Below are 57,671 nucleotides of genomic sequence, written 5' to 3'. Positions count from 1 at the left end.
ACGGTGGAGAACATCGGCATCATCCTGATGGGGATGGGCATCGGCATGATCGGCATCGCCAATCAGCAACCGGCACTGGTGGTGCTGGGGCTGCTCGGCGCCCTCTATCACCTGCTCAACCACGCCATCTTCAAGAGCCTGCTCTTTATGGGCACCGGCTCTGTGATGTTCCGCCTGCACACCCGCGACATGGACAAGATGGGTGGCCTCGCCAAACTGATGCCCTGGACCGCGCTGGCGTTCCTCATCGGTGCCATGGCCATCTCGGCGCTGCCGCCGCTGAACGGCTTTGTCAGCGAGTGGTTTATCTATCAGGCGCTGCTGTCCATGACCAAGCTCGGCACCTCCGTCGTTGCGCCGCTCGCGGTAGTGATGCTGGCGGTAACCGGCGCCATGGCGGTGATGTGCTTCGTCAAGGTGTATGGCATCTGCTTCTGCGGCGCACCGCGCAGCGAAAAAGCGAGCCACGCCCGCGAAGTACCGGGCGCCATGGTGGCAGGCACCCTGCTGCTGGCCGCCGTCTGTCTGGTGCTGGGTCTGGGCGCCCCCTGGATTGCCCCCCATATCGCCAGCTATGGCCAAGCCTTGGTCAACAGCCAGATGAGTGTCGCCACCGGCGCGACCCTGCTGCCGCTCGATAGCAGCCAGGCGATCCTCTCCCCGCCCGTTATTGCCATCACCCTGCTGGGGCTGTTCCTCATACCACTGCTGGTATTGGCCATCTTCAAGGGGCCCAAGCTGGGTCGTCGTCACGCTGGCACCCCGTGGGCCTGTGGTTACGCCTATGAGGAGCGCATGAGCCTCACCTCAGGCGGTGTCACCCACACCTTGCGCCAGCTCTGCGCGCCGCTCTATCGCAAGCAACCGCAGCTCGATCTGGCCAGCGCCCTGCACGGGGTGAGCGATGCCCCCGGCAACACTGGCTGGATCCTCCATGGCGTGGTGCTGGCGCTCTTTATCCTGATGGCTGTAGGAGTCTGATATGCCTGTTCTTGAAATGCCGAGCTGGGGCATGGTTGCCCTCGCCCTGACCCAGGCCATCGCCATGCTGGCGCTGGCCCCGCTCGCCACCGGTTTCAACCGGGTGCTACGAGCCAAGATGCACTCCCGTCAGGGGCCGGGCCTGCTGCAGGATTACCGTGATATCGCCAAGCTCCTGCGCCGTCAGGAGGTAACCCCGGAGCCTGCCGGCATCATCTTCAACCTGATGCCTGCACTGCTGATCGCAGCTCTCTTGCTGGTAGGGATGGCGCTGCCGACCCTGACTCACGAGTCCCCCTTCCCCATCGCCGGGGATCTCATCACCGACATCTATCTGTTCGCCATCTTCCGCTTCTTCTTTTCGCTGGCGGGGCTCGACAGCGGCAGCATGTTTGCAGGGATTGGTGCCCGCCGCGAACTGACCCTCGGCATTCTGGTAGAGCCCATTCTGGTGCTCGCCTGCTTCATCATGGCGATGATGGTGGGCAGCTCGGATCTCGGCAACATCAGCCGCTATGTGGCGACCCAGCCGCTGGCTGCACCTATCGCGACCCTGCTGGCGGGCGCCGCCTGCGCCTTCGCGGTGTTTGTCGAGATGGGCAAGCTGCCCTTTGACTGCGCCGAGGCCGAGCAGGAGTTGCAGGAGGGGCCGCTCACCGAGTATTCCGGTGCGGGGCTGGCCCTGCTCAAGCTCTCCATCGGCCTCAAGCAACTGGTGGTGGTGCAGCTCTTTCTGGTGATTTTCCTGCCCTTCGGCAAAGCAGCCAACTGGAGTCTGCCTGCACTCATCGGTGCGGCGCTGATCCTCGCCTGCAAGCTGCTGGTGGCCTTTTTATTGGCTGGCATCATCGAAAACGCCATGGCCCGTACCCAATTCGTGCGCACCCACAAGCTCACCCGCTACGGGTTGGGGCTGGCCCTGCTGGCGCTGCTCGCCTATCTGGTCGGGGTCTGAGCCATGCCCGCCAACACAGCAACTTTTTCCGATTTCATCATTTGTGAATGCTCATTCCCGAACATTAAAGTGAGAACTGCATGACCATCGCCATTTCGGATCGCATCGGCTGCGACTACATCCAGCAGGTGCGAACCCAACTGCCCCACGCCATCGTCGACGAGGAGTGGCAAACCGCCGATCAGGCCACCATTACCGTCAAACCCACCAGTCTGGTCGAGACCGCCAGCCTGATCTTCCATCAGCTGGGGGGCTGGCTTCCGCTCTCCTTTGCCAATGACGAGCGCAGCCTCAACGGCCACTTCGCCGTCTACCACGTCTTCTCCATGGAGGGCGACACCAAGTGCTGGATCACCGTCAAGGTGCTGGTGGATGCCGATACCCAGGAGTACCCCTCCATCACCCCGACCATTCCGGCGGCGGTGTGGGGCGAGCGGGAGATCCGCGACATGTATGGCCTGCGCGCCATCGGTCTGCCGGATGAGCGCCGTCTGGTGCTGCCGGACGACTGGCCGGAGGATATCCACCCGCTGCGCAAGGACGCCATGGATTATCGCCAGCGCCCGATGCCCACCACCGACACCGAGACCTACCCCTTCGTCAATGAGCTCGGCAGTGATGCCAACCGCATCGTGCCGGTCGGCCCGCTGCACATCACCTCGGATGAACCGGGACATTTTCGTCTGTTCGTCGATGGCGAAGATATCATCGATGCCGACTACCGCCTCTTCTATGTCCATCGCGGCATGGAAAAACTGGCGGAAACCCGCATGGGCTACAACGAAGTGGCGTTTCTGACCGACCGGGTCTGCGGCATCTGCGGCTTTACCCACAGCGTCGCCTACACCACCTCGGTGGAGAACGCCATGGGCATTCCGGTGCCCGAGCGGGCCAAGATGATCCGCGCCGTGCTGCTGGAGGTGGAGCGCCTGCACAGCCATATCCTCAACATCGGCCTGTCGAGCCACTTCACCGGTTTCGACACCGGCTTTATGCAGTTCTTCCGGGTGCGGGAGAAATCCATGACCCTGGCCGAGCTGCTGACCGGTGCCCGCAAGACCTACGGCCTCAACCTGATTGGCGGGGTGCGCCGCGACATCTTCAAGGAAGATCGCATCAAGGGTGCCCAGCTGGTGCGCGAACTGCGTGATGAGTTGAAACCCCTGGTGGCTATGCTGCTGGATACCGCCAACATCTCCTCCCGCCTGATCGGCATCGGCAAGCTCGACCCGCAGATTGCCCGCGATTTCAGCTGCGTCGGCCCCATGGTGCGGGCGAGCGGCTTCAAGCGCGATGTGCGCCGGGTCCACGACTTTGCCGGCTACCGCGAGCTGCCGATGGAGATCCAGACCAAGGCGGGTTGCGATGTGCAATCCCGGGTGCTGGTGCGCATCCACGAGCTCTACGACTCCCTCGACATGATTGAGTTCGGCCTGGAGCACCTGCCTGAAGGGCCGCTGTTGACCGAAGGGTTCACCTACCAGCCGGGCAAGTTTGCGCTGGGCTTTACCGAAGCGCCCCGCGGCGAGAACGTCCACTGGAGCATGACGGGAGATAACCAGAAGCTGTTCCGCTGGCGCTGCCGCGCCGCCACCTACGCCAACTGGCCTGCTCTGCGCTACATGCTGCGCGGCAATACCGTGGCGGATGCACCGCTGATTATCGGCAGTCTGGATCCCTGCTACTCCTGTACCGATCGGGTCACCCTGGTCGACCCCAAGAAGGGCAAGTCCACCGTGGTCTCCTACAAGGAGATCGAGCGCTACGGCATCGACCGCAAAAACTCTCCGCTGAAATAAGGGGTCATCATGATCAAGCTGTTCAAGACCATCCTCAAGGCTGGCACCCCGACCGCCAAATACCCCTTCGCCCCTTACGAGGTGAACCGGGATTTTCGCGGCAAACCGAAATATCAGGCGGATCAGTGCATCGCCTGCGCGGCCTGTACCAAGGCCTGCCCGGCCAACGCGCTGGTGATGGAAGTGGACATGGAGACCGGCGAACGACGCTGGGAGATCTCCATGGCACGCTGCATCTTCTGCGGCCGCTGCGAGGAGGTCTGCCCGACCCATGCCATCGCCCTCTCCCCCGAGTTCGAACTGGCGGTAACCAACAAGGCGGATCTCTATGAGGAGGCCCGCTTCGCGCTGGCCCCCTGCACCCTGTGCGGCACCTACTTTGCCCCGAGCAAGCTGGTGGCGCTGGTGGAGGATACCCTCAAGCAGGCAGGCACACCGCTGGCGACCCCGGAGCGACTGCACCACTGCCCCGACTGTAAACGAAAACAGAGCATGCTGAGCCAGCCTGACTCGGCCCTGATCACACCGGTAGCCACACCGATGGCCGCACAACAGGAGTGGATGTGATGAGCAAGATCAAAGGCATAGAACCGGTTGTCGGCCATGCCCATACCCGCGCCGTGCCACTGGCACAGGATCCCGAGATCACCAAACTCAAGAAGACCCTGCTCAAGGACATTCGCCGCTCGGCCTATGTCTACCGGGTCGATTGCGGCGGCTGCAACGCCTGCGAAATCGAGATCTTCGCCACCATCACCCCGCTGTTCGATGCCGAGCGCTTCGGCATCAAGGTAGTCGCCTCCCCCCGTCACGCCGACATCCTGCTCTTTACCGGCGCGGTGACCCGGGCGATGCGGGTACCGGCCCTGCGCGCCTACGAGGCGGCCCCCGATCCCAAGATCTGCATCGCCTACGGCGCCTGCGGCTGTGACGGCGGCATCTTCCACGACCTCTACTGCGTCTGGGGCGGCACCGACAAGATCGTGCCGGTGGATGTCTATATCCCGGGCTGCCCCCCCACTCCCGCCGCCACCATCTACGGCTTTGCCGTGGCGCTCGGTCTGCTTGAGCAAAAACTCAAAGCCACCAGCCACGAGGTGCAACCGGGTGAGCGGGTCGAACTGCGCCACACCGGCATCCCCAACGAAATCCGGGTGATGATCGAACGCGAAGCGCGCCGCATGGCCGGTTACCGGCAGGGGCGGATCATCGCCGACGAGTTTATGGCCCTGCTCGAAGGGGCGACCCAGCAGGATGTGGATCTGCGCATCCAGAGCTACCTCGATCAGCACGACGATCCGCGCCTGGCGGAGATCGTCAACAACCTGGCCAACGCCTGCCTCAACCGGGCGGCCGGCAAGGGAGAGGCGGTGCATGGCTGACGAGGTTTTCTTCTATCGCCTGTCGCGCAAGTTCGTCGACGAGCAGTTCGACGTGCCGGAAGAGGCCAAAGAGGTGATGTACTACAGCCTCGCCATTGGCCACCACCTCGGCATCGTCGATTGCCTGCGGGCAGATCTGGTCTGCTCGCAGGATGGCTATCGCAACTGGGTGGCCAAGCTGCCCGAAGGGAGCGAGGCGCGCCGCAAGATGGAGGGGTTTCTCACCTTTGGCGAGATCACCATCTATCGCGAGCACTGCCATATGCTGGCCTGTGCCTTCGACCGGCTGCGCAAAGCCGACAACGTGCTCGATGAGCAGGAGCTGGGCTGGACCAACATTTTTATGGACCAGCTCACCGCCCTCTATAACGACCCCCATATGTACCTGATGGTAAGGAGCCGCTGATGGGCTGTAATCTCGTGTTGACCGTGGGCAATGCCATGATGGGGGACGACGGTGCCGGCCCCTATCTGGCGGACAAGCTGCAAGCCGCCCCCCTGCCCGGCTGGATCCATATCGATGGCGGCATCGCACCGGAAAATGTGGTCTACAAGGTGCGGGAGCTGCAACCGGAGCGGGTAGTGCTGGTGGATGCCGCCGAGATCGGCGAAAAGGCGGGTACCCTGCAGGTGATCCCCCCCGAAACCATCGCCGAGATGTTTATCTTCTCGACCCACAATATGCCGCTCAATTTCCTGATCGACGAGCTCAAGACCTTTGTTCCCGAGGTGATCTTTGTCGGGGTGCAACCGGCCATCGTGGCGTTCTCCTTCCCGATGACCGAGATGGTGAGCGGGGCCATGGATTATCTCTATGGCCATCTGGAGGATGCCAAAGATAGCAGTTTGTTAATAAAACATCTGGCGCAGTGGAATATTGCCAATGCCGAGCGATAACTATTTATCGAGTTGTTAACGACCGTTATTGACTGACGCTTTTGGCAATGTGATCGAGGCCCGATGTTAAATTAAAAACATCGGGCTAATTGTGCTGAACTTGATATAAAACAAGGTTCTTTGAATTTTTCAAAAAATCGCCAACCCTCGCTTTTTTATGACAAAAAAAGCGTTGCCAGTCACAGAAATTTGCCACAAAATGGCGGCCGTTACGGAAGTTGATGGGGTCTGGTGGCCTCCTCGGTCTTCAAAACCGATGTGAGCCGAGAAGGCTTTGGCAGGTTCGATTCCTGCCTCTTCCGCCAAATTTATCTATTGAGCAAATACCATCTCGCCGATCTTTATCGGTCTGGCATTTATGTTTTATCGCTTGTTCAATATATTTGAAAGAATACCTTAGTAAAAGGTGCTTACCGCTTGCCAATATAATCCGAACTCAGGTTAACTCGCTGGCCAAAAATTAATTTATCAGCATCGATGAAGCATTAATTTTATACGCGCTCATTTATGCACTCTGTTTGCAGACATCCGCAAACTGCCAGCAGTGCCATAACCCGTCAGCTCGGCCTCTCTATCGGCAAACCGGTGTGCATATCAAACCCACGCACTGCACTGGTAATCCCATGCCGAACCCGTCTCACGCGCCAGCCATCTCCCACCGCCAGCCCGCATCCGGTCCGGCTGCCGACGATTCACTGCCAGATTCACGGCCAGATTCAGAGCAACAGCCCAGCCAGCAACACACGCGCCGTTTGCCGCAAGTGGAACAGCTGCTGCAGCAACCTTTTCTCGCCGGTTTTATCGAGGCGCTGAGCCGCCCGCTGGTGACCCAGGCGGTGCGCGACACCCTGAGTGAACTGCGCCAGAGTGAGGCGTTTCGCCAGCATGGGGTTGCCTCCGAGCAGATCGAAGCGCTGATTGCCAAACGCTGCCGGCAGCAGTTGCGGCAGCGTCAGACCCGGGTGATCAACGCCACTGGCACCCTGGTGCACACCAATCTGGGGCGCTCGCCGCTCAGCAGTGAGCTGTGGGATGAGGTGCGTGACCTCAACACCGGCTACAACAATCTGGAGCTGGATCTCGCCACCGGCAAGCGCGGCGGGCGCAAGGGGCTGATCGCTCCCCTGCTTGGCTGCCTCACCCAGGCCGAGGATTCGCTGGTGGTCAACAACAACGCCGCCTCGCTCTTTTTGCTGCTGCAGGAGGTAGCCAAGGGGCGCGAGGTGATCGTCTCGCGCGGCGAGCAGATCCAGATTGGCGGCGGCTTTCGCATTCCCGATATTCTGGCCCTCTCCGGCGCCAAACTGGTGGAGGTGGGCACCACCAATATCACTACCGCCAAAGATTACCTCGATGCCATCACCGATCAGACCGCACTGGTGCTGATGGTGCACAGATCCAATTTCGCCATTCGCGGCTTTACCGAATCCCCCGATATCGGCGAGGTGGCCCGCGCCCTGCCCGAGCAGGTGGTGCTGGCGGTGGATCAGGGCTCTGGCTTGACCACCGAAGAGTTTGCACCGGACGAAACCTCGGTGCGCCAGTACATCAAGGCGGGGGCGGATCTGGTCTGCTACTCCGGCGACAAGCTCTTGGGGGGCCCGCAATCGGGCATCATCAGCGGCCGCAGCGATCTCATCAAGCGGCTGGAAAAACACCCCATGATGCGCACCTTCCGGCCGAGCCGCATCGTCTACTCACTGCTGGAACGCCTGCTCATTCACAAGCTCAACAAATCCCCCATCGGCGAAGGGATTGCCCAGCGCACCCTGAGCAATCCGGCCGCCATGCAGGCGAGAGCCGATATGCTGATGGCCGCCCTGCCCGGCTGCTTTGTGCCGGTCCCCGCCCAGCTGGTGGTCGGCGGTGGCACCCTGCCGGACGAGTTCTACCCGGCCCCTGCGCTGGAGTGCACCGACCCGCGTCCGGCCCAGCAGCTGCTCGATGATTTGCGCGAACTGCCGGTGCCGGTGATTGCCACCGTGCGCCAGCAGAAGGTGCTGCTCAATATGGCAACCCTGCTGTCGGCGGAGATGGCGCTGCTGATAGCCCAACTCAGGGAATTGCTGCTGCCCACCCCGTTCAATGCAACAAATGTGACCGAGGAGCCCTGATCCCATGACCCCCTATCGCGCCGTTATCGGTCTTGCTGGCCACGTGGATCACGGCAAAACCCTGCTGATCAAGGCCCTCACCGGCATCACCACCGCCCGCGCCCACGAGCAGGCGATCGGCATGACCCAGGATCTCGGCTTTGCCCACTTCGACGACGGTCAGGGCAACACCATAGGCGTCATCGACGTGCCCGGCCACGAGCGCTATATCCGCAACATGGTAGCGGGGCTCTGGAGTCTGGATCTGGTGCTGCTGGTGATTGCCGCCGACGAGGGGTGGATGCCGATGACCGGCGATCACCTGCGCCTGCTCAAGGCGATGGGGGTGCCGCGTCTCTTGGTCTGCATCAACAAGAGCGATCTGGTCTCTCCCGACGAGCTTTTACTGCTTGAAGAGAGCCTGCTGGAGCGGGTGATGGATGAGAGCGGCATGGTGCCCGACATCGTCAGCGTCAGCGCCAAAACCGGCGAGAATATGGCCGCCCTGCACGCCGCCATCGTGCGCCAGCTGGGGGATATGGCCGAGCATCATGTTCTTCTCGAACAGGCCGCCCCGCGACTGTATGTAGACAGGGTCTTTACCGCCAACGGTACCGGCACCGTGCTCACCGGCACCCTGCAGCAAGGCAGCCTCAAGGTGGGGGACAAGCTGCGCCTCTACCCCGCCGATCGGGAAGTACAGGTGCGCTCCCTGCAGGCCTATCACCAGAGCGTCGAGGAGATTGGCGCCGTCTGCCGGGTGGCGGTGGGCCTTAAAAAAGTGCCCCACAAGGAGGTGGCCCGCGGCCACTGCCTCACCAGCGCCGCCAGCCGGTGCGAGGCGGCAACCCACCTTATCGTGCGGCTCTGCGAGGTCGGCGGCAGCATCCGGGAGCAGCGCAACCGCGAGGTGGAAGTGGCCCTCGGCAGTTGGCATGGTCGAGCCCGTTTCGTGCCCATCAAGGACACCCGGCTGGCACGGCTGATCTTTACCAGCCCCATCCCCTGCTTCTTCGGCCAGCCGCTTGCCATCATTCGCCACGGCAGCAGCGAACTGCTGCACGGCGCCCGCATCGTCTGGTGCGGCGATATCCACCCCGCCAGACGCAAGGCGCTGCACGCCCTGCTGGGTGAGCTGCCAGATGAGCTGGAGCGCTACAACCCCGCAGCCTTGCAACTGGGCCTCAACGGCTATGTGCTGGCCAACCGCTTTGACCAGCGGCCAGAGCAGGTCACCCCTCTCGGTGACTGGCTGCTGGATAACTGCTGGCTGGCTCAAAGCCGCGATCAACTGGTTGCCACGCTGGCCAGCGAACCGCTGAGTGCCGCCGAGCTGGCAACCCGCTTTGGCATCGCCCTGCCGGTCACTCAGGCCTTGCTCCAGCAGCTCAAGAGCGAGCAGCTTATTCGTCTGCACCATGACAAGTGGCAGCAGGGCAGCGGCGAGTCGGAAGATGATCTGGGGGAAGAGGCGCAGCTGGTGCTCAAGGTGGTGCGAGATCAAGGCAAGGAGGGGTACGAGCCCGGTAAACTGGGCCCCGGCGGCGTGGAGCTGGACCCCTTTATCACCCGCCAGCTGCCCGCCGCCCTGCAGCAGGGCCTGCTACAAAAAGGCGCGTTGCAAAAGCAGCTGCGCAATCTGGCGCGACTCAAGTATCTGGTGCAGCTCGATGGCCCCATCTACTACGACGCCGAGCTTTACAACCAGATGGTCGCCGACGTGCTGGCGGGCCAGCAGGTGGGAGATCTGATCGACATGGCATCCCTCAAGGAGATCACCGGCTTGTCGCGTAAATACGCCATTCCGTTCTGCCTGCGCATGGAGATGGATGGCTGGGTGCGGCGCGAGGAGAACGAGCGCCGGGTGCTGCGTTTGCCGCAGACTCAAGATGAGATGGAGCCGGCATGAGCGCCACCATCGCCTCCTCTGGCTCTTCCAATCCGGTGGCCAACCGGCTGCGCCGCGAATTTCATATCGACGGCATAGTTCAGGGGGTCGGCTTTCGCCCCTTCGTCTATGGGCTGGCGTTGCGCCACAGCCTTGCCGGCTATGTGTTGAACGATGCCAACGGCGTCACCATTGGCGCCGAAGGATCGCCCGAGCAGCTCGCCAGCTTTGCCCGCGAACTGCGGAAACTGGCGCCGCCACTTAGCCGCATCGATCATTTCAGCGAGCGGGAACTGCCCCTTGCTCATGATCCCGACTTCGATGGCCCATTTCATGGCCAGTTTCGAATTAAAGCGAGCCAGCAGCAGAGTGCGGCCACGGTCGCCATCTCGCCGGATCAGGGGATGTGCGAGGCGTGCGCCACGGACGTGGCCAATCCAAACGATCGCCACCACCACTACCCCTTTACCAACTGCACCCACTGCGGCCCGCGCTACACCATCATCCGCCGCCTCCCCTACGACAGACCCCATACCGCCATGGCAGGCTTTGCCATGTGCCGGCGCTGTGCGGCGGCCTATGAAAACCCGCTGGACAGACGCTACCACGCCCAGCCGGTGAGCTGCCCCGAGTGCGGGCCCCATCTCAGCTGGCTCAGCGGCAATGGAAATGCGCTGGCCGAACGCGAAGAGGCCCTGCACGCCGCCGCCCGCGCCCTGCAAGCGGGCGCGCTGATTGCGGTCAAGGGGATGGGCGGGTATCACCTGATATGTGATGCCCGCAATGAACAGAGTGTGGCCAGATTACGAACACTCAAGCGGCGCGCGCGCAAACCGCTGGCGGTGATGATGGGCTCCCTTGCTGAGGCCAAATTGCATGTCACCGGCAGCGAAGACGAGTGGAAGCTGCTCACCTCTCAGGCCAGACCCATCACCTTGCTGCGCAAGCGCAAAAACGATGATCGGCCGTCAGAATCCCAACTGACAACTGCGCCGCTGGCCGAGGGGATCGCCCCCGGCATCCCCTACCTTGGGGTCATGCTCCCCTATACCCCGCTCCATCAGCTGCTGCTAGACGCCTGCGCCATGCCGCTGGTGGCCACCAGCGCCAATGGTCGCGGCAGCCCAATCCTTATCGAGTGCGAGGCGGTGGTCAGGGAACTCGGCCGCGAGATTGACGGCATCCTGGATCACAACCGCCCCATCCTGCACCCGTGCGACGACAGTCTGGTGCAGTGGGCAGGCGGGCGGCGCCAGACGTTGCGGCTTGCCCGGGGCTATGCCCCCTGTACTCCCAGCTTGCAAGAGGCTGTCAAGGCGCCGCTCTTGGCTGTCGGGGCGCAACAGAAGAACCAGCTGGCGCTCGCCTTCGGCCGCCAGCGCATCTACAGCCCCTATATCGGCGATCTGCACAGCCTGCCGATGCAGGAGCACTTCGAGCAGACCCTGGCGACCTTTCGCGAACTCTACGACCTCAAGCCAGAACTGCTGGTCTCAGATCGCCACCCCGGCTACCTCAGCCATCAGTGGGCCAAGGGCTATTGCCAGGATCAGGGTGCCACCCACCTCGAGGTGCAGCACCATCACGCCCACCTGCTGGGGGTGATGGCCGAGCACGACATCACGGGCCCGGTGCTGGGTGTTGCCTTCGATGGCACCGGCCTTGGCGATGACGGCACCCTCTGGGGCGGCGAGCTGCTGATCGCAGACGTTCAGAGCTTTACGCGGGTTGCCCACCTTACGCCCTTCAAGCTCATCGGCGGCGAGGCGGCCATCCGCGAGCCGGTGCGCCAGTTGCTGGGGCTGCTGTTTGAATCGCACTGTCCTGAGGAGATCAGTGCCCTCGATATTCCGCTGATCAACAAACTACCCCTTGAGCGGATCAGCAACCTGCATCAGCTCTGGCGCCTCGGTCGCAACGCCCCCTACACCAGCTCCATCGGGCGGCTGTTCGATGCCGTCGCGGCGCTGCTGGGGGTGATCGATACCCCCGATTACGAAGGAGAAGCCGGGCTCTTGCTTGAGGCGGCTGCCTTACAGCTGGCCCCCGATGAATTGCCCTTCCCCCTCGACTTTGGCCTGCACCAGAGCGCAGAGGGACCGCTGCAGATCGAGTGGGCCAAATTGCTCAACATCCTTATCAACGAACAGCGCAAAGGCACCTCCACCGCCCGCCTAGCCGCCGGTTTTATCCGCGCTGTCAGCGCCCTGGTCATCGCCTTGGCCGAACGCTTCCCCGGCTATCCGGTGGCGCTGGGGGGCGGCGTATTTCAAAACCGTGTGCTGATGGACGAGCTTGTTCCCAGCCTCGAAGCAGCCGGACGGCAGGTATTGACCAGCGAAACCCTGCCCCTCAATGACGGTGGCATCGCCGCCGGTCAGCTCTGGTTTGCCATCCACCATCTTGCCACGCATCAGCCTGTCACAACCGGTTGTGCCACCTTGTCGGAGTCCTGAAATCCATGTGTCTATCCATCCCCTCTCAGGTGGTGCAGCTGCACCCCGAAGATAACTGCGTCACCGTCGATACCCTGGGGGTACAGCGGCGCGTCAGCTGCATGCTGCTCGAAGAGCCCCTCAACCTTGGCGACTATGTGCTGCTCCATATCGGCTTTGTGATGAGCAAGATTGATGAAGAGGAGGCGCAGGCCAGCCTCGAAAGCTTCCGCCAGATGGTGGCCCTGATGCCCAAACAGGATATCTTGCCATGCTGACCTTGAATGATCTCTTTCAGGGCTTTCGTGAGCCCCAGGTGATCCGCGCCCTCGCCGCCCAGATCACCGAACTGGCCAAATTACTCCCCGAACCGCTGCGGGTGATGGAGGTGTGCGGCGGCCATACCCACACCATCATGAAGTACGGCCTGCACCAGCTGCTGCCGGCCAGTATCGAGTTTGTCCACGGCCCCGGCTGCCCGGTCTGCATCATGCCGAAAGAACGCATCGATCAGGCCATCGAGCTGGCCCGCCAACCCAACGTCATTCTGGTCACCCTGGGTGACATGATCCGGGTGCCGGGCTCCAAGGGCACGCTGGCCCAACAGCGGGCCAAAGGGAGCGATATCCGCCCGGTCTACGACCCCCTCGATGCCCTGCGTATCGCCAAAGAGCATCCGGAAAAAACCGTGGTCTTCTTCGCCATCGGTTTCGAGACCTCCACCCCGATGACCGCCGCCTTGCTGGCTGCCGCTGAAGCGCAAGGGATTGAGAACCTGCTGTTTCATATCAACCATGTGCTGGTACCGCCCGCCATTCATGCGGTGATGGCCGACGGGGTGGCCAAGGTGAACGCCTTTATCGGCCCCTCTCACGTTAGCGTCATCACCGGGGCCGATATCTACCTGCCTATCGTCGATCGCTATCAGGTGCCGGTGGTGGTGAGCGGCTTCGAGCCGGTGGATGTGATGGAGGCGCTGCTGATGATGGTGCGCCAGAAGGTGGAAGGCCGCTATGCACTGGAGGTGCAATACAGCCGCGCCGTGACTGCCAGCGGTAATAAAGCCGCCCAGCGGCTGGTCGAGCGCTTTTTCGAGACCCGCGATCACTTTCGCTGGCGAGGTCTGGGGGATATCAACGCCTCCGCCCTGCGCTTGCGCGATGCCTTTGCCAAGCGCGATGCGGAGCGTCACTTTCAACTCAGTGAGACCCCCATCGATGACCACAAGGCGTGCCAGTGCGCCGATATCCTGCGCGGCCTGGCCAAGCCAAACCAGTGCAAAGTCTTTGGCCGGGGCTGCACCCCGACCCAGCCCATGGGCAGCTGCATGGTCAGCTCCGAAGGGGCCTGCAATGCCTACTACCGATATATGGGGATCCAATGAGAGAAATTCAGTTAAGCCACGGCGGCGGCGGTGTAGAAATGAACCAGCTGATCAATCAGCTCTTCTTTCGCCACTTTGGCAACGAGATCCTGCTGCGCGGTGAAGATGCCGCCCTGCTGCCGGTGAGCGGCCCCATCGCCTTCACCACCGACAGCTTTACCGTCTCGCCGCTCTTCTTCGAGGGGGGCGATATCGGCAAGCTGGCCATCGCCGGTACGGTCAACGATCTCGCCATGATGGGGGCCAAGCCCGAGTATCTGAGCTGCAGCTTTATCATCGAGGAGGGGTTCCCCTACGCCGATCTCGCCCGCATCGTCGAGTCGATGGCCGCGGAGCTTGCCAAGAGCGGCGCCCGCATCGTCTGCGGCGACACCAAGGTGGTGCCCAAGGGAGCGGCCGACAAGATCTTTATCAACACCAGTGGGGTCGGCACCTTCCCTCTGCCTGAGCAGAGCCGGGGCATCTCGGTACGCAACCTCAAGGCCGGTGACGCCATTCTGGTGTCGCGGGATATCGGCAGCCACGGCGCCTGCATCCTGATGGCCCGCGACGCCCTGCAACTGGGATCTGATCTCAAGAGCGACTGCACCACCCTCTGGCCGCAGGTAGAAGCGCTGCTGCAGGCGGGACTTACCCCTCACGCCCTGCGCGATGCCACCCGCGGTGGCCTCGCCGCCGTGCTCAACGAGTGGAGCAGCGCCTCCGGCGTTGCCATCGAGCTGGAGGAGTCCGCCATTCCGGTGTGCGATCCGGTGCGCGGCCTGTGCGAGCTCTACGGCTTCGAGCCCCATGATCTCGCCAACGAGGGGACCATGATACTGGCCCTGCCTGCCGAACAGGCACAGGACGCGCTGGGCATCTTGCGGCAGTTCAACCCCAGCGCCAGCCAGATCGGCGTGGTGCAGGCAAGCGATCGCCACAAGGTGATCCTCAACAACCCCTGGGGCAGCCGCCGTTATCTGGAGCTGCCGCAGGGGGAGCTGCTACCGCGGATCTGTTGAGCGGCCATGCCGTTTTTCCAATTAGGGGGAGGAGTCACAGCTCCTCCCCATATCGGTTAAGGAGCCACCATGCACGAAATGTCTCTGGCCATGGCAGCCATCGATCTGGCGGCCGAGCAGGCCACCCAGCGGGGCTTTACCAAGGTGACCGCCCTCTGGCTCGAGGTCGGCAGCTTCTCCTGCGTCGACCCGGACACCATTGCCTTCTGCTTCGAGGCGGCCGCCAAGGGCACCGCCGTCGAAGGGGCCCAACTGCACTTTCAGCACCAGGCGGCAGAGGCCTGGTGTTACGACTGCAACAAGACAGTCACCCTCACCGAGCGCGGGCAGGCCTGTCCCGAATGTGGCGGATACAAATTACGAGTCGCGCAGGGCGATAGCCTGCGCATCACCGACATCGAGGTAAGTTGATATGTGTAGCGTATGCGGATGCGGCCAGGCGCGGATCGCCGGCCATGAGCACGATCATGAGCATCACCACGAACATGATCATGAACATCACCATGAGCATGGTCATGAACACGACCATCATCATGCTCATGACGCGCATCACCATCATGACCATGAGCAGAGCGCACCACGTACTCTGATCATTCACCACCACTACCACCATCAAGGGGATGTCCATCACCACTACCACGGGGTGCGGGCGCCAGTGGGCGCAGAGGGTCATGAGCACCATCACGATCATCCCCACGACCATCATCATGAACATGCACACTCTCATGACCACGGCCATTCCCACGCGCATCCCCATGATCACAGCCATGACCATGACCATGACCATGACCATGACCATGACCATCAGCAGGGTGATCTGCACTACGGCAAAGGGGAAGCGGGATTGTCGGTGCCCGGCATGGGGCAGCGCCAGCTGATCGCCATCGAGATGGACGTGCTGGCCAAGAACAACACCCTGGCCGCCCACAACCGCGAGCACTTCGACGAGGCGGCCCAGCTGGTGCTTAACCTGGTGTCGAGCCCGGGTTCAGGCAAGACTACCCTGCTGTGCGAAACCCTGCGCCAACTGGCTGACAAGCGCCCCTGCGCGGTGATCGAAGGGGATCAGCAGACCAGCGCCGATGCGGATCGCATCCGTGCTACCGGTGTCCCTGCCGTGCAGATCAACACCGGCAAGGGCTGCCATCTGGATGCCAAAATGGTCCACGACGCCTGCCACCAGCTGCCCGCCAATGAAGGGGGCATCCTCTTTATCGAGAACGTGGGCAATCTGGTCTGCCCCGCCAGCTTCGATCTCGGCGAGAAGTACAAGGTAGCGATCCTCTCCGTCACTGAGGGGGAAGAGAAGCCCCTCAAGTACCCGGACATGTTCGCCGCCGCCCAGCTGATGGTGATCAACAAGATTGACCTGCTGCCCTATGTCAGCTTTGACGTGGCCCGCTGCATCGAGAACGCCAAACGGGTCAACCCCTATATTCAGGTGATCCAGGTCAGCGCCACCACCGGCGAAGGGATGGATGCCTGGCTCAACTGGCTGGCAACGGCCTGAACCAGAACCGGTTAAACGCCGCTGATAACGGTAGAAAACAAGAGAGGGAGGCTGATGCCTCCCTCTCTTTTATCTGCGAATCTTGCCCGCCGTGCTATCTGTCCAAAATGGCCAGCGTTTCATACTCGCCCCCCTCACCCTGACCCTCTCCCCAGGGAGAGGGAACCGATTCGTGGACATCAATAATGCCCTGCCAGAACATCTTGCTGGTGAAGCGCATATTTGCTCCCTTCTCCCCTTGCGGGAGAAGGGCTGGGGATGAGGGGGAACACCAACCCTCAGGCCACGCTGCGAGCTAGCTGCTCCTGCGCACCCGGCGCCTCACCAAAGCGCAGCACCCGATGGCAGATCTGGCGCAATAATGCCTGCTGGTGACTGAAGACAAGCATACCAAGCCCGCGCTGCTCGCATTCAACCATCAACTCCCGCCAGAGCTGGCGCTGAATTTGCGGATCCAGCTGGGCGGTCACCTCATCGGCAATCAGCAGACGGGTGCGGGGATCGAGGGCGCGCAGCAGCGCGATGCGGGCCAGCTCGCCACCGGAGAGCTGACCGGGTTTACGGCTGAGCCACGCAGGCTTGACCATAAAACGGGCCAGCATCGCCTCGTCGGGATGCCACACATCCCACAGTGCCTTACCGGTGGTGCGATAGGGATTGAAGGTGAGCTCCGGGTGCTGGGGCACCAGCTGGATGGGGTTATAGCCTTTTACCTGTTCAGGCACCGGCTGCCCATCCAGCAGGATCTGCCCGCCAGCCCCAACCGGTTGCCAACCGGCCAATACCCGCCCCAGCGTGGTCTTGCCGTGGCCGCTTGGCGCAGATATCCCTAGCCGTTCGCCCGCTTTGACGGCCAGCGATAGCCCCTGCCAAAGAGGACGTTCCCCTTGGGCAATGGTGAGATCCCGTACTTCAAACATCAGGGCACCTCCGGCACAGAGAAGAGCGAATTGAACCCCGGCAGCACCTGCCACTGGATATCTGCCTCGCCACACACAGCCTGTCTCAGAGAAGCAATCATCAGGAGACCTCCGACGTAGCAGGAAAGAGCGTGTTGAACTCCGGCAGCGCCTGCCAGTGGGCACGGAGCATCTCGCTCCCCTGCCCCTGGCGCAGGTGGTGGCTGCTCAAGGTGTCGCTCACTTGGCCCTGATGGAGTGCCACGATGCGATCGGCAAAACGGGCCGCCAGCGCCAGATCGTGGGTCACCCAGAGGATGCCGCTGCCCTGATTGGCCAATTCGCGCAACTGGCTGAGCAGCAGACAGGCCAGTCCTTCATCGAGCCAGGCGGTGATCTCGTCCGCCAGAATGTAGCGGGCGCCACCAAGGGCCGCGGTGCAGGCCAGAATGCGCTTGGCCATACCACCGGAGAGCTGGCGCGGGAATCTGTCCAAGGTGGCAGCGGGCAACTGGTAGCGCAGCAGCTGCTCACCAAGCCGCTCGCGGGAACCGTTCTGGCCGCAGAGACGCGCCGCGCGCCCCAGCTGGCGCTCCACCGTCAGTAGCGGATTGAGGGCGCTCACCCCCTGCGGCACATAACAGAGGGTGTGACCGCGCAGACGGGCCCGGCTGGCATCGCACAGAGGCGTGCCATCAAGGGAGATGGCGCCGCGCATGCGCAGGTTGTCCGGCAGCAGAGTCAGGGCGCTTTGCAGCAGCAGGCTCTTGCCCTCGCCGCTCCCCCCCACCAGCGCCACTATCTCCCCCGGCGCCAGTTGCAGGCTGATATCGGTCAGCAATGGCTGCCAGCTGCGCCGCCCCAGCCAGGAGTAGTGGGCCGCTTCTATGGTCACATGGTCGAAGCTCAGCATTGTTCACTCCCAAACCAGAGTTGTTGCAGGGCGCGGGTAGCCTGATCAAACAATAAAACCAAGGTCAGTAGCATCAGACCGGGGAAGAGGGCCAGCCACCAGCCGCCCCCAGCCAGATAACGCAGCGCATCAGCCAGCAGCAGGCCAAGGGAGGCCTCATGAGCTGCCAGCCCAAAACCGAGAAAGCTCAAGGCGGCGCTGTGCAACACCGCATGGGGAAACATCAGCAAGGTGCCGATAAACCACTGGGGCAACAACCCTGGCAGCAGGTGGGTGCGCCAGCGACGCAGCGCCCCCATCCCCTGACAGCGGGCCAGTACCACATAGTCACTGCAGGCGATCCGCCGCGCTTCTGCGCAGAGAATGAGCGCCAGCTTGGGCCAGTGGGTGAGCGCCACCGCCAGGATCACCCCGCGCATGCCGCCCCCTACGGTAAAGCAGATCAGGATCAGCAGCAGCATATGGGGCAGCGCCAGCATGGCGTCGATCACCATTCGCACCGCCGCATCGCATCTGGGATGAATGAGCGACACGCTGGCCGCCACCATGGCCAGCAGGCCACTGCAGAGGGCCGTGCTGATGCCCAGCTCCAGACTGGTGAGGGTGCCCTGAAAGGCCCGCAACCAGAGATCCCGCCCCATCTGATCGGTGCCGAACCAGTGGGCCAGCGAGGGGGGCTGCTGGCGCGCCAGCAGATCCATCGGTACATCCTGAGCCGACAAGCTCCAGCCGTAGGCGGCCAGCAGTGCCAATCCGAGCAGGGCAAAAACCAGCCGCAGCATGGAGGGAAACGGATTAAACAGCATGCTCGCCCTCCCAACCCCGATTGATGCGCGCCAGCAGCAAACTGGCCACCGTATTGCCAATGAAGACCAGCAGGGTGCAGAACAGCACTATGCCCATCAGCAGGGGGATATCCCCCCGCAGCCCCGCATCCACGGTGGCCTGGCCGAGCCCCGGATAAGAGAAGACTTTCTCCGCCAGCAGGGATCCGCCAATCAGCTCACCGAGGGAAGCAAACTGCAGGCAGAGCGCCGGAGTCAGGGCGTGGCGCAACACATGAAAACGCAACATGGGCCAGCCGTCATCCCCCTGAGCGCGGGCGTAGCGGATAAAGTCGCTCTCCAGCACCTCGGCCACCCGCGCCCGGGTATGCAGGGCGATATTGCCAAGCCCCAGCAGCGCCAGGGTAGTCACCGGCAGCAACAGATGGCGTGCTCGCATAGCCCAATCAGCCTCATCGGCGGAGAGGCCCGGCGTCCAGGCGCAGCAGACTGGCAGTAGTGGCCAATGCACCGCAAACAGCGCCAGCAGCAACAGGCCAACCCAGAAGGTGGGCAGGGAGGCAAGCAGATAGGCAAAGCGGCAGATAAGGCGATCGGGCCAGCGGTTGAGATAGCGACCGGCGCAGAGCCCAAGCAGGATGCCGAAAAAGCCGGAGAGCAGCCAGGCACCCGCCAGCAGCAGGAAGGAGGCGGCAAAGCGGCTGCCAATCACCTGAGCCACCGGCGCGTTATAGAGCATGGAGTAACCGAGATCCCCCTGCAGCACCTGGCTAAACCAGTGCCAGTAGCGCAGCCAGAGCGGCTGATCCAGCCCCCAGCGGGCGGCGATGCGGGCGTACTGCTCTGGTGGCACATGGAGCAGATCGTTGCCGATATAGGCCTTGATGGGGTCAATGGGGGAGTAGCTGAGCAACACAAAGGTAGCGACCGAGACCAAGCATAAAAGCCCTGCCAGACGCAGCAGGGCTTTCACAGTGACGCTCATCATAGTGGACGAACTTAGCGGCACGTCCACCGCCAATCCTGCAGGTTGTTGAGGAGTGACCAGCTACCGTGGATCTCCGGCGCCCCCTTGCCAAGGTCGATGCAGCGGTTAGCGAGATAGGTGTGCTGCACATTGAGCAGCCAGGCCCAGGCGGCATCCCCCTGTACCCCGGCACCACTCTTGCCATCCCACTCAACTTGCTGCCAGAATGGCACGGCCGCCTGCCAGTCGGGGGCATCAAGCGCCTGCTTGAGGTGGCCATCCACCACAGGGTTGCTGTAATAGCCCGGGTTGTAGAACTCCACGCCGCCGGAGCCGCTCTGGTAGTGGTGATAGAGCTCCATGGGATCCAGACTCCCCCACCCCATCAGCACCGGATTGGCGTGCATCTCGCGTTCCACCTGCTCCCAGCTGCCAGATTTGAGGCTCACGTCGAGACCTATGGGTTTGAGCATGGCCCGCACCGCTTCCGCCAGATCCCGGCGGGTGCTGTCACCGCTGGTGTACCAGAGGGTAAAGGCGGCGCGCAGGTCGCCCTTGTGACGAATGCCGTCACTGCCCATCTTCCAGCCCGCCTGGTCGAGCAGGGCGTTGGCATGGGCGGCATCGCCATCCTTGAAGGCGGTGGCCTTGTTTAGCCAGGGCAAGCCTTCCACCGCGCTGTAAGCGGGGATGGCGTGCCCTTCCAGCAGCTGATCGGCCAACAACTTGCGGTCGATGGCGTAGTTGATGGCGCGGCGCACCGCCACATCCGAGGTCACGTCGTTGCCGATGGGATACCCCTTGGCATCTTTTTTACCAGCAGCAGGAATGGGGAAGACGATGCCGCGATTCTCCACACTCGGACGCACCCAAAGTTTGAGGGTGTCGGGTACGGTGGGCGCCAGCGAGGGGGCGATGCGCACCAGATCGAGTTGATTGCTCTGGGCAGCGGCATAGGCGCTCTCTTCATCGATAAAGACAAACACCAGCCGTTTGAAGTCGTTGTTGCCACCGGCGTAATAGGGGTTCGCCTCAACTACCAGCTGCTGACCGGGCAGGAAGCTCACCAACCGGTAAGGGCCTGCGCCGACTGGCTTTTGGGCGTACGCTTTGGCGTCGTAATCCTTCTTCGACACGATACCGAGCGATCCCAGCACGTTGACGAAGGTACTCTGGGGGGCGCTCAGGGTGATGGCAACCTCGGTAGGCGAGAGCACTTTGGCCGAGACAAAGTTGCCCATGTCGATCTTGCCGCCGCCCTGGGCCGCGCTGTTGTAGGTAAAGGCCACATCCTCGGCGGTGAGCGGCGCGCCATTGGAGAATTTCAGGCCGGGCTTGAGGGTAATGAGCCACCCCTTGCCGTCCTTGTTCGGGGTCACTGATTGGGTGAGCACATTCTGCCAGCCGAGATCGGCGTTTTGTTTAAGCAGCGGGCTGTGCAGCAGCAGGTAGCTGCCGTGGCTCCAGCCGAGCAGAGGGTCAAACCCTTCGGTGGGTTCACTGCCGATGGCAAGCTTGAGTTCGGCGGGAACCGGTTGGGCAGCGGCCAAAGCTGTGTGGGAGGCGGTGCCCAGCAGCAGAGTCAGCAGGGCGGCCGCGCTGGGGCTAGCGTAATGGCGAAGGGAATTGCGAGAAACAGTCATGGGGATCCTTCTTGTTTGTACCACTCACGCGTTATCACTCAAAAAAGAGGGGGAATGCGTGTCAGAAAGTGCAAGTGAGGGGCCAAAATGGCCCCCTATTCTAAACTTGATTTCGCGTGAAACCTAGTATCAATCAGGCAATGCAGGTACCTTTCTCGCCGCACCAAACAGTCGTCTGCGCCCCAGATCCACGCCGCCAGCCCCTTGCTGCACTGGCAAGGAGAGCAGCATTTTTAGGGTGCTGCTTACCAGTGAGCGCCCCTGCTCGGCCCCGAGATGGGGATCGAGCGGCGACATCAGGGAGCAGGCCAGCAACTGACCGCTTTCGGGTAGTTCACCCACCATAAAGGTCATGTTGCCGCAGGGGAGCTGCAAGGCGAGCCGATCGCTACTGCAGCGCACCGGCCAGAGCTGATCCGGCCCCGGCAGCACCACCACGCTCAGCATCCAGGGGGTGAGCACGCAGCCGAGCCACTGACCTTCAAACAGCACGCACTCTGCCACGATGGGCATGGTGGCGTGATAGAAGGGCAACGCCTGCATCTCTTCGCGAGCGATCCGCTCATACTGGGCGGCCAGCAACGGCGCGGGATTGGTGGCAAAACCGGCAAACTCCTGCGCCGTCTCCGGTACTCTCTCCAGCACTCTCTCAGCCTCGCTTAAATGGGACTGCGCCATAGGCCCTCCCGTGCTTGTTCAGCTTTCTCCTGCTCAGAGAGTGGGATGGCGGGGGCGCCGACACTGGCCAGCAGGGTCAAAATCCGATCCGTCGCCTCCCCCATGGCGGCCGCCACCACAGGGGTGAGGCCGATGCGAGGTTCGAGGGATTCGGGCTCGACCCCGATCAGGGTGAGCCGCTTGGGCGACTCCCCCGTCATGTGCAGCGCCGAGAGCACATCCGCCAGCCCCAGCTGGTGCGGGGAGATCTTGCGGCCAAACAGGGTCGGGACCTCCTCATCCGTCAGGGTCACCACTGTGCCCGGCGGGTTACCGCTGCGCACCGCATCCACCAGAATGATGTGATCGCGACTGGCCATCGCTTCGAGCAGTTCCATACCGGCAGTACCGCCATCGAGCAACTCGATGCCGGGGGCGAAACGGTATTCGCGCCCCAGCGCCTCGACGATGCGCACGCCGACGGCCTCATCGCTCAACAGCAGGTTGCCCACGCCCAGGATCAGGGTGTTCATCACAGCACCTTCACCTGAGTCGTTTCGCCATTCTGGGTATCCACCACGTGGACCGCGCAAGACATGCAGGGGTCGAACGAGTGGATGGTGCGTACCACCTCCAGCGGTTTGGCGGGATCGGCCACCGGGGTGCCCACCAGCGCCTGCTCGTAGGGGCCGGGCTCGTCATTGAAGTTGCGCGGGCCCGAGTTCCAGGTCGATGGCACTACTGCCTGATAGTTCTCGATCTTGCCGCCCTTGATGACGATCCAGTGGGAGAGCATGCCGCGCGGCGCCTCTTCAAAGCCCACCCCGCGAAACTCCTTGTCCGCCGGGATCTCGGCCTTGATATAGGCGGTGGTATCCCCCTTGCCGATGTTGTCCACCAGCGCCTTCCATTGGTGCGCCAGCGTATCTTTCAGCACGCAGCAGCGCACCGCGCGGCCGATGATGCGGCCCATGGTGGAGTGCAGCTGTTCGGTCTTGATGGCCGAACCGGTCAGCGCTTTATAAATGCCGTTCAACTGATCGAAGTGCGCCACCGTCTCCGGGTGCTTGGCGGCGAGCTTCACCAGCAAGTCTGCGAGCGGCCCCACCTCCACCACCTTGCCGTAGAAGGTGGGGGATTTGACCCAGGAGTATTTGCCGTCATCCTGCCAGCCGGTGTAGTTCGGTTCGGTTTTGCCTTCCCACGGCTTGAGGGGCTCGTCATCCTTGTACCAGGCATGCTTGTTGCTCTCGGCAATGCCATCCATCAGCCAAGCATCCTGATGACTCTCAATGGGGCGATAACCCGCCAGATTGCCATTCTCGATGTAGCCGCCCGGCATCAGGAAGCTGCCGCCATTGGCGTCGGTGGGCAGCTCCGGCACGCTCAGGTAGTGCTTGGCCCCCTGCCCCAGGGTCAGCCACTCGGGGTAGTGTGCGGCGATGATGGCGGCATCTACCTTGTAGACCTGCTCGATAAACTCGCCGAGCCGGTCGATAAAGCTCTTCACATAGAGCAGCCGCTCGAGGTTGAGCACGCTCGGCGCATCCAGATTGATGGGGTTGGCCACGCCGCCCACCGCCAGATTCTGAATGTGCGGGGTCTTGCCGCCCAGAATGGCGACGATGCGGTTGGCATCGCGCTGGCACTCCAGCGCCTGCAGGTAGTGGGCCACGGCGATGAGGTTCACCTCCGGACTCAGCTTCATCTCCTTGTGACCCCAGTAGCCGTTGGCAAAGATGCCGAGCTGGCCGCTGGCCACCAGCGCGCGGATCTTGTCCTGCACCTTGGTCAGCTCATCGGCGCTATTGAGGGACCATGTGGACACCCCTTTGAGGATATCCGCCGCTTTTTGCGGATTGGCCTGCAGCGCCGCCGTGATGTCCACCCAGTCCAGCGCGGAGAGCTGGTAGAAGTGAACGATGTGATCGTGGATGTTGTGGGCCGCGATGATGAGATTGCGGATAAACTGGGCGTTGACCGGCACCTTGGCGCCGATGGCGTTCTCCACCGCCCGCACCGAGGCGATGGCGTGAATGGAGGTACATACCCCGCAGATGCGCTGCACTATCATCCAGGCATCGCGCGGGTCGTTGCCCTTGACGATCTCCTCCATCCCGCGCCACATGGTGCCGGACGACCAGGCTTTGGTCACTTTTCCACCTTCGATTTCGCAGTCGATACGCAGGTGCCCCTCAATGCGGGTGATGGGGTCTATGGTGATACGTTGGCTCATACGTTGGCTTTCCCTCGGGCCTGATAATCTTGGTGAACTCGTTCAAGTGATGGCAGTACCGGCAGCAGCCGGATCAACAGCAAATAGGCACACACCTCGATGGCAACGAAGCCCAGGGAGATCAGCACCTCCTCCGCAGAGGGGAAGTAGTGGTAGCCATTGCCGGGGTTGAAGGCGAGCAGGGAGTAATCCAGTCGCCAGAGGGCTGCGCCCAGCAGCATGCTGAGGGCCCCCAGGAACAACATGCGCGAATCGCGGCGGCTCTTGTCCCAGTGGAACACCAGCAGCGGGAAGATCATCAGCGCAATCTCGCTCCAGAACATGATGGAGAAGCGATTGAGATCGGAGAGGTACTCCGACTTGTCATTGATGACGATCTCGGCAAAGCGCAGCGCCACAAACAGGATCAGGAAGATGTCGATCACCTGAGTCAGCTTGTAGAAGAGCGACTTCTCGTTGGGGCCCCGCCCCGCCAGTCCCGCCTGCACCAAGGACCCCTCAAACACCACGATGGAAAAACCCATGATGAAGGCGGTCAGAAGCGAAAAGACCGGCAGCAGCTCGTAGCTTTGCCAGAGCGGATGGATCTTCTCCCCCGCGACGATCATCAACGAGCCCATCGAGGACTGGTGCATGGTGGGCAGCAGCGCCCCCAGCGCCAGCACGAAGAACATGATCTTGTTGAGACGAATGAGTGACGCTTTCCAGCCGAACTTCTCCAGCAGCACGGGCGCAAACTCCAGCGCCATCACCCCGATATAGATGGTCATGCAGACCGCCGTCTCGAACAGCACCGAGGAGGTGTTGAAGTGACCGGGCAGATAGAAGTACGGCAGGTTCCAGTAACGCCCCACGTCGATGGTGATGGAGAGACCACCGAGCGAGTAGCCGAACAGGCTCGCCAACAGCGCCGGTCGCACCAGCGGGTGGTACTCGCCCCGGTTGAACACATAGACAGCCCAAGCCAGCGCCCAGCCGCCACAGGCGAAGCCGGTACCGATCAAGAGATCGAACGAGATCCACAGCCCCCAGGGGTAGCCGCCGTTCAGGTCGGTGACCGAGCCCAACCCGAAGACGAGGCGTTTTAAAATCAACATGCCGCACAGCACGGCAAAGGGGGCCAGCACCAGCACAGGCCAGCTGACCAGCTTGCCGCCGAGGGGATGTGCCTTGTGATTACTCATGATCCTTGCCCCCCTTTGCTGAACTCTGATCTTTAATCTGAGGACTGCTCTGATCATGACCATCATCGTGATGGTGATCGTGACCGTTCTTCTTGCTATTGCGACGAATGAGCACAGAAAGACCGGTCAGCACCACCATGGGCAGCACCATCCCCTTGTAGAGGGTGTGCTGGATATGCTCGGAGCGAGCACCGGAGGAGAGCTCCGGCAAGTCGGGCATGTCGAGCTTGGTATAGGGCACCCCGGCCAGCACCAGCACCTGGGTGCCGCCCCCCTCCTTCTCGCCATAGACGTAAGGTTGGTAGTTGGGCACCTCGTGCAGGTAGGGATCGTTGGCGCTGAAGGTCTGGCGCGGATAGGCATATTCACTGCCAGGAGTCGCCAGCAGGCGGCGCTTGGCCTCGGCCATCAGCTCCTCGCGGGTGCCGAAAATCACGGCGCCGGTGGGGCACACCTCGACACAGCCGGGCAATTTGCCCTGATCAATTCGTTCAAGCCCCTTCTGGTTGCAGAGCTCGCACTTGTGGATCGCCCCCAGCGGATTGTCGTAGTCATATTTGGGCACATCGAACGGGCAACCCACCATGCAGTAGCGGCAGCCGGTACAGACGTCCGGATCGTAGTGAACGATGCCAGTCTTGGGATCTTTGGTAAGGGCCTGCACCGGGCAGACAGAGACACAGTTGGGATCGACGCAGTGCATGCACTGCTTCTTGATGTAGGCATAGCCATCCACCAGTTGATCCTTATGCTCGCCGCTGCCACTCTTCCACACCTGAATGATGTTGTTGGTGTAGGGGGTCAGCTTGTCGTTGGTGGACCAGGTCGGTTCGCCCTCCGGATTGGCCGGGTTGCCATTCAAACGCTGGCACTCCGCCACACAGGCCTGACAGCCGACGCAGAGGGTGGAGTCATACAACATGCCGAGCGACCCGGGAATGGGCGGCTTGTTCTTGGCCGCCGCCTGTGCGGTGCCGGGCACGGCAGCCCCTGCCGCCAGTGCACTGGCAGAGGCGAATTTGAGGAAATTGCGTCTGTTCACGGTTACTCCTCCCGTGATGGGTGCTGCCCGGCTTCGTGGCGCTTCTGCTGGCGACCGAGTTCACGCACCGTCATCAGACTCACCCCCACCAGCACCCCGAGGGCGCCACCGATCAGACCCGTCGCAGTGGGCGAGGTATAGCCCCCCTCCTGGATCTTCACATCGGGTTTATCCACCCGCGGGGTCGGGTTCTCAACCTTGGCGAGCTGGAAGATCCCCTTGCTGAAACCGACCCCCTGCTCGTTGCAGCCATAGCAGGGGTGGCCGATGCCGACCGGCCAGATCCCGCCGCCCACATCGCAGAACTCCAGGGTCGAGCAGTTGCCATAGGTTTCCGGCCCCTTGCAGCCCAGATGGTAGAGGCACCAGCCCTGACGGTGCCCCTCGTCACCGAACTCCTTGGCAAAACGACCTGCGTCGAAGTGCGGACGGCGCTCGCAGTTCTCATGGATCAGCCGCTCATAGGCAAACAGCGGACGCTTCTTGCTATCCAGCGCCGGCAGCTTGCCGTAGGTGATGTAGTAGGCGACCGTGGTGAGGAAGTTGTGGGGATTGGGCGGGCAACCCGGGATATTGATGATCGGGGTGCCGATATTGCCGAGGGCTTCTTCGAGACTGACGGCGCCGGTCGGGTTGCCGCCGCTGGCGGGCACACCGCCCCAGGCGGAGCAGGAGCCGATGGCGATGACCGCAGCCGCATCGGCGGCGGCACGGCGAATATGATCGACGATGGGCTCACCGGCCACCATGCAGTAGACGCCACCATCCTTGAGCGGAATGGAGCCATCCACCACCAGCACATACTTGCCTTTATAACGCTTGATGGCGTTGTGCTTGTTCTCTTCCGCCTGATGACCAAAGGCCGCCGAGAGCACCTCGTGGTACTCCAGCGAAATGGTATTGAGGATCAGGTTCTCGATGGTGGGGTGAGTGGCCCGCAGCAGTGACTCGGTGCAACCGGTACACTCCTGCGCCCCAATCCAGATCACCGGCGGCCGTTCGGGGCTGGTGAGCGCGGTGGCCATCGTGGCGACGGCATTCTGACTTAATCCCAGGGTTGCGGCCATCCCGGCACACAATTTCATAAAATCACGGCGATTAATCCCATGAGCCGATAAAAAATTATCCTCGACCATTCTACTTATTCCCGTAGTGAGCACTTGTTTGATAAATGCTTAATAGCGGAAATGCTAAGGACTCACCCACCCCGCAGTATTGATCTCTATCAATTTCGACCGGCTTACCCCTATTTCCATAGCGAGCCACATCACAAATAAAATTAATTACCCCCAAAGAGATATTTGGCAACCCCATAAATTTTATGAACTTAATTGGATATTAAATAATTAATCACCACATTCGTTCTCTTTCGCTGTTAGCCAAATTATCATGCCAAATATTTTCGCCATACTGCTCATGTCACAATAATGATACCCAACAATAAATGATCCATTGAATATATCTTTACTCACCCTGTTGCATATTCCATGCAATCACCCCTTGGCAAAACCCGACTTGTCGCCCCAAGCCAGAGCTGTCTCACGGCCAGCTGCCACCGGTAGCAGGCACGCCCTGCACGGCGCGATTTACCTGCATGTCGCTTGGTTTTGCCTGCATCTTGCCTACGTTGCAGGGCGGCTCTTCTTGCGATCCCACGCAGCGCCGCCCCGTTTGGCGTCCCTGACGCTTAACCCGGATCAATGAAAAGATGCCGCCGAGGTATTCATATCACCATGACTTCACCCACTCTGTATTGCCTCGCATGCTGGTGAGTAAAATATCGCGTTCGCGCATATGTTTACGCATCGGCGTGAATCTGCATTCAAATTAATTGTGAGAGAAAAGAGAAGGTGAAAGGCTGCCTATAACATAGTGTTCATATTTAACATGCGATGTATTCGCTCATCCGGTTACAGATGTTACCGCCAGCATTCACACTATTTACCTTCACGTCACCCTGCGTAATTAACCAGAGCGTAAATATCCATCCCCATCGATAAAGATGATAATTATTCTTGTTCAATGGCGACCAAAAGAAATTAGCAGGGATGATGATGACAAACGAGATGCGTGTTAATCATCAGCCGAGCAGTGGCGCCAGCAACTGCAGCGCCTGATCGAACTCGAACTCGTTGACCGCCTGGCTCACCTCTTGAAATGCAGCCCGCAGCGGCGATGCGCTGCCAGCCAGTTCAGCCTCTATCTGCTGACAGAGCGCCAACGCCTGGGCATCGCTCTGTGCCAGCAAGGCTCCCAACTGCTGCAGTTGCGCCGCCAGCATCTCGGCATCGATGCCCCGGGTGGCTGCCACCGTCACGGAGGGATCTGCCAGCGCGGCTTCCAGCCCAGACAGCAGGGGCATCAGCTCGGCCATCAGGGATGGCAAGCGGGTTGCAACCCCTGCATCATCACCCTCTTCACAGGCGCGCTCGAGCAGCGCCGCCTGCTCCGCCACACCGGTCGCCCCTATGGTGCTGGCACTGCCCTTGAGGGTGTGAGCCAGACGCCGGGCCGTAACCTTGTCATCCGACACCCACGCCGAGTGGAAACTGGCTGCAAACCCCTGCTGCCCCTGCCAGAAGCGCTGCAACATATTGCGGTAGAGCGCACTGTCGCCCCCCATCACGGCCATGCCCCGTTGCACATCAAGACCGGGCACGCCTTGCCAAGGGGTCGCATCGTCAGTCACCTGCCACTTGCTGGCCGCCGCCAGCGGTCTGGCAGGTGTGATCCAGTGCGAGAGGGTCGCCAGCAACAGCGGCATATTCAAGGGTTTGGCGATGTGGTCATTCATGCCTGCCGCCAGCGCCTTCTCTTTATCTCCGGCCATGGTGCTGGCGGTCATGGCGATAATGGGGATCCCGGCCAGCGCCGGATCGGCGCGGATCAACCGGGTCGCGGTATACCCGTCCATCACCGGCATCTGGCAATCCATCAGGATGCCGTCAAAGCCGCGATCTTGCGCCAGCAGAGCGAGCGCCTGCGCCCCATCACAGGCACAGACCAGCGTGATCTGCTGCTTGCCCAACAGGGCCAACGCCACCTCCCGATTCATGTCGTTATCATCCACCAGCAGCAGACGAGCACCCGCCAGTCCATGACCGGGCAACGCCAGCTGATGATGGGGGCTTGCACCCGATAACGCCTCCCGCCCCACGGCGTCGCCCCCCTGCGCCTGACGCAGTGCCTGACACAGTGCCTGCGGGGTAAACGGATGGGCCAGCACATCACAGAGCGGCAACCCCTGCGCAGCAACATGGCTGGCAACCAGTGCGGGCTCGCCCGAGGTGATCAGCAAGATCGCGGGCGGCACTGCCAGCGAGGCAACCTCCTGCAGCACCGCTGGCAACCAGCTATCCCCCTCCTGCCAGCCCAGCACTATTCGATCACAGGGTTTGCCCGCCGCGATGCCTTGATGCAGCAGTGCCAGCACCGCGGCGGGCTCGTCCGCGCAGACAAGCTCAACGGGCTGCGCCGCCAGCTGGTGGAGAATGGCCGCTCGCGAAGCAGGGCGCGGCTCCAGCAATAGCACTCGCTGCGGCGCCAGCTGTATGGCCACACGTTGCTCTTTCTCATGACCCAGATCCGCCACGGTCGCAAGCCGAATACGGAAGTGAAACTCGCTACCCTGCCCCGGGGCGCTCTCCACCCGGATCTCCCCGTCCATCAGTTGCACCAGATTGTGCGTGATGGCCAGGCCAAGGCCGGTGCCACCATATTTGCGGGTGGTCGAGCTGTCGGCCTGCTCAAAGGAGTGGAAGAGACGCTGGCACTGCTCGGCCGTCATGCCGATACCGCTATCCTGCACACAGCCCTGCAGCCAGATCTCGCCAGCACTTTCGTTACTGCGGGCCAGTCGGACAATCACCTCTCCCTGCTCGGTGAACTTGATGGCATTGCTGGTCAGGTTGAGCAGGATCTGGCCAAGCCGCAGGGGATCGCCGCGCAAACGGTCAGGCAGATCACCGGCCAGATCGAACAGCAACGCCAGCCCCTTTTCCCGTGCCCGAAACGCCGTCAGATCAGCCAGCCACTCGAACACCTCGTTGAGCCGGAAATCCACCTGTTCCAGTTGCAGCTTGCCCGCCTCCATCTTGGAGAAGTCGAGGATGTCGTTGAGGATCCCGAGCAGGTTGTTCGCCGCTCTGTCTATCTTGCTCACATAGTTGTGCTGCTCGGGGGAGAGACTGGTTTGCAGCGCCAGATGGGCCATGCCGATGATGGCATTCATCGGTGTGCGGATCTCATGGCTCATGTTGGCCAAAAATTCGCTCTTGGTTCGGGTGGCATCTTCGGCGATCTGTCGGGCTTCGAGCATGGCGGCCTCCGCCTGCTTGCGGTCACTGAAATCGAAGATGATCCCGTCCAGATAGACGGCCCTGCCCTCGGCATCATAGGTAGCGAGCCCGATGGAGTAGACCCAGCGGATCTGACCCCAACGATCGAAGATGCGGTACTCGTTGATATATTGCCGATGTTCGGCAATGGCCTCGATGGTGTTGCGGTTGCTCAGTTCGAGGTCGTCGGGATGGATCAAGTCACCAAAATCGCGGCTGTTGCCTACGCCGACAAAATCGCTGGCGGGATAGCCGGTCAATTTTTCCGCCTCGTCGCTGACGAACAACATGGTCCAGGGGTGATGGGGCAGACAACGATAGACCATGCCCGGCACGTTGCGCACCATGGACTGGATCCGCTGTTCGCTCTCATGCAGCCGCTGGCGATCCGCCGCAATCCGATCATGGGCCTCCCGCATGGCCTGCTCGGCGGCACGGATCGGGGTGATATCGACCAGGCTGCCGACCGCGCCGCTACGCTCGCTCTCGGCAAGCTCGATCCCGGAGAGAAAATAGAGCATGTCCAGCGGGCGGCCATCCGGCGAGAGCAGACGCACCTCATGCTGCGTTCTGGCCTGACTGCCCGCCACCCTCTGCAAGGTGTTGCCCTCATCCACCGCATCCAGTCCGGCCAGTTGCGGCAACTCCGCCAGCCGCTTGCCCTCGACCGGGCGGGCACCACCAAATGCGCTGGTAAAGGCGCGATTTACCCCCAGCAAGCGGCCCTGATTGTCGGTATAGAAGAGAGGATGTGGCAGGGTATCGATCAACGCCTGCTGGAAGGCAAACTGCTTGTTGCGCTCGCGAATGCTGCGGCGACGCAACATCCGCCCCTGCCAAAGCAGCGCAGAGATCAGACAGATCAACAGGGCGGTACCGAACAAGGCCACTCGCCGCCATCCTGACACGGCCAGATCCACATTGCCCAACAGCAGCAGCGTCCACTGCCCTTTGGCATCGTGCCACTCGATGGGCATGCGGCTCACCAGATAGCTATCCTTCCCAATCCTGACCTCACTGCCATCGAGTGCAGGCAGGATCACCGGTTGGCGATCCGGTGCAAAGTAGTGTCCATAGAGGCGAGAGGCAAAGAGCTGCTGTTGCCTGACGGCAGAGTTTGGCCCCACCACCGCCATTTGCCAGTCGCTCTTGTTACTGGCCATCACCACCCCGTCGGGCGAGACCAGCAAGCCGATGGCATTGCCCCACCCGGCCAGAAAGGTATCGAGCAGCGTCATCTCGTAGCGCGCCACCACCACACCGGTAATGTCGCTTCCTTGCGCCCGATCGTGAGAGACCGGCGCCGCCACATAGATCATCCGCTTGCCGGTATTGAGGCTGACCCCGGCATCCACCGTTTCCAGCCCCTGGATCCCTTGCCTGAAATAGGAGCGAAACGACACATCCTGCCCGACGACATGCCTGCCAAGCGCATCCCAATCACGGACAATCACCCCTGCTTTATTGGTAACAAAGGCATGATTGGCCTTCACCCCCTGTGCCAGCACCTGTAGTGCTTCGCTGGGGGTGAGCTCCCCCCGCTCGAGCAGTGATGCTTGCTGGATCTCGCGGTTGAGGCGGCCAGCCAGCTGCACCGCCCCCATTCCCTTGCTTGAGAGGGTCAGTTGCTGCAGATTATCGCCCTCGCGCTGAATGCGGGTATCCAGCGACTGGCGATACTCCTGCCGCTCCAGCTCCAGATAGAAGGCATCGACCAGCGTGGCCACCATCAGGGAGAGCAACAGCACGGCGGCAATCTGCCAGAGACGGGATTTCATGGTATGCGGCACGCCTCTTCATTCTGCCCGGCAATCATCAGCGCCACCTCACAGGAGAAGACGTGGTGATAGAGGCGCTCACCGAGCAGCCCATTCATCACCTTGTGGCTGTCAGTTTTATCATCAACCAGCAGCACCAGAGGACGATCTGCGTCCGGGGCAAGATGTTCCATATCTCGTGACTCTCCCTGCCAAGATGGAGGATGGCGGCCCTTGCCAGCCTTCCTCACACCATAACGGATCCCCGAACTGGCAGCCACGACAACCCGGTTGAAATGTGCGCACCACCATGCCCGCCCCAGCACGTGGCAAGGGATAAACCGGATAAAAGGAAAAAGCGGATATGGGAGAGTGGCGGCGGCGCGCATCACAAGAGGGTCCGCGCCAACAGCCGTGGTGATATCAGATTGATCTCGTTATCCCGTTGGGGGATGTGCCAGCTTGCTGATTGATATTTCCAGCGCAAGGTAGCAGAGGTATCGATTGACCAGGGTCATGCACCCTATATTATCATGCTCAAAATGAGCTGGCAGGATACAGCGACAGATGGGCACATCAGATAGCCATATGGACATAGCAAAAATAATTTCCGGGCCCACGCTGGTGCTGGAAAAAGATAATGTGCACAGCGATGCACTCTGCCATCAGTTACGTGCCATTGGCATAAGCCAGATTACGGTGGTGGAGAGTGTCGAGGCGCTGGAGCGGTGCATGGCTGATAGCCCCGCCGCCATGATCATCTGCAATATCGATATAGACTCTACGAATCTGCTCACGCTGCTGAAAAATATCCGCAGCACGGCACCTCACCACACACTGCCTTTTTTGACCCTGACCTCAGGGACCGATCGCCCATTGATCGAACAATTTGTCCAGGCGAAAGTCTCTGACATTATTTTGACCCCGCTCAAGCCCGATACCCTTAAAACCAGGATCACCCGGCTGCTGTTGGCAACCAATCAATCGCAGCACCCACATTCGCAATTCGACTTCGGCCGTTTGCACCGTGTTTCCAACAGCGATCTGGTCGCCAGCAATCAGGACAGCCCCACCATTCTGGTGGTTGACGATATTCCAGATAATTTGATGCTGATCACCTCGGTATTTCGCAAAGAGTTTCATCTCAAGTTGGTCAAGGATGGAGAGAAAGCGATCAGGATCTGCCAGTCGGATAATCCACCCGATCTGGTGCTGCTCGATATCATGATGCCCAACCTGAACGGATTCGATGTCGCCAGAATTTTGCGTGAACATCCCCACTCAGAGCACATCCCCATCGTCTTTATGACGGCACTGGATGATATCTATTCCCGTAAACGGGCGATGAAACTGGGAGCCGTCGATTTTATCACCAAGCCGATCGACGTCGAGATGCTGCGTTTTCGCATTGCCAATCTGATGCGGCTGGTGCATGCCAGAAGAGATCTGCAAAAAGAGTTCGATCAGATGCTTGAGCTCAACGCGCTCAAAGAGAGCCTCGAGTTCAATATCCGCTATGAAATCCGGGAGCCGCTGCTCAATGCGCTACACCTGCTGGAAGAGCTGGCCGGCGACCCGACGCTCAACATGATCCAAAAAACCCAGCTCTCCATCACCAGAAAATCGGTGGGCGATGCGCTGGCATTGACCCGTCTGGCCTCCGAGATCTACCAGATTGAAACCGGCTCCTTTGTGTTGAAAGCGGGTAAAGTCCAGCTCTTTGATATTTTCAACCGGCTCTCGGTGCAATTCAAAAATCTCTATGCCGGAAAAAAGCTCGATATCAAGCTGACCAAACCCAAAAATTATCTCTATGACGAGCTGTTCATCGCTGGTGACGAATTTCTCTGTTATTCCGCCTTTCAAATATTGATACGACTCGCCTGCGAACATGCAACCCCCTCCTCCTGCGTGGAGATTGTCTGTCTGAAAAATCCTGACAGCATTATCTTGAATATTGATAGCTCGACCTTGCTGGATCTCAGCCACGCCTTGTCTCTGTTCGATAAATCCCCCTCCTCTGATAACAAAGATGCGCGCAGTCGCAATGGCTACCATGGCAAAATCATGCTGGAAGCCCATGGCGCCACCGTAACGGTGTCGCTCGATGAAGAGACCCGGTTGCTGAATATCTCGGCGCACTTCCCGCAAAAAGAGGATTTCAACCCATATCCAGAGTGAGCCGGGTCCACGTCCTCGTGCCCCGCCATGACATCGCCGTGGATTATTTTCCTCTTCTGCGATGCGCGAATAAAACACGATGGATTTATCACCACCCTGCTATTCATCGTCATCTGGTCATCGTCATCTGGCGGTTTAACACAATGGGAAATTGTTCATGCATGCAGCAAGAAGGGCCAACACCATGAAGCCATCCATTATTCCGTTGGGTTATCTGTTTTATGTCCCATCCCGCCGTCCCATCCATTAAGGAGATAACATGAATCTCATTCGCCGCGTTATCCCCTTGTATGTCCACATTGCCCACCTGTTTCTGGGCTTGCTGCTGGTGTTTGCCCTGATCACCCTTGGTCACCAATATCAGCAGACCAAAACCATGTTGATGAATGAGGCGGAAGAGAGATTCAGCCTGATTGGCCAACTGACGACGCAGGAGCTGGAAGGGCTGTTCCGATCCTCGGCCCTGAGTGTCAATCTGCTCGCCCAGCAGCGCCTGACCGAAGCCGGCACCCTGGCAGCACGCATGGCGAACATCCCCTATATGGCGACCCTGCTAACAGGACAGCCCTCGGCCAACGGGGTCTATGCCGGTTACAACAACGGCGATATGTTCTGGCTGATGCGCTGGCCGACCGACACCGATGTGCAACACCTGACGCCTCCCGCCAATACCCGCTGGATCGTCCAAAGTGTCCGGCATCTGGAGGCAGCCACCCTCACGGATATCTTCGCGCTGGCCGACAACCTCGCCATCATCGCGCACAAACAGGTATCAGGGCTCACATTTGATGCAAGAGAACACCCCTGGTTTATTCAGGCCAAGCAGGCCGGACGACTGGTGCAGACGCCCCCCTATATTTCGCTCGATTCTCAGGAGATGTACCTGAGCTTTGCCAAACCGATGCAAAACGGCGCTGGCATCATCGGAGTGAGCCTAAATCTGCGTTCCATCGAACACTTGCTCAAATCTGCCATGATCACCCCCAATATGCGGCTGGCCATTGTCAATGAGCAGGGGGAGCTGATCACCAGCCATAAAGGCGGGATGATCATTCACGGTGAGAAGGGGGCATATCGGCTAGCCAAAGTCACTGAAGCCGACCTTCCCATGCTGCAACATCTGATCGATGCCAGCCAACGTCAGCATATGGATAAACTGACGTTTCAATCAGAAGAGCGCGATTGGCAAGGTATGCATGTTGAGCTGCCGGAAGCGGATGAATCACGGCTATCACTCTGGATTGCCGCGCCTGTCGATGAACTGCTGGCCAAGGCCATCACCATTCGCAATCAGACCTTCCTTCTGTCGGGTATCTTCCTGATCCTTGCGCTGTTCGCGGCCATCAAGCTGGCCAGAACCGCCGCCAGGCCCCTCGATGCCCTGACACAAGAAGCAGGAAAAATAGCCCACTTCGACTTCAACGAGCCAGTCAGGGTCAACACCTATATTGCTGAAATCATCGATCTCTCCCAGGCCATGGGCGACATGAAATCGACCATTCAGCGCTTTTTGCAGCTTTCCACCTCCCTCTCCAGCGAGACCAGTTTCCCCCGCTTGCTGGTGCGGCTGCTCACCGAAATGCAGCAACTGACCGGTGCAACAGGCTGCATGCTCTATCTCTCCGATAGCGGCAACAAGACGCTGGATCTGGCGGGGTTGTGCTGGAATGGCGAGGTGCAGGAGCAAACGCCGACCCACAGTATCGGAACCCTCAATCAGCCAACACATCCACTGTTCCAGAGCTTGCAAGGGGTGGAACTGGAACCGGTTGCGTTGGTCTCCAGCGAATTGCAGATCCTGTTCCCCTACATCGAGGAGAGCGACACGCCGCTGACCTTCTGGCCGATAGCCCTGAAAAACCGTGATGGCCTACTGCTCGGCACCCTGGTGTTTCTGATCGATGAACGGAAGAAGTCCCTGACTCCGCAGCGGATGGCCTTTGTCAAAGCGCTCTCCTCCACCGCCGCCGTGGCGCTGACTACCCAGCGACTGCTGGAGGAGCAGCGCAATCTGCTGGAAGCCTTTATCCAGCTCATCGCAGGGGCTATCGATGCCAAGAGCCCCTATACCGGTGGCCACTGTCAACGAGTCCCCGAACTGACCAAGATGCTGGCAGAAGCGGCATGTGAGGCCCGGGAGGGGCCATTCCAGCACTTCTCGCTCGATGAAAAACAGTGGGAAGCAATACATATCGCGGCCTGGCTGCACGATTGCGGCAAAGTCACTACCCCGGAGTTTGTGGTCGACAAGGCCACCAAGCTGGAAACTCTGTGCGATCGCATTCACGAGGTCAGGATGCGCTTTGAAGTGCTGAAACGGGATGCCGAGATTGCCTACTGGCAGGCGCGACTCCATGGGGGTGATGACCTCGCGTTACAGGCCACGTTGCAACAGCAGTGGCAACAACTGGATGAGGAGTTTGCCTTCATCGCTCGCTGCAACGAGGGGGGCGAATTTATGGCCACGGAGGATATTACAAGGTTGCAGCAGATCGCAGGCCGTACCTGGCAGCGCACGCTCTCCGATCGGATTGGCATCTCTCAGGATGAGCTGGCGCGCAAACAGCGGGTCGCGGCGTCACCGCTGCCGGTCACCGAACCACTGCTGGCCGATCGGCCGGATCACCTCTTCACCCGCAGCAACCGCGATCGCCTTGCCCCTGACAACCCCTGGGGATTTCAGGTCAACACCCCCGAATACCTCTATAACCGCGGCGAGCTCTACAACCTCGCCATCCGCCGAGGCACCCTCACCGACGAGGAGCGCTACAAGGTCAATGAGCACATGATCCAGACCATCATCATGCTCGAAAAACTCCCCTTCCCCGCCAACCTGAAACAGGTGCCGGAAATCGCAGGGGGACACCATGAGAAGATGGATGGCAACGGTTATCCCAAGCGACTGAAACGGGACGAGATGAGCATCCCCGCCCGCATGATGGCCATCGCCGATATCTTTGAAGCGCTGACCGCCGGCGATCGCCCCTACAAGAAAGCCAAGTCCCTTTCGGAGGCGATCCGCATCATGGGATTCATGCAGCAGGATCACCATATCGACCCCGAACTGTTTGCTCTCTTTCTCCGCTCCGGCGTCTACCTGCGCTATGCCGAGCGTTACATGAACCCGGAGCTCATCGACGAGGTGGATATCAGCCCCTATCTCGCCAACCATTGATCGCCGCGAGGCACATGGGGTGACCTGATGCGTGCAGTCTGGGGATCTGCACGCAGCCCCGCCTGTCTGACACCGGTGGTCAACCCGATGCGCAATAGATCTGAAGAGGAGATTCACCCGACAGCCATGATAATCCTCTCCATGGAGCCTTGTTTGTGGCAGGGTTTATGGCTGACCCCACGGACACTTGCCAATTGAGGAAATCGAACAAGAAATCGAGAAAAATCAAGATAGATAGCCAAATCAAATAACAAACTTAACTATCATTAACTTGAACGTTTGAAAGAACGTGACCACTTCACATGGATCCAGCGCAATGACCACTGAACGGGAACAGTTGATCCGCTCACTGTTTGATGAGTACATCGAGATGTATTCATCACGGGATGACCGGCTCACAACACGTTTTAGCGACAATTTCAGCGGTTTTGCAGGCAGCAGCGATGTTCTGGTTACCAATCGAGAAGAGTGGGTTCGGATAACTCGCCGCGATTTTGCCCAGATCCCGGACAGGATCCGCCTGGACATACTCGATGTAGCCCTGCAAGATCTGGCCGCTGACGTGGTGGCTGTCACCGCCTTCTTCCATATCCATCTACCAAAATCAGAACCCATCCTGTCTCGGCAAACTGCCCGGCTGGTGCTGATCTTTCGGCATGAAGCCATGGAATGGAAAATTGCTCACAGCAGTATCTCCATCCCTTACGGTCTGGCTCGCGAGAACGAGATTTACCCGATGACCAATCTGGAGGAGCGCCAGCATGAACTGGAGCTCATTATCGAACTCAGAACCAAAGAGCTGGCGGAAGCGAACCGGAAACTGGAAGCGCTCAGCAATACCGACGGGCTTACCAACATTGGTAACCGCCGTCTGTTCGACAACTCATTGAACCAGGCCTGGGAGCGCTGCCTGCATACCGAGATGCCAATTGCACTCATCATGCTCGACATCGATCATTTCAAGCAGTTCAACGACCTCTATGGCCACGTTGCCGGTGACGAGTGCCTTCGATTGCTGGCCCATACCCTGGCACAATCCGGACGCCGCTCGGGGGAGTTGGTAGCCCGCTACGGCGGAGAGGAATTTGTCATCCTGTTGCCACATGTCGAGCATCAATCCGCCTACGAGATTGCCCAACACATACAGCGGCTCATTTTTGCACTGGCGCAGCCACACGCACAGAATGCCACCGGCCTGGTAACCGTTAGCATGGGTGTCGCCTGCCTCAGGCCATCGGATCACCGGCAGCCATCAGAGCTGGTAAAACTCGCTGATTCCGCGCTCTACACCGCCAAGTCATCCGGCCGTAACTGCATCAGAGTGGCTGAGCCACGACACTGATAGGCCAGTAGTTTTACCCTGTTATAAAAAACCATCCAGGATATAGCCCTGATCGGATGTTCGAGCACTGATGGCACCCTTGGTATGCCCCAAGCTCGCCGCCGCATACTGTAGCGATACACCATGATCCTTGAACGTGTTTGCCACGGTATGCCGCAGGCTGTGGAAGTCTTTGTCTACGGGGCGCTGATGACTGAACCACTGCCACAGAGATGGCTGTCACCGTCTTGTCGATGAGGTAACTCAGGGAACAACAGCCCCTGCTCTTTCCTGCACAAAGTCGATAAAGCCACCAGCAATCAGCGAGGAGTGAATCGGGATCAGGCAAGCACTTTTAGCCGTCTTGAGCTGCTGGTCTGGACGGTTATTCCTGATGTTCAGGCACCACACCTTATCGACCTGCTGCACATCGCCCGCGTACAGCTGACAGATCTTATTGGCTCTCGCGCCGGTATACAGGCCGAGCAGCGCAATCCACTTGCGGTATGGCTTCTATTCTTTCGCCCACAGGATCAACCGCTGTTTCTCCGCAGAGGTATACCCGCTTCGACTCCACTGCTGAATGTTGCCCCGATGCCCCCATCAGCGGTGATTTATGTCCAAGCAAGATATCTTCATCTATTTGCACGGGCTGCCACTCTGGAATATATGAACGAGCTCGATACAGAATGGTAAATCCATGGCTATCCAAGTCACTCTGTTGATGCAAGACCAAAACCGATAGGCATATATCCAAGACTCTTCGATACGAATTCACCAAACCGGAATAACTATTTAAGTTTGGTTCATGTTATAAAAAATCATTATCTTACGAATTATGATTAGTGCAGGCTTGATTATTATAGGGCTTGTTGATATAGCTAAACTCTGAGTTTAAAACAAACAGATGGGTAGCATTGTGAGAGATAACATCATGCTTATGTTGCAAGGGGTGGATGGAGAACATGTTCTCTTCCAGTATGCAACAGCGTTGGCAAAAACATTAAATGGGAAATTGACTTTAGTCCATGTCATTTTCAATCAAAAAGAAAATGCTCGCGTTCTTAACGTGGATATACGCAGTTCAATCAGTGACCGAGAACGAGCGATAAGACAAAAGATAAATGAATGGCGATTAAGCACAGACATAATGCCCGAGATAGAAACGCTATTGACCGATGATATCAGCAATGACCTTCAAACCCTGTTAGAGCAACACGAAATAAACTTGTTAGTTATTGGCCACCATCAACACTTGATCGACTATTCACTAGCGACTCAGCTTATCAAAACACTTCGTACCCCTGTACTTGTCTATCCGTTAGATAAATATAACTAGATTCGATATTCATCGCCAGATAGGCAAGATGGACTTTCTTTGAATGCGAGATACAATGTGCATGGAGATGGCATTCCTCCATATGCATAAGCACACAAACCGCCACTGTGGCTAATGATGCCTACGTTTCAGTCCAGGTCAGGGCTGCGTAGCTATATGCACCACTGTCCTGGAGTCTCAGCACTAAAGGACGAAATGATATGCTTAATTCGATTCTAGCCATCAGTTGTGGTGCCTCACTAGGCGCCATATCAAGGTGGTTATTGGGAACAGCGCTCAATGCACTCTTTCCCACAATTCCCCCGGGGACTCTCATTGCAAACTTGCTGGGAGGCTATCTGATTGGAATCGCTATCGCGTTCTTTTCGGCAAATCCGGCCCTCTCCCCTGAATGGCGCCTGCTGGTGATCACCGGCTTTCTCGGTGGGTTAACCACCTTCTCCACATTTTCTGCCGAAGTGAGTTCATTACTGCAAGCGGGACGATTCGTCTGGGCCGGGGCCGCCATTGGTGTTCATGTAATCGGCTCACTGGTGATGACCATTGCAGGAATGTGGTCGATGTCTATGTTGCAACGTCTATGACTGGAGAATTTATGAACGGCTATCAATTAACTTTTTACACTAGGCAAGATCGTTCAATACAGGGTAAACCATTAGCACAATGGTTGGTTGAACAAGCGAAAAACCTCGGTATCCAGGGAGCAACATTATTAGCGGCTAATGAAGGGTTGGGACATGATCGTCGGTTACACTCTGCTCATTTTTTCGAACTATCAGACCAACCATTGGAAGTAACACTCGCAGTAACGGAGAGCGAAGTCAACCTTATGTTTGATGCACTTAAAAATAATAAGGCCAGCGTATTCTATACATTAATACCGATAGAATTTGGCATGTCTGGCGAACGAGATTCAGGTAATTAGATGAAACCAAATTATTCTACATAAATTTAATATGCCGCCACTCATCCATATCTGATCAGTGGCGGCATCAATCAACCATCATGTTTTATGCTTTCATTGCCTGCTCCAGCGCAACGGCAACCGCGACAGAGGCGCCCACCATGGGATTATTCCCCATGCCGATCAACCCCATCATCTCCACATGGGCAGGAACCGAGGAGGAACCGGCAAACTGGGCGTCCGAGTGCATACGCCCCATCGTGTCGGTCATGCCATAAGAAGCTGGCCCAGCCCCCATATTGTCCGGGTGAAGTGTCCGACCTGTGCCGCCACCTGATGCCACAGAGAAGAATTTCTTGCCCTCAAGCAGACGCTCTTTTTTGTAGACACCCATCACCGGATGTTGGAAGCGCGTGGGGTTGGTGGAGTTGCCCGTGATGGCGACATCGACTTGCTCATGGTGCATGATAGCCACACCTTCACGTACATCATCCGCGCCATAACAGCGAACCGCCGCTCTCTCCCCTGCCGAATAGGCCTTCTCACGAACAATATTGAGCTTGCCGGTGGTGTAATCAAACTCGGTCTGAACGTAGGTGAAACCATTGACCCGCGAAATAATCTGGGCTGCATCTTTTCCCAAGCCATTCAGAATGACGCGTAGCGGATTTGTCCGGGCATTATTTGCTGAACGAGCCAGACCGATCGCCCCTTCTGCCGCGGCAAATGATTCATGGCCCGCACAAAAGGCGAAACAGTCGGTGTCTTCACGCAGTAACATTGACGCCAGGTTGCCGTGCCCAATCCCCACCTGGCGATCGTCGGCGACAGAGCCAGGGATACAGAAAGCCTGCAAACCTTCGCCCAGGGTCTGTGCGATGTCAGCTGCCGATACCTGACCTTTTTTCAGTGCCGCTGCGGCGCCAATCAGATAGGCCCAGCCAGCATTTTCAAACGAAATGGGTTGGATGGATTTGACGATTGCCCTGACATCGACGCCTTGCTTCAGACAAATCTGTTCGGCGGCCTCCAGCGAGGCGATATCATAACTGGCAAGGAATGGGGTGATCTGTGCGATACGTCTCTCGTATCCTTCAAAGAGTGCCATGGTCTTGTCCTTATTCTTTGCGCGGGTTGATAGTTTTAACTGCCTCGGCAAACCGGCCATAAGTGCCCGTTGCCTTCCGTAGTGCATCCTCAGCCCCCATACCTTTCGATATGTGATCCATCATCACGCCAAGCTGAACAAACTTGTACCCGATGATTTCATTGTCGCTATCAAGCGCCAATTCAGTGACATATCCCTCTGCCATCTCCAGATAGCGGGCGCCTTTCAGATTTGTGCCGTACATGGTGCTGGTCACACTGCGCAACCCTTTACCCAGGTCTTCCAGACCCGCACCAATAGGGAGCCCCCCTTCAGAGAAGGCAGTCTGGCTACGCCCGTAGATGATTTGTAAAAACAGCTCCCGCATCGAAACGTTGATGGCATCACAAACCAGGTCCGTGTTCATGGCTTCCAGAATGGTCTTGCCAGGAAGGATCTCGGCAGCCATGGCTGCGGAGTGCGTCATTCCGGTGCAGCCAATTGTTTCAATGAGCGCCTCTTCGATAATGCCGTTTTTGACATTTAACGTGAGTTTGCATGCCCCCTGCTGAGGGGCACACCAACCCACCCCATGAGTGAGGCCGGACACATCGGTCACCTCTTTGACCTTGATCCACTGCCCCTCCTGAGGGATCGGGGCAGGCCCATGATTGGGACCTTTGGCAACGACACACATCTGCTCAATTTCATGAGTTTGCATCATGATACGGATACTCCTTCATCTCGGTGAGTTATCCAAAAACCATAGGCCCATACCAATGATGATGATGTGGGTATGATCAAAGAAATACGCAAAAACCTTAATGTATGTGTGAGTACCTGCATTCGATGGGGATCAATGAAACGCGCACCGCCCCTAGCGTCCCTCGTGCTTGTGAAAACTCAGGCAAGGTACAGCCAAGAGACATCATCCAAAGACACCGCCATGGTGTTTATAACGACATGATTAAAAACAATTTATTTATAAAAATGGGAGGCCATGCTGCCTCCCTGAACACCTGTTTCTTATCGATTTAAAACCAGCTTTGCACTGCCTCTCTGGCCGGGATCCCACCTGCATGTACCACCTTGTCATCGATGACGACAGCTGGCGTAGACATCACCTTGTACTTCATGATCTCGGGCAAGGACTCGACTTTCTCAAGCTGGATCTCGACCCCCAGCTCATCCACCACCTGCTGGATCAGTTGAACGGTGTTCTTGCAGTTGGCGCAGCCCATGCCCAGCACTTTTACCTGTTTCATCTCACACTCCTCATCAAGAAATTAACGGCGATACGAAGTTAAACACCCACCCAACCAGCGTGAAGGAGACCAGCAGCACCAGCAGCAAGGTGCCCAGCAATGGCCACTTCATCACTTGTTTGAGCAGAATAAATTCAGGAAAACTGGCCGCCACCGTGCTCATGCAAAATGCCAGTGTGGTGCCGATGGGCAAGCCGTTGACGATCAGGCTCTCCATCACCGGGATCACCCCGGTCGCATTGGAGTAGAGGGGAATGCCGATCAGCACGGCAGCCGGAACTGACCACCATTGACCGGCCCCAAGGTGAGCCGCAAGCCAACCATCAGGCACAAAGCCATGAAGCGCGGCACCGAGCCCCACACCGACAATGACCCAGAGCCACACCCGTTTGAAGATGGTGAGGGTTTCCTCTTTGGCAAAGGCATGGCGCTTGGCCAGCGAGAGGCTCGGGGCATCGGCATGCGGCTGGACGATATCGCCTTGCTGATGCTGCCCTTGCTTGAGGGCCTCGGCGGCAAAATCGGCCAGCCAGCGCTCGGCCTTGATCTTGTCCAGAAACGCCCCACCCAGCATGCCAACCGCCATGCCGACCACCACGTAAATCAGGGTGAACTTCCAGCCCAGCAGACTGACCAGCAACAGGACGGCCACTTCGTTGATAAGCGGTGAGGTAATGAGAAAGGCCATGGTGATCCCGAGCGGAATACCGGCTGAGGTAAAGCCGAGGAACACCGGGATACTCGAACAGGAGCAGAAGGGGGTAATGGCACCAAAGCCGGAGCCAAGAAGATAGCCCAACCCTCTGTGCTTGCCAGCCAGATAGTCCCTCACCCGTTCGACATTCAGAGAGGCCCGCAGCATGGCCACGATGTAGATCATCACCAGCAACAGAGCAAAGATCTTGCTCACATCCTCCACGAAGAAATGCAGCGCATCCCCCAGCCTGGTTTGTGGGCTCAGTCCCAACTGCTGATAGACCAGCCAGCTGGCGAGGTCGGTGAAAATCTGAAACATAATGGCTCCATCAACATCGGTGTTATCCAGAAGACGTTGCATGTCTGCAAAGGATGCGCATATTTTCCGTTTTTTTTACCAGCGCCGCGTTCTCTCGGTTTTCACCCAGCTATTCGCGCCATCAATCACTGAATACCAGCGAGTCCAGGACTCCTTGCCCGCTATGAACGCCTCCTTCTGTCGATCCGGCCGATTTGCTACGGAGAAGATATCCAGCAAAGCTCTGCGCCGCGCTGGCAGGATGGCCATCGCTCTGAACAGTGAACATCCCCAGCTCACTGATCAAATCCGTCACCCGATGCAGCTCTCCTTTACGCACTATCCAGGCTGGCATCCCTCTGGGAACGGGATGTAATCGGCCCATCAATGCCCAGGCCTGATATTCCCGGGGCTCCAGCGTGGCCAATTTTGCCAGGATGTCTGCCCCAAATAGACAATGCCCACCGCCTTCCCCTTGGTTTTTAAGTACCCAGCTATCGGAGGGCGCTGCTTTTACAAAGTGGATGCTCTCAGTGGTAACAGGATGCATTTCCCCCAACACGCCTCTTACTGTGTCAGCCTCTTGCGAGGTCAGGCCAAATGCAGCGAATCCCTCTTCTCCCAAACGCGACAGCAGCATTTGTACTCGCTTGCTGGTCGCCAATTGCTGGGCGACCGTGGCATTGACGGCGACTCTGTGTCGCTCAATCCACACACGGGTCGCCATCAGCGCCTGACAGCATCTCTGCTCGTTGAAATCGGCTGCCTCATAATCCGAATATTGGTATCCGGCCCGCAGATAGACGGTATCGAGGGGGCCGACACCATCGAGGATCAACCTGTTGTTGGCGCCCGTGCTCAGCTGATTATGCAGTTCACGAAAGGTTCTGCGCCGGGTCTCAATTCCTTTGCGCTGGAGAGCCAGCTCAAGCAGGTGTTGATCAAACACATTGTTTTCACGCTCCTGCACAATCATCAGAAACCTTGCCGGGCCAGGGTCGCCAAACTCGCGCTTGATCCTGAAAGTGGCCTCGGCAATGCATGCTGACAATCCTTCAATGGCGTCATTGCCGACAAGCTCCCCCATCGCCTCGGGTGACAACTGCCCATATTCAGCAGGCCATTGCCGCTGTAGATAGTGGTGCAGTTCATGTATTCGCTGACCAAATGGCCCCATACCCGCGGCGATGCCATTGAACTCGACCAGCTTGTGGCCATCGCGCTGATCGTCCATAAAGTCGCTGCGCATGATAAGCAGTGGCAGCCGGGGTGCCTTGGTGGCAGATGAGTGGATCTGTTGATGCATGCCAAGCAGCGCAGAGAAGAAGGGGTCGCCTGCCGTGATGGGGTGAATGGCATCGTATAAAAAACCATGATCCTCAGAGACGGCATAGATCAGTTTGCTCAAGATCTGAGCCGCACTTTTCAAATGCTGGTACTCTCCCCGGCGGATCGGGGTAGGCGTCAGGGTAAACGGGGTATGCACGGCAGAATAGAGCGACTCTTTAAAAGCGACACCATGGGTTAATGCCCACTCGACTGCATCATCCCTGATTTTCTGAATGCCAAGAGAACTCATCATTCACTCCTGAATATTGACTCACGAACCGCAACATCGGGTTGCCTGGTACTCATCTCCCCCTGAGACGCCAACATGGCAAACCAGTTCAGCCATATCGGGCAGGCCCCAATGGCATGACGGTCAAGGCAGCCAACCAGGAAACCCAGGATGAGTAGCTGGCCGAAGCCAAGAAAAAATAAAGAAAAGGCCAAGGAGAACACCTTGGCCTTTTTGCTGAATAGCGTTCATGGCTTACTTCACCGCCGGGGTGAAGCAGCAGACCCGCCCCGAGCTATCCAACCTGACCTGACAGTCAAGAGAGAGCTGCTGACGCAAGCGCTCCCTGGCTCGCAACAGACGAGACTTGACGGCGGCAAGGGTCAAACCGTATCGGGCGGCATAATCCGCCTGCTTCATGCCATCCAAATCACAGTGTCTGAGAATATCCCGATCAGCCTGAGCAAGCTTCTCCAGCACTCTGGGTAAACAGCCCGCCAAAGAGTCGACAGCATCAAGCTCACCCTGCTGCATGGCCAACTCGTCAGATAGTGGCAGCAACGGGCGTAATCTTCGGCTTCTATCAATCACCAGATGCCTGGCGACGTCAAACAGCCAAGCCCTGGCATTCTCGATGGCGCAGAACTTGCCCTGCTGGCGGATTGCCCGCAAGAAGGTCTCTTGCAACAGGTCATCGGCATCCATCGGGCTGCCAGATTGCTTGAGTAGCCACCCATAGAGCTCATGTTCATGCTGTTGCCATGCCGTCATCAGGCAAGGTGGCGCACCGGTTGGACGGGTCACTTGATGCGTTTTCCCTGTGCATCTACCACCTGCTCGCCATCCTCCTTGGTGAAGGCCCCTTGCTGAGGGTTCGGCAGGATATCGAGCACCACTTCTGATGGACGGCACAGCTTGGTGCCAAGCGGCGTCACCACGATGGGGCGGTTGATCAGAATGGGATGCGCCAGCATGGCGTCAATCAACTCGTCATCGCTGAATCGCTCCTCGGCCAGCCCTAACGCTTCAAAAGGCGGCACGTTCTTGCGCAGCAAATCGCGCACCGGCATGCCCATGGCGGCAATCAATGCAACCAGGGTCTCACGGTTCGGCGGTGTCTCCAGATAGTGGATAACGGTCGGCTCAACGCCTGAGTTACGGATAAGCTCCAGCGTATTGCGGGAGGTGCCACAGGCCGGGTTGTGGTAAATGGTGATCTGGGTGTTATTCATGATTAAGCCTCTGCGTTGAGATAGTTGCGTTTCATTCTAAGCGCCACATTGACCAGAGCGATCAAGACCGGCACCTCCACCAGCGGGCCGATCACACCGGCGAACGCCTGATCCGAGTTCAACCCGAACACGGCGATGGAGACTGCAATGGCCAGCTCGAAGTTGTTACCGGTGGCAGTAAAGGCGATGGAAGCGTTCTTGTCGTAGGGAATACCCAGCTTCTTGCCAACCAGGAAGCTGGTGAAAAACATCAGCACGAAATAGACCACCAGAGGCACGGCAACCCGCAGCACATCCATCGGCAACTCGACGATCATCTCGCCCTTGAGGCTGAACATCAGCACGATAGTGGCCAGCAAGGCGATCAGCGTGATGGGAGAAATAGCCGGAATAAAACGCTCGGTGTACCACTTCTCCCCTTTCGCCTTGACCAGATAGTGACGGCTCAGGAAGCCTGCCAGGAAGGGAATGCCAAGATAGATCAGCACACTTTCGGCGATATCTAGCATGGTGATATCCACTGCGAAGCCCTGCAAACCAAACAGCGGCGGCAGTACGGTAATAAACAACCAGGCCATGAAGCTGTAGGTGAGGATCTGAAAACCGCTGTTGAGCGCCACCAGGCCCGCACCGTACTCCTTGCTGCCACCGCCGAGATCGTTCCACACCAGCACCATGGCGATGCAGCGTGCCAGACCGATCAGGATCAGGCCCACCATGTAGTCCGGGTAGTCATGCAGGAATGTCAGGGCGATGACAAACATCAGAATGGGGCCAACCAACCAGTTCATTACCAGTGAGAGGGTGATCGCCTGACGGTCGCGGGTCATGGCGCCCATGGTGCCGTAGTTCACCTTGGCCAGCGGCGGATACATCATCAGGATAAGGCCGATGGCGAGCGGCACATTGGTGGTGCCGACCGACATTGCCTCGTTCCACTGAGCCACTTGGGGGAACAGATAGCCAATCCCGACCCCTATGGCCATGGCGACAAAGATCCAGAGGGTCAGATTACGGTCGAGAAAACTCATTTTTTTGCTGACGGGCAGATCGCAGCAGGCGTTGGTACTCATCAAAGACTCCATGAGGGTTGGATGAAACAAAGGACTCAACCCGGGCAAATGCCCCTGTTGGTTGCACCTTGGCAGTAAACTCGCGCGGGTGCATGTCACCCTGCCCTGTGGACAGGGTGACACAGCGCTTGCAGCGCTTTCACGCCCACTGGCTCGACGGCCTGCAAGGGCACCACGGCATAACGCTTCGCATGCTCCTGCTTGACCGCTTCGATATGGGGCTGCTGGCGATACGCTCGCTGGGCCAGCAGTGGCGAGGTGACGCTGGCTGGGGCCAGCATGTGATTGACCACCCAGGCCCAGGGCTCGATACCGGCGCGGCGCAGGTCGACTTGCAGGTTGGCCGCCTCCTGTACCGGAGTGGGTTCGGGCAGGGTGACGATCATCACCTTGGTCTGTTTCGGGTCTTGCAGCTGCATCATGGGAGTGGTGAAGTGCATCCCCTTGCCCCCCATCTGACGGGCAATCTCCCGGTGATAGGCACCGGTCGCATCGAGCAGCAGCAGGGTATGGCCAGTGGGGGCGGTATCCATCACCACGAAGCGCTTGCCCGCCTCACGAATGATCCGCGAGAAGGCCTGAAACACGGCAATTTCTTCGGTGCAGGGGGAACGCAAATCTTCTTCCAGCAGGGCGCGACCCTGGGCATCCAGACTCGCCCCCTTGGTGGCCAGCACCTGAGCACGGTAACGCTCGGTCTCGGCGTGGGGATCGATACGGCTGACCTCCAGGCTGGGCAAGGCGCCAGCCAGGGTCTCTCCCAGATGGGCTGCGGGATCTGACGTAGTGAGATGAACCGGTAGCCCCCGACTGGCGAGCTCAACGGCCACTGCCGCAGCCAGGGTCGTTTTACCCACACCGCCCTTGCCCATCAGCATGATGAGCCCGTGGCCATCACTGGCCAATTCATCGACCAGTTGCTTCAAGCCAGGATGTGGTTCAGCGGTTGCGATCTCAACCTCATCAGTCCCAGTGACCGGTGCTGCACCCAGTAACTGGCGCAGGCTATCGACCCCAACCAGATTGGTCGCCAACAGCGGCACTTTGTCTTGTGGCAGCCTTGCCAGCAGCGCTGGCATATCAGCCATCGCCTGCTGCTCACGTTGCCATACGGCTGTCGCCAGGAGGTCATCCGCCAGCTCGCTTTGCGGGAAGATGCCATTGATGACCAGTTGCTGATTGGCAAGGCCGATAGCGGCCAGTTCGTCATGGGTACGCGCCACCTCTCGCAAGGTTGAGGCTTGCGCCCGGGCGACCAGAATAAGCCGGGTTTTCCCCGCATCGGAAAGGGCAGCCACGGCCTCTGCGTATTGGCTACGCTGTTTTTCCAGTCCCGCCAACGGCCCCAGACAGGAAGCATCGCCTTTGCCCTGCTCCAGAAACTCGCTCCATGCCCCTGGCAATTGCAACAGACGGATGGTATGGCCGGTCGGTGCCGTATCGAACACGATGTGGTCGTATTCCCCCACCAGGCTGCTGTCGGTCAACAGGGCGGTAAATTCGTCAAAGGCGGCGATCTCTGTGGTGCAGGCACCGGAGAGCTGCTCTTCAATGCTGCGCACCACGCTGTCGGGCAGCTTGCCGCGCACCGGGCCAACGATACGTTCGCGATAGGCTTTTGCGGCGGCTTGCGGGTCTATCTCCAGTGCTGATAACCCACTGACTGCCGCGATGGCGGTAATGCTGTTGCCTATTTGGGTATCGAACACCTGGCCTACGTTTGATGCCGGATCCGTGCTGACCAGCAGTACCCGTTTGCCACTACCACACAAGGCAACCGCACTGGCACAGGCCAGCGAGGTTTTACCCACCCCACCTTTACCGGTGAAAAAGAGAAACGGGGGCGCATCATTGAGAAACGAGTAGTTCAGCAACGGGGACATGAGAGACTCCTATCAGGAAGAACGAGGCAATTAACCGAACAGAGAACTTACCAGCCAGGCGATGACGCTTAGCAGCAACCACTGCTGCCGGAGCAGCATCCACTCTTGACGATCCCTTTGATGGCACCGGCTTTGTTGGACTCGGCTGCTGGCTGTTCACCTTCGGCACCATCACTTTCTGGTGCTTTCGGTAGCTCCAGTCCTGCATAGCGGATCAGTTCAGCGCGGCTGGGATAGCGACCGGTGAGCACCACCTGGCCATCAACCAGCGTCACCGGTAATCCTTCTTCCCCGGACAGTTCCAGAAAGGAAGCCACTGCCGGGGTCTCGGCGAATACCAGAGGTTGCTGAGCCAAATTGAAGCGATATAGAGATCCCCCCTGCTGCTTGAGCCACTCGGCATCGCCAGCGAAGATCACCAGATTTTGGTCAATATCTGTGCCACAGACGCCGCTGGAGCAGCACAGGGCCGGGTCGAATACTTGTATCAGTCTCATGGTCTACTCCTTATTGCAGCATGGCTGCGCAGGCAATACATGGGGTGAGCAGCCAGACTCCGCCCTCATCACCCCGCAGGCTTCCGGATGACCGGCGCAGCACTCCTCGGTGAGGTAACCGATCAAGTCGAGCATCAGGGGAATATTGGCGCGGTAACGCAAGAAACGGCCCTCTTGCTCCACCGAGACAAGGCCTGCATGCAGCATGGCTTTCAGATGGAATGAAAGAGTGTTCGGGGCGATATCCAGTTCACTGGCAAGCTGGCCAGCGACCATCCCCTCCAGCCCTGCCTTGACCAGCAGACGCCATACATCGAGGCGGATACCGGATGCGAGAGACTCGAAGACTTTAGTGGCTGTATCTTTATTCATTTGAACCTCGTCATTCACTTCATGAGTACAACTATACAAGAACAGTTGAAATGATCAACCCACCCAGACCTTGCTATTGATGTATTTAGGTACAGTTGCTGTTTACACAACACTCTTCACGGAAAAACGCGATGATCTCTTCCAGCACTTCGTATTGAGAGACGCACAGCAGGGTACGACTCTCCCGGTTCTGCTTGACCAGACCCACCGAGACCAGCGCGGCAATGTGGTGGCTCAGGGTCGATGCGGGAATGGCGAGCTGCTTTTGCAACTCTCCGACAGGCAGGCCCTGCTCTCCCACCTTGACCAAATGCTTGAAAATGAACAACCGGGTCGGATGACCCAGCTCTTTCAATGCCTTGGCAACCTCTTCCAACTCCATAGCTCACTCTCCTTGATGGAACATATTTCGATAATACCAGAATTATCTTGACCACCTCAATGATTCGACTATTTTAGAAATATAGTAAATCAAAGAGGATATGAAAATGAATGACTGGTTAACTGAATCGCCCCTGGTTTTCTAGACACTTTGTTGCTGAAAAATAAACTGCCTTTCAAACTCTACCGGCGACAACCCATCATTGGAACCATGGCGCCTGATTGGGTTGTAAAACATTTCGATATAATCAAATACGTCGCTGCGGGCTTCGTCTCTTGTCGCGTAAATCCTGCGCTTGATCCGCTCCCGTTTGAGCAACTGAAAGAAGCTCTCGGCGACAGCGTTATCGTGACAGTTGCCACGTCGGCTCATGCTGCAACTTAGGTTGTGGGCCTTCAGAAAGTCCTGCCATTCACCACCGGTAAACTGGCTGCCCTGATCCGAGTGCACCAGTACCGGCTGCTTGGGCTTGCGCCGCCAGACGGCCATCAAGAGTGCATCCACCGCCAAGTCTGCCGTCATGCGTGGCTTCATCGCCCAGCCGACGATCTGGCGAGAGAACAGGTCGAGCACCACCGCCAGGTACAGCCACCCTTCTTGAGTGCGAATGTAGGTAATGTCAGTCACCCAGGAGATGTTGGGGGCTGGCACCTTAAACTGACGTGCCAGCGTGTTTGGAGCAGCCTGTGGGCTCTTGCCTCCATAATGCCCCTTGCGGCGTTGATAGCCCGGCAGCCCTTCCCGCCTCATTAATTTGGCCACACGGTGCTTGCCGCAGGCTTACCCTGCGTCACGAAGGTCGCGATGGATCTTGCGATAACCGTAGACAGCACCACTTTCCAGCCAGGATTGCTTGACCAATCCGGTCAGTCGTTCGTCCTCCTGCTGGCGTGGCGATACGGGCTATTTCAGCCACGCGTAGAAGCCACTTCGGTGAACCCCCAGGGTCTGGCACAGGGTAACGACACTGTACCGGTCGAGTCGGGAGGTTATGAACGCGTACCTTTCCTTGACTCGCTGGCAAAGTACGCGGCGGCCTCCTTTAGGATATTGCGCTCCTCGGTGACCTGGCGCAGTTCGGCTTTCAGGCGGCGGATCTCGGCTTGCAAGGCAGACTCTTCGCGCTGCTGGTCAGCAGGCTTGCCGTACTGCTTGAGCCAGGCATACAGACTGTGGCTGGATACCCCAAGGGCTCGTGCAACGTCAGCCACCGGCCGTCCGCGCTCGGTGATTTGTTTAACGGCTTCGATTTTGAATGTTTCTGGATAACGCTGACGGGTCATAACACCTCCAATAGTTGCCTCATTTTAAGGCTGTGAGGTGTCTAGGGAACTGGGGGCGATTCACACTCAGCAAAGTAGCCCTCAGCAGAGAGCCTTTGCATTGAACCTCGGACCAGTCCTTCAGCCCTACACACGTCCAGGCCGTTTGCTCACCTTCCGGTACTCACCGCCAAGGTGGGTTTCTCACATGCTCCCGTTCATAGCGCAGCTTCGATAGCAGCCTGTAGCTTATCAACTGCTACTCCACCACCGTACCTGTCGTAACTGATGGCACCATTGGTATGCCCCAAGATCGCCGCCGCGTACTGTAGCGGTACACCATGCTCCTTCAACGCTGTTGCTACAGTATGCCGCAAGCTGTGGAAGTCTTTGCCTACAGGACGATGACGGCTAAACCACTGCCCCCAAAGATGGCTGTAACCGTCTTGTCGATGAGGCAGCTCAGGGAACAGCCGCCCCCCCTGCCCTTTCCTGCACGAAGTTGATAAAACCACAAGCAATCAGCGAGGAGTGAATAGGGATCAGGCGGGCACTGTTGGCTGTCTTGAGCTTCTGGTCTGGCCGGTTGTCCCTGATGTTCAGGCACCATACCTCGTCGACCTGCTGCACATCGTCTGCGTACAACTGGCAAATCTCATTGGCTCTCGCTCCGGTATACAGACCGAGCAGCGCTATCCATTTGCGGTATGGCTCTTGTTCTTTCGCCCACTGGATCAATCGCTGTTTCTCCGCAGATGTGTACCCACAGCGAGCATTGACCTCTTTGACCCGTTGTAACTTGAGCCCAGCGAAGTGATTGACGATGCCCTCGTGGTGATTGCCCAGCCAGACGAACAACAGAGAGAGCTTCTGGAGATACTTGTTGATAGTCGTCGGGCTCTTGCCTGAGTTCAGTAGCTCGTCCTTGAACTTGACCACATCGGCCTTGCTGTAAGCGGTGGGAGATCTATCCCCCAGCATCTTGATAAAGTAACCGATGTAGTTCTTCTGGTTGCTGAGCTCTTTGGGTGCCCAAGACAACGCCTTCTCTTTCAGGTAACGCTCACTGAGCTCTGAAAGCACAGGGGATGAAATGGCAGAAGGAGCCGCAGAGACTGCATTAGGGGCAGGATTGGCCGCTGAGAGTGTCTGTTGCGGTAGCTGCTGAGGCTCCGGCAGGGAGCTTGGTTGAGGTTCTAGCTGGACAGCCGCAGGTTTTACCCGAGAACGCGCACAGGCAAGCATCTTAGCCACCTGTTGACGAGCGACCAGCTTGTCCCGAGTACGGAGAGATTTCTTGATGTCTTTGCGGCGACCACAGGGGAGCACTGTCACCTTGCGGTAGTACCAGATACCTTGAGGACTGAGCCAGAGATTCACTATGAAGACTCCTGATCCATCCACACAAAGTGGATTACCAAGAGGTCTGAAGGGGGGTATTAGCTGTAACTTATTGAATTGCAGAAACAAGTGGTGGCCCTACCAGCCACATCCCGGCACTCGAGTCCCCCGCCTTGGCTGCTACCTTCCGGTCCTGACCAGGTTGACGAGTTATCAATGCGAGAGGACCAATAGGACCACCGGCGAGGAGAATAGGCAAACTGGCCTCTCAATGCAATGGCTTTCTGCCCTCCAACAGTTCGTTTGCCTTATTTTTCAACAATCTGCCGAATGAATCAGCTAAACAGCATAAATTTGGCCCCCACCAGCAGCATCAGCAGGGCAAATGCCTGCTTGAGGCGTTTTGGTGACAGACGGTGTGCCAGCTTGGCGCCAATGCGGGCGAACTGGGTACTGGTCAGCACAATGCCCAGCAGGGCGGGCAGATAGATGTAGCCAACACTCCACTCGGGCAGAGCGGCATGATCCCAACCCGCATAGAGGTAGCTCAGGCTGCCCGCCAGCGCGATGGGCATGCTGCAGGCAGCAGAGGCCGCCACTGCATTGCGCATCGGCACCGAGTTCCAGCTCAGATAAGGAACGGTCAGCGAGCCACCGCCAATACCAAACAGCGCAGACATCCAGCCAATAAGGGTGCCGGCGATGCCTGTGCCGAGCGGCCCCGGCATATGGCGCTCCGCTTTGGGTTTGAGGTTGAGCCCCATCTGCAGCGCCATGCTCCAGGCGAAACAACCGATGATGATATTAAGGGTGCTGGTACTGAGCAGATTGGCAGTCATGCCACCAAGCCAACCCCCGATCAGCATGCCGGCGCCGAGTCGGCGGATCATCACCCAGTCGACGGCGCCCGCCTCCTGATGGGCTCGCAACGAGCTGAAACCGGTGAAGATCATGGTGGGCAGCGAGGTGCCGAGAGCCAGATGGGTGATGATGTCCGGGTCGACGCCCTGGGCATGAAAGGTCATGACCAGCACGGGCACAATGATGAGACCGCCGCCGATCCCGAACAGTCCCGCCAGCATCCCGGCGAATGCCCCCAGCAGGAGGTAACCCATAAACAGCATAAAAATTCCTGTCTTAAACGGAAAATGGCCAAACTGGCCAGATAAAAGATCAATATCAGCATGAAAAAAAAGAGATGGCGCGAGGGCCATCTCTTCATTGTGCCGGTTAGTGCAGTGGAATGGTACCGTCCATCACCTTGTAGAAGGCCAGTACGGCGCAGCCGAGCAGGGCCGCCGTCATCCCCTGCTCCAGCCGGTTAAGGCCGCGCAGACCGTGATGCTGACGCGCCTTCCAGTAGATGAAGATGCCCGGGCTATAGAGCAGCGCCACCAGCAGCAGGTACTCGGCACCGGCAGCATAGACCAGCCAACAGCCGTAGACGGTTGCCAGCAGGGCCAGCAGCAGGTCACGCTTGCGCTGATGAGGTTGACCCTCATAGGTCTCCCCTTTCAGTGCCAGCTTCAGGCCATAAGCGCCCGAGAAGACATAAGGCACCAGCGCCGCCGAAGTGGCGATGTTGACCAGCGCCAGATAGGTGCTGTTCTGGAAGTAGATGATGATGAGGAAGGTCTGCACCAGACAGGTGGAGCACCACAGCGACACCTGTGGCGAGCCGTTCTTGTTCTCCTTGGCAAACCAGCCCGGGAACACGCCGGTCTTGCCTGCGATATAGGGCACTTCCGCGGCCAGCACGGTCCAGCTCAGTAAGGCCCCCATCACCGACACCACCAGACCGATGTTGATAAGCCAGGCACCCCAGGGGCCGACCACGGCTTCAAGGATCATGGCGGTAGAGGGGTTCTTGAGCGCCGCCAGTTGTGGCTGACTCATGACACCCAGCGAGAACAGGGTCACCATCACATAGAGCGTCAGGGCGCCGAGCAGCGCCAGCACGGTGGCGCGGCCCACATCCTTGCGATGACGGGCACGGGCAGAGACCACCACGGCCCCTTCAATCCCGATAAAGACCCAGAGGGTCACCTTCATGGTGGACTTGACCTGATCCATCACGGAGCCCAGCTCCATGTTGTTCTGGCCCCAGATATCCAGGGTGAAAGTATCCATGTTGAAGGCCAGCAGGATCGCGACGCAGAAGACGATGAGCGGCACCATCTTGGCGATGGTGGTGACGATGTTCACCAGCGCAGCGACCTGCACCCCGCGCAACACCAGCGCATGCACCGACCAGATCAGGATGGACGCGAGAGTGATGGCGACCGGCGTATTGCCATCGCCGAAGATGACGTTGTCCGGCGTATCGAAAAAGTAGCTCAGGGCGCTGAACACCACGATGGCGTAGGAGACGTTGGCCAGCAGTTGGCAGAGCCAGTAACCCCAGGCGGCGTTGAAACCGATGAAATCGCCGAAACCGGCTTTGGCATAGCTGAAGATACCGCCATCGAGATCAGGGCGGCGCATGGAGAGGTTCTGGTAAACCAGTGCGAGACAGATCATGCCAAGGCCAGTGATGGCCCAACCCAGGGCGACCGCCCCGGCACTGGCATGCGCTGCAATGTTTTGTGGCAGACTGAAGACCCCGGCGCCGACCATAGAGCCGATCACCAGCGAAATGAGGGCGCCCAGCCCTAGTTTCTTGTCCATCTCAATCCTGTTTATTTAGGCGGCGGCAGAGCGTCCGTATTCATACTGCACGCAATATGGGAGGGGCTAGAAATCCTGACCCCGTGAAAAAGGCGGCAACTATATTGCATGACTATTCCGACCGCAATCCCTCGTCCCGTCAATCATGCACCGCCTTGACCGCGCGCAATTTTACAGCACTGACCCACATGGCCTGTGAGCTGGCTCAAATTAACCAAGACCCGTTGATATTTCTCATTTTTCTGCCAACGTGACCTGACTCGCATGGTCCCCATGCATCGCCATTCAGCCCCTCGCTGTATAAATAATCTGCATAAAAAAGGCTATGTCCCAATTACGTGTTGCATGGGGTGCCCCAGCGCCTCATGCAAACACGCTTTGATATTCACGCCC

At 58.8% G+C, this 57,671-nt stretch carries 53 protein-coding genes, 1 tRNA gene, 1 other RNA gene, 1 pseudogene and 1 riboswitch (1 of these 57 running past the window's edge); of the genes and pseudogenes, 22 read left to right on the top strand and 34 right to left on the bottom strand.

Annotated elements, in window-relative coordinates:
* From hyfB to hypA, 15 genes are all read left to right on the top strand, one after another.
* Positions 1-981: the 3' portion of a hydrogenase 4 subunit B gene (hyfB, locus tag BSP75_RS21160; protein ID WP_075114564.1), read on the top strand. The gene continues 891 nt to the left of window position 1, outside the view; 981 of the gene's 1,872 nt are visible here — the last part of the coding sequence; its start codon lies beyond the left edge, outside the window; its stop codon occupies positions 979-981.
* Between the two features lies 1 nt (position 982).
* A complete protein-coding gene (locus BSP75_RS21155) occupies positions 983-1,936 on the top strand; it encodes an NADH-quinone oxidoreductase subunit H (protein WP_075114563.1) in 954 nt (317 codons plus the stop codon).
* Between the two features lie 80 nt (positions 1,937-2,016).
* Positions 2,017-3,735 (top strand): hydrogenase large subunit, encoded by a 1,719-nt coding sequence (locus BSP75_RS21150; protein WP_075114562.1) that lies wholly within the window; start codon positions 2,017-2,019, stop codon positions 3,733-3,735.
* A gap of 9 nt (positions 3,736-3,744) precedes the next feature.
* Positions 3,745-4,302, top strand: a complete 558-nt coding sequence (locus BSP75_RS21145) for a formate hydrogenlyase complex iron-sulfur subunit (RefSeq protein ID WP_075114561.1) — start codon at positions 3,745-3,747, stop codon at positions 4,300-4,302.
* On the top strand, positions 4,302-5,117 hold the full coding sequence (locus BSP75_RS21140; RefSeq protein ID WP_005301886.1) for an NADH-quinone oxidoreductase subunit B family protein: 816 nt from the start codon (positions 4,302-4,304) through the stop codon (positions 5,115-5,117). Before BSP75_RS21145 ends, BSP75_RS21140 begins: the two co-directional genes overlap by 1 nt.
* Complete coding sequence (locus tag BSP75_RS21135) at positions 5,110-5,523, top strand: formate hydrogenlyase maturation HycH family protein (protein ID WP_075114560.1); 414 nt, start codon at positions 5,110-5,112, stop codon at positions 5,521-5,523. Before BSP75_RS21140 ends, BSP75_RS21135 begins: the two co-directional genes overlap by 8 nt.
* Positions 5,523-6,014, top strand: a complete 492-nt coding sequence (hycI, locus tag BSP75_RS21130; RefSeq protein ID WP_075114559.1) for a hydrogenase maturation peptidase HycI — start codon at positions 5,523-5,525, stop codon at positions 6,012-6,014. Before BSP75_RS21135 ends, hycI begins: the two co-directional genes overlap by 1 nt.
* Positions 6,015-6,227: 213 nt before the next feature.
* Positions 6,228-6,319, top strand: a tRNA-Sec gene (locus tag BSP75_RS21865).
* Between the two features lie 318 nt (positions 6,320-6,637).
* On the top strand, positions 6,638-8,128 hold the full coding sequence (gene selA, locus BSP75_RS21125; protein ID WP_075114558.1) for an L-seryl-tRNA(Sec) selenium transferase: 1,491 nt from the start codon (positions 6,638-6,640) through the stop codon (positions 8,126-8,128).
* Between the two features lie 4 nt (positions 8,129-8,132).
* A complete protein-coding gene (gene selB / locus BSP75_RS21120) occupies positions 8,133-10,016 on the top strand; it encodes a selenocysteine-specific translation elongation factor (protein ID WP_075114557.1) in 1,884 nt (627 codons plus the stop codon).
* Positions 10,013-12,451, top strand: a complete 2,439-nt coding sequence (hypF, locus tag BSP75_RS21115; protein ID WP_075114556.1) for a carbamoyltransferase HypF — start codon at positions 10,013-10,015, stop codon at positions 12,449-12,451. Before selB ends, hypF begins: the two co-directional genes overlap by 4 nt.
* 5 nt (positions 12,452-12,456) lie before the next feature.
* Positions 12,457-12,708 (top strand): HypC/HybG/HupF family hydrogenase formation chaperone, encoded by a 252-nt coding sequence (locus BSP75_RS21110; protein WP_043136559.1) that lies wholly within the window; start codon positions 12,457-12,459, stop codon positions 12,706-12,708.
* Positions 12,702-13,814 carry a hydrogenase formation protein HypD gene (gene hypD, locus BSP75_RS21105; protein WP_075114555.1) on the top strand — a complete coding sequence of 371 codons (1,113 nt, stop codon included), beginning with the start codon at positions 12,702-12,704 and terminating at the stop codon, positions 13,812-13,814. Before BSP75_RS21110 ends, hypD begins: the two co-directional genes overlap by 7 nt.
* Positions 13,811-14,815: a hydrogenase expression/formation protein HypE gene (gene hypE, locus BSP75_RS21100; protein ID WP_075114554.1), complete on the top strand. Its 1,005-nt coding sequence runs from the start codon at positions 13,811-13,813 to the stop codon at positions 14,813-14,815. The genes hypD and hypE overlap by 4 nt, the downstream gene beginning before the upstream one ends.
* Positions 14,816-14,884: 69 nt before the next feature.
* A complete protein-coding gene (gene hypA / locus BSP75_RS21095; RefSeq protein WP_005333346.1) occupies positions 14,885-15,226 on the top strand; it encodes a hydrogenase maturation nickel metallochaperone HypA in 342 nt (113 codons plus the stop codon).
* On the opposite strand, the gene BSP75_RS22045 is transcribed toward hypA, so the two are convergent.
* Complete coding sequence (locus BSP75_RS22045) at positions 15,204-15,590, bottom strand: hypothetical protein (RefSeq protein WP_232100261.1); 387 nt, start codon at positions 15,588-15,590, stop codon at positions 15,204-15,206. The two genes, hypA and BSP75_RS22045, sit on opposite strands and share 23 nt — an antisense overlap.
* On the opposite strand from BSP75_RS22045, the gene hypB reads away from it, so the two are divergent.
* On the top strand, positions 15,471-16,325 hold the full coding sequence (gene hypB, locus BSP75_RS21090) for a hydrogenase nickel incorporation protein HypB (RefSeq protein ID WP_216219203.1): 855 nt from the start codon (positions 15,471-15,473) through the stop codon (positions 16,323-16,325). The genes BSP75_RS22045 and hypB overlap by 120 nt on opposite strands.
* A gap of 94 nt (positions 16,326-16,419) precedes the next feature.
* Here the strand turns inward: hypB and BSP75_RS22110 are convergent, their stop codons facing one another.
* The 14 genes from BSP75_RS22110 to BSP75_RS21860 all read right to left on the bottom strand — a co-directional run bounded on the left by BSP75_RS22110 (position 16,420) and on the right by BSP75_RS21860 (position 32,939).
* Positions 16,420-16,545, bottom strand: a complete 126-nt coding sequence (locus tag BSP75_RS22110) for a hypothetical protein (protein ID WP_265328526.1) — start codon at positions 16,543-16,545, stop codon at positions 16,420-16,422.
* 58 nt (positions 16,546-16,603) lie between these two features.
* On the bottom strand, positions 16,604-17,245 hold the full coding sequence (locus tag BSP75_RS21085) for an ATP-binding cassette domain-containing protein (RefSeq protein ID WP_075114552.1): 642 nt from the start codon (positions 17,243-17,245) through the stop codon (positions 16,604-16,606).
* A 100-nt stretch (positions 17,246-17,345) separates the two neighbouring features.
* Positions 17,346-18,137, bottom strand: coding sequence for an ATP-binding cassette domain-containing protein (locus tag BSP75_RS21080; RefSeq protein WP_075114551.1), 792 nt, complete (start codon positions 18,135-18,137; stop codon positions 17,346-17,348).
* Positions 18,131-18,943 carry an ABC transporter permease gene (locus BSP75_RS21075; RefSeq protein ID WP_058051872.1) on the bottom strand — a complete coding sequence of 271 codons (813 nt, stop codon included), beginning with the start codon at positions 18,941-18,943 and terminating at the stop codon, positions 18,131-18,133. Before BSP75_RS21075 ends, BSP75_RS21080 begins: the two co-directional genes overlap by 7 nt.
* On the bottom strand, positions 18,933-19,937 hold the full coding sequence (locus BSP75_RS21070) for an ABC transporter permease (protein WP_075114550.1): 1,005 nt from the start codon (positions 19,935-19,937) through the stop codon (positions 18,933-18,935). Before BSP75_RS21070 ends, BSP75_RS21075 begins: the two co-directional genes overlap by 11 nt.
* Positions 19,922-21,532 carry an ABC transporter substrate-binding protein gene (locus tag BSP75_RS21065; protein ID WP_075114549.1) on the bottom strand — a complete coding sequence of 537 codons (1,611 nt, stop codon included), beginning with the start codon at positions 21,530-21,532 and terminating at the stop codon, positions 19,922-19,924. Before BSP75_RS21065 ends, BSP75_RS21070 begins: the two co-directional genes overlap by 16 nt.
* A gap of 129 nt (positions 21,533-21,661) precedes the next feature.
* Complete coding sequence (gene hybE / locus BSP75_RS21060; RefSeq protein WP_075114548.1) at positions 21,662-22,210, bottom strand: hydrogenase-2 assembly chaperone; 549 nt, start codon at positions 22,208-22,210, stop codon at positions 21,662-21,664.
* A complete protein-coding gene (locus tag BSP75_RS21055; RefSeq protein WP_075114547.1) occupies positions 22,192-22,722 on the bottom strand; it encodes a HyaD/HybD family hydrogenase maturation endopeptidase in 531 nt (176 codons plus the stop codon). Before BSP75_RS21055 ends, hybE begins: the two co-directional genes overlap by 19 nt.
* A complete protein-coding gene (gene hybC / locus BSP75_RS21050; protein WP_058051867.1) occupies positions 22,722-24,425 on the bottom strand; it encodes a hydrogenase 2 large subunit in 1,704 nt (567 codons plus the stop codon). Before hybC ends, BSP75_RS21055 begins: the two co-directional genes overlap by 1 nt.
* Entirely contained in the window at positions 24,422-25,609 is a 1,188-nt protein-coding gene (hybB, locus tag BSP75_RS21045) for a Ni/Fe-hydrogenase cytochrome b subunit (protein WP_042021836.1), read from the bottom strand. The genes hybC and hybB overlap by 4 nt, the downstream gene beginning before the upstream one ends.
* A complete protein-coding gene (gene hybA / locus BSP75_RS21040; RefSeq protein ID WP_075114546.1) occupies positions 25,602-26,651 on the bottom strand; it encodes a hydrogenase 2 operon protein HybA in 1,050 nt (349 codons plus the stop codon). Before hybA ends, hybB begins: the two co-directional genes overlap by 8 nt.
* Positions 26,652-26,653: 2 nt before the next feature.
* Positions 26,654-27,787, bottom strand: a complete 1,134-nt coding sequence (hybO, locus tag BSP75_RS21035; RefSeq protein WP_075114545.1) for a hydrogenase 2 small subunit — start codon at positions 27,785-27,787, stop codon at positions 26,654-26,656.
* A 944-nt stretch (positions 27,788-28,731) separates the two neighbouring features.
* Positions 28,732-32,766, bottom strand: coding sequence for an ATP-binding protein (locus BSP75_RS21030; protein WP_075114544.1), 4,035 nt, complete (start codon positions 32,764-32,766; stop codon positions 28,732-28,734).
* A complete protein-coding gene (locus BSP75_RS21860; RefSeq protein ID WP_171971614.1) occupies positions 32,763-32,939 on the bottom strand; it encodes a hypothetical protein in 177 nt (58 codons plus the stop codon). The genes BSP75_RS21030 and BSP75_RS21860 overlap by 4 nt, the downstream gene beginning before the upstream one ends.
* A gap of 538 nt (positions 32,940-33,477) precedes the next feature.
* Here BSP75_RS21860 and BSP75_RS21025 point away from each other — a divergent pair.
* The 3 genes from BSP75_RS21025 (at position 33,478) to BSP75_RS21015 (ending at position 39,443) form a co-directional block, all read left to right on the top strand.
* Positions 33,478-34,926, top strand: a complete 1,449-nt coding sequence (locus BSP75_RS21025) for a response regulator (protein WP_171971613.1) — start codon at positions 33,478-33,480, stop codon at positions 34,924-34,926.
* Positions 34,927-35,185: 259 nt separating this feature from the next.
* On the top strand, positions 35,186-38,101 hold the full coding sequence (locus BSP75_RS21020; protein ID WP_075114542.1) for an HD domain-containing phosphohydrolase: 2,916 nt from the start codon (positions 35,186-35,188) through the stop codon (positions 38,099-38,101).
* A 316-nt stretch (positions 38,102-38,417) separates the two neighbouring features.
* Positions 38,418-39,443: a diguanylate cyclase gene (locus BSP75_RS21015; RefSeq protein WP_075114541.1), complete on the top strand. Its 1,026-nt coding sequence runs from the start codon at positions 38,418-38,420 to the stop codon at positions 39,441-39,443.
* Positions 39,444-39,876: 433 nt separating this feature from the next.
* Here the strand turns inward: BSP75_RS21015 and BSP75_RS22180 are convergent, their stop codons facing one another.
* Positions 39,877-40,200, bottom strand: coding sequence for a Wadjet anti-phage system protein JetD domain-containing protein (locus BSP75_RS22180; RefSeq protein ID WP_362859557.1), 324 nt, complete (start codon positions 40,198-40,200; stop codon positions 39,877-39,879).
* A gap of 156 nt (positions 40,201-40,356) precedes the next feature.
* Here BSP75_RS22180 and BSP75_RS21005 point away from each other — a divergent pair, with 156 nt between their 5' ends.
* From BSP75_RS21005 to BSP75_RS20995, 3 genes are all read left to right on the top strand, one after another.
* Complete coding sequence (locus tag BSP75_RS21005) at positions 40,357-40,761, top strand: universal stress protein (protein WP_075114540.1); 405 nt, start codon at positions 40,357-40,359, stop codon at positions 40,759-40,761.
* A gap of 54 nt (positions 40,762-40,815) precedes the next feature.
* Positions 40,816-40,892: riboswitch (Fluoride riboswitch) on the top strand.
* A 69-nt stretch (positions 40,893-40,961) separates the two neighbouring features.
* Positions 40,962-41,345, top strand: a complete 384-nt coding sequence (crcB, locus tag BSP75_RS21000) for a fluoride efflux transporter CrcB (RefSeq protein WP_075114539.1) — start codon at positions 40,962-40,964, stop codon at positions 41,343-41,345.
* Positions 41,346-41,356: 11 nt separating this feature from the next.
* Entirely contained in the window at positions 41,357-41,686 is a 330-nt protein-coding gene (locus tag BSP75_RS20995; protein WP_075114573.1) for a DUF190 domain-containing protein, read from the top strand.
* An 85-nt stretch (positions 41,687-41,771) separates the two neighbouring features.
* Here BSP75_RS20995 and BSP75_RS20990 read toward each other — a convergent pair whose 3' ends face one another.
* The 18 genes and pseudogenes from BSP75_RS20990 to arcD all read right to left on the bottom strand — a co-directional run bounded on the left by BSP75_RS20990 (position 41,772) and on the right by arcD (position 57,278).
* Positions 41,772-42,773, bottom strand: a complete 1,002-nt coding sequence (locus tag BSP75_RS20990) for a GGGtGRT protein (RefSeq protein ID WP_075114538.1) — start codon at positions 42,771-42,773, stop codon at positions 41,772-41,774.
* 10 nt (positions 42,774-42,783) lie between these two features.
* Positions 42,784-43,476: a nitrogen fixation protein NifU gene (locus BSP75_RS20985; RefSeq protein ID WP_042062682.1), complete on the bottom strand. Its 693-nt coding sequence runs from the start codon at positions 43,474-43,476 to the stop codon at positions 42,784-42,786.
* Positions 43,477-43,786: 310 nt separating this feature from the next.
* A complete protein-coding gene (locus BSP75_RS20980) occupies positions 43,787-44,017 on the bottom strand; it encodes a thioredoxin family protein (protein ID WP_058051857.1) in 231 nt (76 codons plus the stop codon).
* Positions 44,018-44,030: 13 nt separating this feature from the next.
* Positions 44,031-45,032, bottom strand: a complete 1,002-nt coding sequence (locus BSP75_RS20975) for a permease (RefSeq protein ID WP_075114537.1) — start codon at positions 45,030-45,032, stop codon at positions 44,031-44,033.
* A 121-nt stretch (positions 45,033-45,153) separates the two neighbouring features.
* Positions 45,154-46,593 carry a glutathione synthetase gene (locus tag BSP75_RS20970; protein WP_253186665.1) on the bottom strand — a complete coding sequence of 480 codons (1,440 nt, stop codon included), beginning with the start codon at positions 46,591-46,593 and terminating at the stop codon, positions 45,154-45,156.
* Between the two features lie 231 nt (positions 46,594-46,824).
* Positions 46,825-47,373 carry a sigma-70 family RNA polymerase sigma factor gene (locus tag BSP75_RS20960; RefSeq protein WP_232100259.1) on the bottom strand — a complete coding sequence of 183 codons (549 nt, stop codon included), beginning with the start codon at positions 47,371-47,373 and terminating at the stop codon, positions 46,825-46,827.
* Entirely contained in the window at positions 47,370-47,801 is a 432-nt protein-coding gene (arsC, locus tag BSP75_RS20955) for a glutaredoxin-dependent arsenate reductase (RefSeq protein ID WP_075114533.1), read from the bottom strand. The genes BSP75_RS20960 and arsC overlap by 4 nt, the downstream gene beginning before the upstream one ends.
* Before the next feature lie 2 nt (positions 47,802-47,803).
* Positions 47,804-48,874, bottom strand: a complete 1,071-nt coding sequence (gene arsB, locus BSP75_RS20950) for an ACR3 family arsenite efflux transporter (protein WP_042657749.1) — start codon at positions 48,872-48,874, stop codon at positions 47,804-47,806.
* 95 nt (positions 48,875-48,969) lie between these two features.
* Positions 48,970-50,757, bottom strand: coding sequence for an arsenical pump-driving ATPase (gene arsA, locus BSP75_RS20945; protein ID WP_075114532.1), 1,788 nt, complete (start codon positions 50,755-50,757; stop codon positions 48,970-48,972).
* A 68-nt stretch (positions 50,758-50,825) separates the two neighbouring features.
* The gene (gene arsD / locus BSP75_RS20940; RefSeq protein ID WP_075114531.1) at positions 50,826-51,254 is read right to left on the bottom strand and encodes an arsenite efflux transporter metallochaperone ArsD; all 429 of its coding nucleotides are present in this window, start codon (positions 51,252-51,254) and stop codon (positions 50,826-50,828) included.
* A gap of 3 nt (positions 51,255-51,257) precedes the next feature.
* Positions 51,258-51,626 (bottom strand): helix-turn-helix domain-containing protein, encoded by a 369-nt coding sequence (locus BSP75_RS20935; RefSeq protein ID WP_042062690.1) that lies wholly within the window; start codon positions 51,624-51,626, stop codon positions 51,258-51,260.
* A gap of 85 nt (positions 51,627-51,711) precedes the next feature.
* The gene (locus BSP75_RS20930) at positions 51,712-52,008 is read right to left on the bottom strand and encodes a metalloregulator ArsR/SmtB family transcription factor (protein ID WP_075114530.1); all 297 of its coding nucleotides are present in this window, start codon (positions 52,006-52,008) and stop codon (positions 51,712-51,714) included.
* 141 nt (positions 52,009-52,149) lie between these two features.
* Positions 52,150-53,291: pseudogene (locus BSP75_RS21345) on the bottom strand (IS3 family transposase).
* A 197-nt stretch (positions 53,292-53,488) separates the two neighbouring features.
* Positions 53,489-53,785, bottom strand: a complete 297-nt coding sequence (locus BSP75_RS22035) for a tyrosine-type recombinase/integrase (RefSeq protein WP_253186664.1) — start codon at positions 53,783-53,785, stop codon at positions 53,489-53,491.
* A complete protein-coding gene (locus BSP75_RS20910) occupies positions 53,733-54,650 on the bottom strand; it encodes an integrase (protein WP_253186663.1) in 918 nt (305 codons plus the stop codon). Before BSP75_RS20910 ends, BSP75_RS22035 begins: the two co-directional genes overlap by 53 nt.
* A 97-nt stretch (positions 54,651-54,747) precedes the next feature.
* An RNA gene (gene ffs, locus BSP75_RS20905) (signal recognition particle sRNA small type) lies at positions 54,748-54,844 on the bottom strand.
* 102 nt (positions 54,845-54,946) lie between these two features.
* Entirely contained in the window at positions 54,947-55,735 is a 789-nt protein-coding gene (locus tag BSP75_RS20900; protein WP_075114526.1) for a sulfite exporter TauE/SafE family protein, read from the bottom strand.
* Positions 55,736-55,841: 106 nt separating this feature from the next.
* Positions 55,842-57,278 carry an arginine-ornithine antiporter gene (gene arcD, locus BSP75_RS20895; RefSeq protein ID WP_058051835.1) on the bottom strand — a complete coding sequence of 479 codons (1,437 nt, stop codon included), beginning with the start codon at positions 57,276-57,278 and terminating at the stop codon, positions 55,842-55,844.
* Positions 57,279-57,671 lie beyond the last annotated feature (393 nt).

The sequence above is a fragment of the Aeromonas sp. YN13HZO-058 genome (genome assembly GCF_001921245.1).
Taxonomy (GTDB): Bacteria; Pseudomonadota; Gammaproteobacteria; order Enterobacterales; family Aeromonadaceae; genus Aeromonas; species Aeromonas allosaccharophila.
Note: the sequence above shows the minus strand (reverse complement) of the source record. Positions and strands in the feature narration are given on the sequence as shown.

Coding starts and splice junctions, on each gene's coding strand:
- BSP75_RS21020 (WP_075114542.1), top strand. CDS start 35,186: ATGAATCTCATTCGCCGCGTTATCCCCTTGTATGTCCACATTGCCCAC.
- hypE (WP_075114554.1), top strand. CDS start 13,811: ATGAGAGAAATTCAGTTAAGCCACGGCGGCGGCGGTGTAGAAATGAAC.
- BSP75_RS21030 (WP_075114544.1), bottom strand. CDS start 32,766: ATGAAATCCCGTCTCTGGCAGATTGCCGCCGTGCTGTTGCTCTCCCTG.
- BSP75_RS21005 (WP_075114540.1), top strand. CDS start 40,357: ATGCTTATGTTGCAAGGGGTGGATGGAGAACATGTTCTCTTCCAGTAT.
- BSP75_RS21145 (WP_075114561.1), top strand. CDS start 3,745: ATGATCAAGCTGTTCAAGACCATCCTCAAGGCTGGCACCCCGACCGCC.
- hypA (WP_005333346.1), top strand. CDS start 14,885: ATGCACGAAATGTCTCTGGCCATGGCAGCCATCGATCTGGCGGCCGAG.
- BSP75_RS21025 (WP_171971613.1), top strand. CDS start 33,478: ATGGCTGATAGCCCCGCCGCCATGATCATCTGCAATATCGATATAGAC.
- arsD (WP_075114531.1), bottom strand. CDS start 51,254: ATGAGACTGATACAAGTATTCGACCCGGCCCTGTGCTGCTCCAGCGGC.
- hybO (WP_075114545.1), bottom strand. CDS start 27,787: ATGGTCGAGGATAATTTTTTATCGGCTCATGGGATTAATCGCCGTGAT.
- hybC (WP_058051867.1), bottom strand. CDS start 24,425: ATGAGCCAACGTATCACCATAGACCCCATCACCCGCATTGAGGGGCAC.
- arsC (WP_075114533.1), bottom strand. CDS start 47,801: ATGAATAACACCCAGATCACCATTTACCACAACCCGGCCTGTGGCACC.
- BSP75_RS21135 (WP_075114560.1), top strand. CDS start 5,110: ATGGCTGACGAGGTTTTCTTCTATCGCCTGTCGCGCAAGTTCGTCGAC.
- BSP75_RS21015 (WP_075114541.1), top strand. CDS start 38,418: ATGACCACTGAACGGGAACAGTTGATCCGCTCACTGTTTGATGAGTAC.
- BSP75_RS21860 (WP_171971614.1), bottom strand. CDS start 32,939: ATGGAACATCTTGCCCCGGACGCAGATCGTCCTCTGGTGCTGCTGGTT.
- arcD (WP_058051835.1), bottom strand. CDS start 57,278: ATGGACAAGAAACTAGGGCTGGGCGCCCTCATTTCGCTGGTGATCGGC.
- BSP75_RS22045 (WP_232100261.1), bottom strand. CDS start 15,590: ATGGTCATGGCTGTGATCATGGGGATGCGCGTGGGAATGGCCGTGGTC.
- BSP75_RS21065 (WP_075114549.1), bottom strand. CDS start 21,532: ATGACTGTTTCTCGCAATTCCCTTCGCCATTACGCTAGCCCCAGCGCG.
- hycI (WP_075114559.1), top strand. CDS start 5,523: ATGGGCTGTAATCTCGTGTTGACCGTGGGCAATGCCATGATGGGGGAC.
- crcB (WP_075114539.1), top strand. CDS start 40,962: ATGCTTAATTCGATTCTAGCCATCAGTTGTGGTGCCTCACTAGGCGCC.
- hypF (WP_075114556.1), top strand. CDS start 10,013: ATGAGCGCCACCATCGCCTCCTCTGGCTCTTCCAATCCGGTGGCCAAC.
- BSP75_RS20985 (WP_042062682.1), bottom strand. CDS start 43,476: ATGATGCAAACTCATGAAATTGAGCAGATGTGTGTCGTTGCCAAAGGT.
- arsB (WP_042657749.1), bottom strand. CDS start 48,874: ATGAGTACCAACGCCTGCTGCGATCTGCCCGTCAGCAAAAAAATGAGT.
- BSP75_RS20970 (WP_253186665.1), bottom strand. CDS start 46,593: ATGATGAGTTCTCTTGGCATTCAGAAAATCAGGGATGATGCAGTCGAG.
- BSP75_RS21110 (WP_043136559.1), top strand. CDS start 12,457: ATGTGTCTATCCATCCCCTCTCAGGTGGTGCAGCTGCACCCCGAAGAT.
- selB (WP_075114557.1), top strand. CDS start 8,133: ATGACCCCCTATCGCGCCGTTATCGGTCTTGCTGGCCACGTGGATCAC.
- BSP75_RS21085 (WP_075114552.1), bottom strand. CDS start 17,245: ATGTTTGAAGTACGGGATCTCACCATTGCCCAAGGGGAACGTCCTCTT.
- BSP75_RS21055 (WP_075114547.1), bottom strand. CDS start 22,722: ATGAACACCCTGATCCTGGGCGTGGGCAACCTGCTGTTGAGCGATGAG.
- hybB (WP_042021836.1), bottom strand. CDS start 25,609: ATGAGTAATCACAAGGCACATCCCCTCGGCGGCAAGCTGGTCAGCTGG.
- BSP75_RS21155 (WP_075114563.1), top strand. CDS start 983: ATGCCTGTTCTTGAAATGCCGAGCTGGGGCATGGTTGCCCTCGCCCTG.
- BSP75_RS20980 (WP_058051857.1), bottom strand. CDS start 44,017: ATGAAACAGGTAAAAGTGCTGGGCATGGGCTGCGCCAACTGCAAGAAC.
- BSP75_RS20995 (WP_075114573.1), top strand. CDS start 41,357: ATGAACGGCTATCAATTAACTTTTTACACTAGGCAAGATCGTTCAATA.
- arsA (WP_075114532.1), bottom strand. CDS start 50,757: ATGTCCCCGTTGCTGAACTACTCGTTTCTCAATGATGCGCCCCCGTTT.
- hypD (WP_075114555.1), top strand. CDS start 12,702: ATGCTGACCTTGAATGATCTCTTTCAGGGCTTTCGTGAGCCCCAGGTG.
- BSP75_RS20900 (WP_075114526.1), bottom strand. CDS start 55,735: ATGCTGTTTATGGGTTACCTCCTGCTGGGGGCATTCGCCGGGATGCTG.
- BSP75_RS22110 (WP_265328526.1), bottom strand. CDS start 16,545: ATGCGCTTCACCAGCAAGATGTTCTGGCAGGGCATTATTGATGTCCAC.
- BSP75_RS20975 (WP_075114537.1), bottom strand. CDS start 45,032: ATGTTTCAGATTTTCACCGACCTCGCCAGCTGGCTGGTCTATCAGCAG.
- BSP75_RS20935 (WP_042062690.1), bottom strand. CDS start 51,626: ATGAATAAAGATACAGCCACTAAAGTCTTCGAGTCTCTCGCATCCGGT.
- BSP75_RS21075 (WP_058051872.1), bottom strand. CDS start 18,943: ATGCTGTTTAATCCGTTTCCCTCCATGCTGCGGCTGGTTTTTGCCCTG.
- BSP75_RS20990 (WP_075114538.1), bottom strand. CDS start 42,773: ATGGCACTCTTTGAAGGATACGAGAGACGTATCGCACAGATCACCCCA.
- BSP75_RS21080 (WP_075114551.1), bottom strand. CDS start 18,137: ATGCTGAGCTTCGACCATGTGACCATAGAAGCGGCCCACTACTCCTGG.
- selA (WP_075114558.1), top strand. CDS start 6,638: ATGCCGAACCCGTCTCACGCGCCAGCCATCTCCCACCGCCAGCCCGCA.
- hybE (WP_075114548.1), bottom strand. CDS start 22,210: ATGGCGCAGTCCCATTTAAGCGAGGCTGAGAGAGTGCTGGAGAGAGTA.
- BSP75_RS21140 (WP_005301886.1), top strand. CDS start 4,302: ATGAGCAAGATCAAAGGCATAGAACCGGTTGTCGGCCATGCCCATACC.
- BSP75_RS21150 (WP_075114562.1), top strand. CDS start 2,017: ATGACCATCGCCATTTCGGATCGCATCGGCTGCGACTACATCCAGCAG.
- BSP75_RS20930 (WP_075114530.1), bottom strand. CDS start 52,008: ATGGAGTTGGAAGAGGTTGCCAAGGCATTGAAAGAGCTGGGTCATCCG.